This window comes from Staphylococcus sp. SM3655, assembly GCF_016917315.1.
Classification (GTDB): Bacteria; Bacillota; Bacilli; order Staphylococcales; family Staphylococcaceae; genus Staphylococcus; species Staphylococcus aureus.
Genome location: NZ_CP070305.1, coordinates 2,133,842 through 2,191,512, shown reverse-complemented (window position 1 = coordinate 2,191,512; position 57,671 = coordinate 2,133,842). Strand labels below are relative to the sequence as shown.

Genomic DNA, 57,671 nt, shown 5'->3' with positions numbered 1-57,671 from the left:
TATAAATAGAACGTGAAATTTGGTATATATCATTAATCTGCCTAAAATCTTTAATTGATCTTATATTGACATACGTTTTTAAAATACCTCTAAGTTTTTGGTGTGTATGATTTAACTGATTTCGAATATAGCGATAGTCTTTTCTAGTCAAACCAATTTCGTTTAAATATTTGCGTGAAGTGAGTTTTTGTATCGGTAGGTATGTCATTAAAAAGCCAACAATACCAATAGACATATCAATTAAAAAAGATACATCAAGTGCAATCATCCCAAATATGCTTGTTAAAAACGCTACAGGAATTCCCACTAACACCCCAAATATATGAGAAATATTATATCTCACTGTCATCTTCCTTTATTTAGCATTTTATATTGATCGAAAATCCGATAATTTTTGATTTAGTTCTAACTCTTCAAGTTGATGGCTTGTTACATTTGATGCTGGTGAGGCACCTTCAATTACACCTTGAATAAATCTCTCTATATCTGCGTCATCCCCTTGTGCATATATCTCTACATAGTCATCTACATTTTGAACAGTACCGACAATGTTATAGTTCATTGCAATGCGTTGTGTAAAATATCTAAATCCGACGCCTTGAACGCGTCCGAATACTTGTAAATGTATATGTCTCATTTTTACCACCTCATAATGTTATTATACGTAGTTTTACTTAAAAAAACTAATAATTACTATAGTTACTACTTTGTTTGTTTCAAGTCGTCAAACTTGATTTTCAGAGGATAAAGGTATAAAAATAAGTATAGAGTTTTTGAAGTATGGAAGGGGTCTTTAATAATGTGGACAGTTACCAAAATTAGAGCCGATTATGAGGGATGGTGGTTATTCAGTGACTGGCCAGAAAACATTGTTGAAAAATATCAATATCAAGATTTTGATGACATGTTTAAGCACTATCAACAATTGATTAATCAATGTAAAGTTCAGTTCGATAACTATGTCACAGGCAAATATAATATTTATGCATTTTATAATAATTGTGACATGAACTATTGCGAAGATTGTGAAGAGGATTTACAAATATTTTATAGTTTCATTGTTTTACAAAATAATGAAGTATATTATAAACTACCAATAATTGATTAAATGAATATTTTTTATTATTGTATTGCAATTTGGTAATAACTGCACTATAATACAAGTTAAGCAGATGATTATTCCATATTGCAAAGAATATTTGAGTGAAATTTGCATGTATTTTTTGTAATATGCGAATAAGCATATTGAATGAATTTTAGTCTTGGAGGTTTCAGATTATGAAACAAGGTACAGTTAAATGGTTTAACGCTGAAAAAGGATTCGGCTTTATCGAAGTTGAAGGAGAAAATGACGTATTCGTACATTTTTCAGCAATTAACCAAGATGGTTACAAATCATTAGAAGAAGGTCAAGCTGTTGAGTTTGAAGTAGTTGAAGGCGACCGCGGTCCACAAGCTGCAAACGTTGTTAAACTATAATTCTTAGATTTGAATCATTGATTTTAACTAACACCTTACCAAGAAGTAAGGTGTTTTTATATGCTTATTACAAATACTTAACGCGATGAGTTTCTCAACCAAATTGAGAACTCTTTTTTTATATCACCAACATTGTTTGCAATAGAAAAATATATTTATATAATATAATTATGGTGTACAACGACGAGGTGATTTTATGAAATATCTTATCCTTAGTTTAGTTGCTAATTTATTAGTTTTCGGTGTATTATCTGCAATTGGATTAAATATTAATATTTTAGCAGCAATGATGATTGTATTAGTGATTCCGATAATGATTTCTGGGATACTATTTTTCAAAACTAATATTGATAAAACATACATATTTTTTAACATCATATTTATCGACTTTTATTACTATATTTACAATGTACATTTAATGACTTTGCCAAAGTTTAATAATTATATTAAAGCAGAGATGATGGAATTAGAAGATATTGATGTATTAATTACAAGTAAAGATTTTGGATTTGATGAAATTCTGTTTTATACATTATATTTGTTGTTAATTCTTATCGTTTTATATTATTTGAAAAAGCAAGTAAAGCATAAAATCTAATTTCATGATGCTTGTTTAAAGTGTGGTATGTATATGATGCTTTAAATTAGTTGAATAGGGCTAACTAAATATAAAGGATTAATGACAAAAAGAAATAAATACTTTCTAACTAAAAATGTGCTGTTCTTCCTTTTTTAGAGTATATGTCCAAGCATGTTTTCTACAGTCATCTATAATGCATAAAAATTCCCCGAGTCACAGTATAATTTTCTGTGCTTCGGGGATTACTTTGTTTATTTTTATTTTGTATCATTAATAATGAGTTGTCTTAACGATTGTCGCTTTATAACTTCACGTGCTTTGCCATCTTTTAAGAAAAACACAGAAGGCTTTTGCATTTGATTGTAATTGGATGCCATAGAGTAATGATATGCACCAGTTGATAATATAGCAAGATAGTCTCCACGTTTGACTGATGAAGGTAATTTAGCGTCTTTAATAATGATATCACCAGACTCACATAATTTTCCAGCTATAGTTACACTGTCATCTGCTTCTTCATTTCTATTAACAAGCAATGCTTGATACTTTGCGTCATAAAGTGCAGTTCTGATATGATCACTCATACCGCCATCGATTGAAACATATTTATTAATCTCTGGAATTTCTTTAATGGTTCCAACTTCATATAAAGTAACGCCAGCTTCACCTACAATTGATCGTCCCGGTTCAATACCTATTTCTGGTGCATCTATACCTAGAACTTTAATTTCGGATTTTATTGCGTCTGTAATATCTTTAATACCACTTTCGATAGGGAAACTTTCGTCACCTTCAACATATTTAATACCAAAGCCACCACCAAGGTTTAATAATTCAACTTGAATGCCTTGCTCTTTAAGCCAACGTAAAACAATTTTAGCAGTTTCAATAAATGCTTCTGTACCTTCAATCTGTGAACCAATATGACAATGTACACCTTTTAATTTTAAGTGTTTAGATTGTTGGACTTTGTCAATTGCTTTTTTAGCTAAGCCATATTGAATTGATAATCCAAACTTACTATCTTCTTGCCCAGTTTGAATAAATTCGTGTGTATGTGCTTCAACACCTGGATTAACTCGTAATACAACTTGAACCGTATCATTAGCATAGCGGTCTATTAATTCAATTTCTTCTAATGAATCTATAACAAAATAACCGATATTATTTTCTAAAGCATACCTAATTTCATGTTTCGTTTTATTGTTACCATGGAAATGGATGCGACTCGGTTCAAAACCTGCTTCTAAAGCTGTATATAATTCACCTTCAGAAACAACATCTAACTGTAAATCTTCCTCAGCTACAAGTTTGACCATTTGAATGCAAGTAAATGCCTTTGAGGCGTATGAAATATTGTATTTTAATCCACTATCTTTAAATGCGCGATGGTAACGGCGCATCTGTTCTCTAATTTGTAGTTCATCATAAACAATGGTAGGTGTACCAAAGCTTTGTGCAATCGTTTTTAAACTAATACCATCCATTGTTAATTCGCCATTTTGATTATATTTAACAGTCATTTGAAATGTACTCCTTTTTTAAAGAATCATGATTCATAGCACTTAATTGTTCAGAATTTGCACCAACACCTTTAAAGGTATATTCATCGATGCGGATATCATTATTATAAAGAATAACTTCATCTTGTGCATGTACATTGCCATCTACTTCAACAAACATATGGCTCATCATTAATGCACGTATCGGGTAGCGTTTACCATTGATAAGTGCTTCATGTTTAGCACGAGTTCTTAAAATTCCATCGCCATAACCGATATCAACTACAGCTAATTTTGTATTGTTTTTAGTCACTTCAAAGGCAAAGCTATAACCGCAATAATCACCAGCTTGTACTTCGCGCACTTGAATAACATGTGCTTTTAAAGTTAATGACTGAACTATATCATGTTGATTCAGTGAACTATATGGTCTTGAACCGTATAACGCAATACCTACACGCGCATGTGTATGGTGGGGTAGTAATATTTGTCCTTCCCGATAAAAACTCGCACTATTTTGAGCATGGATTAGGTCGAACTGATAACCTTCAGATAAAAGTGCTTCAACAATTTCCATCCATTGTGAACGTTCAACATTATAATCTGACACATCGAATTCATCAGCATATCCAAAATGGGTCCATAAACCACTAATAATCATTTTTGCATTTTGATTATGATGGTGATCTTTCAATACTTCTTTAATTTCGTTTAAATCTTTAAATCCAGACCGATGTAATAAATTTTCAAATTCTAAGTGAACATGAATACCAGCTAAATCATTTTTATGGTTATAGTAATATGTCAACGACGGCAAAGTCATGTGTATTTGATGTTCACGGACTAAATCAAACTCGTAAACTGCATTCATTAAAAAGATTGTTGCATCTGGAGCAAGTTGTCTAATTTGAATTGCTTCTCGTAGTGATGTTGTGCTAAATGTATCTATACCTGCATGGATAAACTGAGTTACAGCAAATTCTAGGTCATAGTGATATGCATTATTTTTAACAACTGCCATTAATGGCTGATTGTTTTTGACTGTGATTGCATTTTGTAAAAATATTTTCTTATTTACAGACCATGTTGCTGTCAATGTATTACACCTCTTTGTAATTATTTAATAAATTTTCGTAAAAATTAACCACGTTTATTAACACTTTTTCATCAAAATTTAAATGTGATGTGTGCAAACCGGTTACAAAACCTTTATCTTCATTTCGTGTTCCTATAAAAACAAAGTAAGCTGGAGCTAGTTGTTGACCATAAAAACTAAAATCTTCCCCAAATAAGAATGGCGTTGGTTTGTCATAGACATTTAAATCAGCTTTTATTAAGGCGTCCTCTATTTGAGTACGTAATTTCGGACTATTGATTGTAGGGGGATAACCTTCTGCAAATTTAACTTCACAATCTACATTAAACAGAAGCTTGACACTTTCTGCTATCTTGTGCATTTGATTTTTAACGATTGTTAAATCATCAATATCATATGTACGAATAGTACCTTCTAAATAGCCATTACTTGGTACAGTGTTAATCGCTTCACCAGCTTTAAAATGACCAATATGAACAATATTTCGTTTCAAACCGTTAAGGTGAAATTGTTGAATTTGTGATATTTGAGTTAATACATGTTGTAATGCTTCACCACAAGAATGACCTTGTTCTTTATCAGCAACATGACTTGACAGGCCTGTTAAGAAAAAGCGATACTCTGTTGCGCTGGCCGTAATTTCTTCATCTCTTATCACTGCAATGCCTTCATCAGCAAATGGGTTAACATGAATACCAAATACCGCTTCAATTGGATACTTATCAAAGGCACCGGCTTTTATTAATCGATTTGCACCGCCACCAGTTTCTTCTGCAGGTTGGAAAATGAAAACGACATTTTGCGGTAATTGACCTGCATCTTGCATGTCTTTGCAACGTTGTACAAAAAGCATTAATGCAGTTGTATGACCATCATGTCCACAAGCATGCATCACATGATCAGATTGACTGCGATAAGGCACATCATTTTCCTCTAAAATAGGTAACGCATCAATATCAGCTCTATACGCTATCGTATGTGAGCCATTACCTTCTAAGTATGCAATGACGCCAGTTTCCAATGGGCAATCGTATTTAATATTTAAACTATCTAAAAACGCTTTAATATAAGCAGTTGTTTCAAATTCATGTAAGCTTAATTCAGGATGTTGATGTAAATGACGGCGATGTTTCGTAACAAATTCTAATTCATTCATAATTATCAATCCTTTGTGTTAAATTACTATATAAATAGTGTAACGTATTTCGAAATTTGTGATCATAAGTTTATTCAATGATAAACAATAAGGTTGAGACATAATCGTATCTCAACCTTGAAATTATTATACGTTGACGTCACTAGTCATTCAGTTTTCTTAATGCTGCTACAATCTCTTTTTTAGTATCTTGTACTTCAGAAGCTTGCTTAATCACTTTTGCAGGTGTACCAGCAACAACTGCACCAGCTGGTACATCTTGTGTCACAATCGCGCCAGCTGCAACAATAGCACCTTTACCAACACGTACACCTTCTAAAATAACTGCATTTGCACCGATTAATACATCATCCTCGATTATAACCGGTGATGCACTAGGGGGTTCAATCACACCTGCTAATACTGCGCCAGCCCCTACATGTACATTTTTACCAGTTGTAGCACGACCACCGAGAGTAGCATTCATATCAATCATTGTACCTTCGCCAACGACTGCGCCAATATTAATTGTTGCGCCCATCATAACGACAGCACCATCTTCAATAATGGCTTGTTCTCTAATAAACGCACCTGGTTCAATTCGTGCATTCGTATTTGTTAAGTCTTTTAATGGAATGGCAGAATTGCGACGATCCATTTCAATTTCTATATCTTCGAATTGACTACCATATGCTTCGTAAAAAGGTTTCCAATCATCCGCTTCACAAAAGATTACTTTAGATTGTTCTGAACCAAATACTTTAAAACTTTCTGGATATGTGATGCCTTCAAAATTACCATTTAAATATACTTTTATTGGTGTAGACTTTTTAGCATCACTTATATATTGAATAATTTCTTCAGCTGTTAAATGTTGTACCATAAAATAATCGATCTCCTTTAATATGTTTATAAGTTGTCAAACGTATAAAAGCCGTTTGGTTTATTAACTAAGCGTTCTGCTGCTTGTATTGCACCATTCGCAAAAATATCTTTTGATTGTGCACGATGCGTGATTTGAATCGTTTCATCAGTGCCAGCAAATAGAACTTCATGTTCACCGACAATCGTACCTCCACGAATAGAATGTATACCAATATCTTGTGGCTGGCGTTTTTCATTTAATTCATGTCTATCATACACAGGTGTTACATTTTCTTTCAAAGATACGATCACATCATACAATTTTTCTAACGTACCACTTGGTGCATCTACTTTTTTATTATGATGTGCCTCAGTCAATTCGATGTCGAAATCATCAAGTAGGGGAACAGCAGCTGCTAAAATTTTAGTCAATGCATGAACGCCATAACTCATGTTCGCGCTGAAAAATACAGGCATATTTTGACTCAATTCATCTAACTTATTAAGTAGTTTTTCTTTCTCGCCAGTTGTTGCCACAACTAATGGCAAATGAAACTCTTCATCTAATAAAGGGAACAGCAGATTTGGATTTGAAAAATCTATTGCAACATCGGCATCTTTAACATCTGCAATATGTTGATATTGTTGATATGGCGTTGTTGCTTTCGGTGTATTTTCAATGACCCCAACGATTTCATGTCCTTTTTCTTCTGCTAATCTAGCAACGCGTTGATTCATTGCACCATAGCCAATTAGTAATATTTTCACTCATTTTCACCCGCTTTAAATGTGTCATATGCTTCACGAAGCACTTTAGTATCTGTATCTTCTAGGCTAACCAATGGTAAACGTAATTCATAATTTCCAAATCCTAAATAACTTGTTAAAGCTTTAATAGGAATTGGGTTAATATCAACTGATAGGGCTGATAACAGTGTGCCGATTGGTTTAAATTGATCTTGAATATCTAATCCACTTTGTTGAGCATCGTATAACGCTTGAAATTCTTTAGGAATGACATTGGCAATAACAGAGATAACCCCTTGACCGCCACGTTGATAGTATTCAACGACGTTGTCATCATTGCCACTATATAATGCAAATGAATTTGTATCAATTCGCTTTTTCACTTCTTCTAAATACTCAAAATCATTCGTAGCATCTTTTAAAGCAACTATATAAGGATGTTGACTTAATATTTCTACAGTTTCTGGTTCAATTGTCATGTTCGTTCTTGAAGGAACATTGTACAGCACGACTGGTAATTTCACAGCATCTGCAATCGCTTCAAAGTGTTTGACTAAACCACGTTGATTCGTTTTGTTGTAGTAGGGCGTAATTAACATAATTGCATCAGCCCCTAAGGCTTTAGCTTGGATTGAAGCTTGGATTGACTTTTCAGTATCATTAGTGCCAGTTCCTGCTATGACAGGAACACGTTTATCTACAAGATCAATAACTGTTTTTAGAATGCGTTCTTTTTCATCTGTTGTTAAAGTAGGGCTCTCAGCAGTAGTTCCATTAACGATGATTGCTTGGGCATTATTTTCTAGTAAAAAATTAACGTGTGTTTTCAAAGCTTCAATATTAATTTTGTTATTTGTAAAAGGGGTTGTAAGTGCAACGCCAACACCCTCAAATAAATGTGTCATTTTAATTCGCTCCTTTTAAACGCATAACTTGTTCCAATACTTGTACAGCATTTAATGCAGCACCTTTTAATAAATTGTCTGATGTACACCATACATGGAAAGTATTTTCTAATGAATCATCTCTACGTATACGGCCAACAAACACTTCATCTTTATTAGTAGAATTGATTGCCATTGGATATTCATTGTTCTCTGGATTGTCTACTAAAACAACGCGGTCATCTTGATCAAATAACGCTTTAATATCTTCTGCTGTTGTTTCTTTGTCAAGCGTTACATCAATTTCAACACTATGACTATCTTGAACAGGCACACGTGCGCATGTTGCTGTTACTTTTAAGTCTGGCGCATTTAAAATTTTTCTCGTCTCATCAATCATTTTTTGTTCTTCTTTTGTATATCCGTTTTCTAAAAACACATCAATATGCGGTAACACATTATTATAAATTGGATGTGGATATGCTTCTGGTGCTTTACCATTTACACCTTCAGCTAAATCTTTCTTACCTTTCATCCCTGAACCTGATACAGCTTGATATGTTGTATATGCCACTCGTTTTAAACCATAAGCATCTTGCAATACTTTTAGAGGTACAACAGATTGAATCGTAGAGCAGTTTGGATTGGCAATGATACCTCTTGTAAATGTAGGTTCATTGACTTCCGGAACGATTAAATCAATATCTTCTGCCATACGCCATTGACTTGAATTGTCTATAACGATTGCACCAGCTTTTTCAAAAAGTGGGGCAAAGTGTTCGCTTGTACCGCCACCAGCACTCATTAATACATAATCGAAATGTTCACTTGCACGAGCATCAGTTAATTCTTGAACTGTATATGTTTTTCCTTGAAATTCAACTTCTTGCCCTGCAGAACGTGCTGATGAAAATAATACTAATTCATCGAAAGGAATATTTTTACGATTTAATGTCTCCAACATTTTTGTACCTACTAATCCTGTTGCACCCACAACTGCTAACTTTGTCATAACTTGTCACTCCATTTTATAATAATTTCCATTTTTTAGAATATTTTAACAATCATTTTACCATTAAATGTTAAATGCGTCATATAGTTTTTCTACCGCTTGTTGCCCATTAAAATCATCAATGACGTATGAAATACTTATTTCAGATGTTGTTGTTTGGTAGAAAGGTATATTATTTTCAATTAATGTCAAAAATGCTTTTGATGCCACACCTGACATATCACGCATGCCTGAGCCAATTAATGAAATTTTGACATAATGCTCATTGATTTTATAAGCTAATGCTTCATATTGATTCTTTAATGTTTCAAGAATCATAGAAATTTGATGAAAATCACTATCTTTAATCGTGAAGGATAGTTGTAGCCCATCCAAGTTGACGATTTGTGAAATCATATCAACATTTACAGCACCTTCTTCAAGTTCCGTAAATAGTTGGGTAAGTAGCTGATTGTCAGGTAGGGGATAACTAATTGTTACATGCATCATATGTTTATCCAAAGCCACACCAGTAACTGCTTTTTTCTCTAATATTTCTTCATTTGACATAATCCATGTTCCTTTCACGTTCGATAAAGTTTTTCCTAAATATAAAGGGATATTATAGTTTTTAGCTAATTCAACACTTCTTGTTTCAAGTACACCAGCACCTAAAGCGCTCATTTCCATCATTTCTTCATATGAGACGATGTCTAGTCGTTTAGCCTTTGGTAAAAGTCTTGGGTCAGTGGCATACACACCATCAACGTCGGTATAAATTTCACAAGGTATTTGATTACTAACAGCAAGTGCCACAGCGGTCGTATCAGAACCACCTCTGCCTAAAGTTGTTAATTCCTGATGTTCATTGATGCCTTGAAATCCAGCAACTACTAAAATATCGTTTTCTTGAAAGGCTTGTTCAAATGTTTGAGGATTAATTTGAGCAATTTTACTTTTTAAATGATGGCCAATGGTTTTAATACCCGCTTGATAGCCAGTCATTGCTTTGGCATTCATACCGATATCATTTAATACCATTGATAAATAAGATACAGTTTGTTGCTCTCCGGTTGTCAATAATAATGCCAGTTCTTGTTGTTTTGGTGCTTTAGTCAAGGTCGATACATTCGTCATTAATTGATCTGTTGTGTTACCCATAGCACTTACAACGACAATTAATTGTTCATCTTGATTGACTCGCTCCTTTAACATTTCAGCGATCCTTTTTATTTTTGTAAAATCACTGACGGATGATCCGCCAAATTTCAACACACTTCTTGTTACCATATAATCCTCCTAATTGTTAGGAAGGGCACACAATAATAAAAAAAGAACAAGTTCGGAATGCGAACTTGCTCTTAATCTATATACAAGTGATGCACTCCATTATTTTTAAATAATGACAAACTCTCAGCTCTTAACCAAAAAGTCCAACAAATTATAACTGCTATTATAATTGCTTCGGCATCGCACCCTTTCAAATTTAGCTGTTAGCAGACAGTAATCTAAACTTTACTCATGATTGATGCGCCTCATCAAAATATTATTAAATTGGTATGTGTTCATTATACATATGACAAATATGAATGTAAACCGATAATTTAGATTTTTTGGAATAACCTGAAAATTCAAGTTATAGCGTTGCTTATATTTTAAAAGGTGGTGATAATGAGACTTTTTGAAAAATAAAATTCAAAATACTTATAGCATAATCAATATGCACATTAAATAAATGTACTCTTTTAATGCGTTGATAACTGTATTTGTAATTTAGAGAAGGGGTGTTCACTATGCTGATGTGTTAAAAAATAAAATAAAAAGGACACCTCGATGCTATAAATATTAGCATCGAGACGCCCAGTTAATGTCTATTAAATTGAATATAGTCTCGGACATGAATCAATGCCCTAGGCCCTGCAATGTTATATTGACAGTAGTTGACTGAATGAAAATGACTTTGTAGCTAGCTTTTTTCAATCCTTGTCGGTGCAACACATAGAGAAATTGGATTCCTAATTTCTACAAACAATACAAGTTGCGGAATAAGTCCCAATATAGAAGGTGACAGTAAGCCAACTTACAATAATGTGCAAGTTGGTCGGGCCTCAATACAGAGATTTTCGAAAAGAAATTCTACATATTATGTTTATTTTAAAACGCCGATTTCTTGTAAATATTCTTCATATGGAATTTCTTTTGAAACGCCACCTTGTTTATTTAAATCGATAACACGGTTTGCGATTGTATTGATAAATTCAAAGTCATATGAAGTAAAGATAATAGAACCTTTGAATGATTTAAGTCCATCATTAACAGCAGTAATACTTTCTAAGTCTAAGTGGTTTGTTGGTTCATCAAGTAAAAGAACGTTTGCACTTGATAACATCATTTTACTTAGCATACAACGTACTTTTTCTCCACCTGAAAGTACACTAGCTTTTTTCTTAACTTCTTCTCCACTAAATAGCATACGGCCTAAGAAGCCGCGTAAAAATGTTTCAGTTTGCTCATCTTCTGGTGCGTATTGTCTTAACCAATCTACAAGGTTCATATTAACGCCCTCAAAGAATTCTGAGTTATCTTTAGGGAAGTAACTTAATGACGTTGTTACACCCCATTTATATGAACCTTCGTCTGGTTCCATTTCACCGGCTAATATTTTAAGCAATGTGGTTTTCGCAATTTCACTATCCCCAATTAAAATTGCTTTATCATTTGGATTCATTGTGAATGAAATATTATCTAATACTTTTTCACCGTCAATCGTTTTAGATAGATTTTGAACGATTAGTAAGTCATTACCGATTTCGCGCTCAGGTGTGAATTTAACGAAAGGATATCTTCTTGATGATGGTTGAATATCATCTAATTCAATTTTCTCGAGTTGTTTTTTACGACTTGTTGCTTGTTTAGATTTAGAAGCGTTAGCTGAGAAACGAGCAATAAAGTCCTGTAACTCTTTCATTTTTTCTTCTTTTTTCTTGTTTTGTTCTTGAGCCATCTTTTGAGCTAACTGACTAGATTGATACCAAAAATCATAGTTACCAACATAAACTTTAATTTTACCGAAGTCTAAATCAGCGATATGAGTACATACATTATTTAAGAAATGACGGTCATGCGATACTACGATAACAGTATTATCAAAGTTAATTAAGAAATCTTCTAACCAACTGATTGCTGGAATATCGAGACCGTTAGTAGGCTCATCCAGTAATAGTACGTCTGGTTCACCGAATAAACTTTGCGCTAATAATACTTTAATTTTTTGGTTGTTTTCTAATTCAGCCATTTTTTTATCGTGTAAAGTTGGATCGATACCTAAACCAGATAAAAGGTTAGCAGCATCAGCTTCAGCATTCCAACCATTCATTTCTGCAAATTCACCTTCAAGTTCAGCAGCACGGATACCATCTTCATCACTGAAATCTGGCTTCATATAGATTTCATCTTTTTCTTTCATAACCTCATAAAGACGTTCGTGACCTTTAATTACAACATCAAGCACGCGTTCATCTTCATAAGCATAGTGGTCCTGTTTTAAAACAGCTAGACGTTCATTTTTCCCTAATGAAACATGTCCTGTTTGAGAATCTAATTCACCAGATAATATTTTTAAGAATGTTGATTTACCTGCACCATTCGCACCAATTAATCCATAACAATTACCTTCTGTAAATTTAATATTTACATCTTCAAATAGTTTACGATCTCCAAAACGTAAACTCACATCAGTTACTTGTAACATGCATTTTCTCCTTTTTTTCATTCGATATTCTAACGGAAGAATTATATCATATTATCGTCACAGTTTCGACCTCATATAAGTTGTAATGATAGAATGACTCACACATGTTATAATAATAAAGAATACAAGAATCGAAGGAGAATAACATGGCATTAGACAAAGATATAGTAGGTTCTATAGAATTCCTTGAAGTAGTAGGGTTACAAGGTTCAACTTACCTTTTAAAAGGACCAAACGGTGAAAACGTAAAGTTAAACCAATCAGAAATGAACGATGATGATGAATTAGAAGTAGGTGAAGAATATAGTTTCTTCATTTATCCAAACCGTTCAGGTGAATTATTTGCAACTCAAAATATGCCTGATATTACGAAAGATAAATATGACTTTGCTAAAGTACTTAAAACGGATCGCGATGGGGCACGTATAGATGTTGGATTACCCCGTGAAGTGTTAGTACCATGGGAAGATTTACCAAAAGTGAAATCACTATGGCCACAACCTGGTGATTATTTGCTAGTTACATTACGAATTGACCGTGAGAATCATATGTATGGACGTTTAGCGAGTGAATCTGTTGTAGAAAATATGTTTACACCTGTACACGACGATAATTTAAAAAACGAAGTCATTGAAGCCAAACCTTACCGCGTATTACGAATTGGTAGCTTTTTATTAAGCGAATCAGGTTACAAAATTTTCGTACATGAATCAGAACGTAAAGCTGAACCAAGATTAGGTGAATCTGTTCAAGTTAGAATTATCGGGCATAATGATAAAGGTGAGTTAAATGGTTCATTTTTACCACTTGCACATGAACGTTTAGACGATGACGGCCAAGTCATCTTTGATTTACTAGTTGAATATGATGGTGAATTACCATTCTGGGACAAATCAAGCCCTGAAGCGATTAAAGAAGTATTCAATATGAGTAAAGGTTCATTCAAACGTGCAATCGGTCACTTATATAAACAGAAGATTATTAATATAGAAACAGGTAAAATCGCTTTAACTAAAAAAGGTTGGAGTCGAATGGACTCAAAAGAATAATCATTTTTACACGTGTCGTAGGATGCGTGTTTTTTTTTTCAATATTAAATCGGACAGATGAAGTAGTTTTTTAAACATTCCTTTCAAAGTAAAAAATTAAATAATTCAAACGAATAGGCTGGGACATTAAGTTCTTAGGCAATGTAAAAAAGCTGATTTCTATTAATTATTTGATGGAAATCAGCTTTTTTGATATGTATTTTATAATGTACAGCTCGTTGAGCTGCTATTTTCCTTATATTAAGTGCCATTAATACAAAACCTAGCTCTCGTTTAACTTTATTTATTCCTCGAACTGACATTCGAGTGAAACCCAAAATAGCCTTCATAAATCCAAAAACAGGCTCTACATAAATTTTTCTATGACTATAGATTTTTTTCGTTTCTGGTTCAGAAAGCTTTTGATTAATTTGGGCTTTAATGTATTTCAAAGTAAAATTACATGTTAATACGTAGTATTAATGGCGAGACTCCTGAGGGAGCAGTGCCAGTCGAAGACAGGGGCCCCAACACAGAAGCTGACATATAGTCAGCTTACAACAATGTGCCGGTTGGGGTGGCTGAGACGGCACCCTAGGAAGGGACCCGTCATCAAAAATTCTATTTATAGAATTTTACAGTAATGTGACAGACGGGCAAAGCGAAGCCATTCAATACGAAGTATTGTATAAATAGAGAACAGCAGTAAGATATTTTCTAATTGAAAATTATCTTACTGCTGTTTTTTTAGGGATTTATGTCCCAGCCATTTTTGTATTCATATTTAAATTTCGATAATTCTTCAGGAAGCATTTTAATTTTACTAATGAAGCAATATTTTTTAGATTAACAAAAATTAATATTTACATTTTCTTAACAAATTTTTATGTAACATTTACAGTTTCTAAAAATGAGGTTAATAATTCAAGGTTAAGATAAAGATGTAATCAATACAAATACTATTTGTTGTTCATACAGGGAGGATATTTCAATGAAAAAATGGCAATTTGTTGGTACTACAGCTTTAGGTGCAACACTATTATTAGGTGCTTGTGGTGGCGGTAATGGTGGCAGTGGTAATAGTGATTTAAAAGGGGAAGCTAAAGGTGATGGCTCATCAACAGTAGCACCAATTGTGGAGAAATTAAATGAAAAATGGGCTCAAGATCACTCGGATGCTAAAATCTCAGCAGGACAAGCTGGTACAGGTGCTGGTTTCCAAAAATTCATTGCAGGAGATATCGACTTCGCTGATGCTTCTAGACCAATTAAAGATGAAGAGAAGCAAAAATTACAAGATAAGAATATCAAATACAAAGAATTTAAAATTGCGCAAGATGGTGTAACGGTTGCTGTAAATAAAGAAAATGATTTTGTAGATGAATTAGACAAACAGCAATTAAAAGCAATTTATTCTGGAAAAGCTAAAACATGGAAAGATGTTAATAGTAAATGGCCAGATAAAAAAATAAATGCTGTATCACCAAACTCAAGTCATGGTACTTATGACTTCTTCGAAAATGAAGTAATGAATAAAGAAGATATTAAAGCAGAAAAAAATGCTGATACAAATGCTATCGTTTCTTCTGTAACGAAAAACAAAGAGGGAATCGGATACTTTGGATATAACTTCTACGTACAAAATAAAGATAAATTAAAAGAAGTTAAAATCAAAGATGAAAATGGTAAAGCAACAGAGCCTACGAAAAAAACAATTCAAGATAACTCTTATGCATTAAGTAGACCATTATTCATTTATGTAAATGAAAAAGCATTGAAAGATAATAAAGTAATGTCAGAATTTATCAAATTCGTCTTAGAAGATAAAGGTAAAGCAGCTGAAGAAGCTGGATATGTAGCAGCACCAGAGAAAACATACAAATCACAATTAGATGATTTAAAAGCATTTATTGATAAAAATCAAAAATCAGACGACAAGAAATCTGATGATAAAAAGTCTGAAGACAAAAAATAATAAGACGCAATTTCAAATGTGTCTTGAAACATGATTTTGATGGTGAATCATTATTTAGAGTACAAAGCTTGATTTATCGAGACGCTGATTTTGACATTCAGTTAGTCTACAAGCTTATCAACTTAAAATAGTGGTTCATCATTATTTTACAAATCTAATTATTTTGGGAGTAATAGAAAGAGGTTTGATTATGACTTCATCTACTAATGTTAAAGCTTTAATCGAAAAAAATAATAATAAAAAAGGGAAGCATAATGACAAAATTATACCAGTTATTTTAGCCGCAATTTCAGCGATTTCCATTTTAACAACACTAGGTATATTAATCACATTGCTTTTAGAAACCATCACTTTTTTCACCAGAATTCCAATAACTGAATTTCTATTTTCTACTACTTGGAATCCTACCGGTTCAGACCCTAAGTTTGGTATCTGGGCATTGATAATAGGGACTTTAAAAATCACAGTTATTGCGACTATATTTGCAGTTCCAGTCGGGCTTGGTGCAGCAATTTATTTAAGTGAATATGCAAGTGACCGTGCACGACGCATAATTAAACCGATATTAGAAATTTTAGCAGGAATACCAACAATTGTGTTTGGTTTCTTTGCATTAACCTTTGTTACACCAGTATTAAGATCTTTCATACCAGGTCTTGGAGAGTTTAATGCTATAAGTCCCGGCTTAGTTGTCGGTATTATGATTGTCCCTCTCATCACAAGTTTGAGTGAGGATGCAATGGCATCTGTACCAAATAAAATTCGAGAAGGTGCCTATGGACTTGGAGCAACTAAATTAGAAGTAGCAACTAAAGTCGTACTTCCCGCAGCAACATCAGGTATTGTAGCTTCAATCGTTCTCGCGATTTCAAGAGCAATTGGAGAAACGATGATTGTATCATTAGCGGCAGGTAGTTCGCCAACAGCTTCATTAAGTTTAACAAGTTCGATTCAAACAATGACTGGATATATTGTTGAGATAGCGACAGGTGATGCAACATTTGGATCAAATATTTATTACAGTATTTATGCTGTAGGGTTCACACTATTTATCTTTACCTTAATCATGAATTTACTTTCTCAGTGGATTTCTAAGCGTTTTAGGGAGGAGTATTAATATGGAAACGACAGATAATAATAGACAATCACTCGTCGATCAACAACTTGTCCAAAAACATTTATCATCCAGAACGGTTAAAAATAAAGTGTTCAAACTCATATTTTTAGCATGTACATTATTAGGACTTGTCGTACTTATTGCGTTGTTAACTCAAACATTGATTAAAGGGGTAAGTCATTTAAATTTACAGTTTTTCACTAATTTTTCTTCTTCAACACCATCTATGGCTGGCGTTAAAGGCGCGTTAATCGGTTCACTTTGGTTAATGTTAAGTATCATTCCATTATCAATCATCCTAGGAATAGGTACAGCTATATACTTAGAAGAATATGCGAAAAACAACAAATTTACTCAGTTTGTTAAAATCAGTATTTCCAATTTAGCTGGTGTACCATCAGTTGTATTTGGGTTATTAGGTTACACTTTGTTCGTTGGTGGTGCGGGGATTGAAGCCTTGAAAATGGGTAACAGTATATTGGCAGCAGCGCTAACAATGACCTTACTGATATTACCAATTATTATTGTTTCAAGTCAGGAAGCAATTAGAGCTGTACCTAACTCAGTACGCGAAGCTTCTTATGGTTTAGGTGCTAATAAATGGCAAACGATAAGACGTGTTGTCTTACCAGCAGCGTTACCTGGTATTTTAACTGGATTCATTTTGTCTCTTTCAAGAGCACTGGGAGAAACAGCGCCACTTGTGCTAATCGGTATACCGACTATATTATTGGCAACACCTAGAAGTATATTGGATCAATTTTCAGCATTACCAATCCAAATATTTACTTGGGCGAAAATGCCTCAAGAAGAATTCCAGAATGTTGCATCGGCAGGCATTATCGTTTTACTAGTTATCTTAATCTTAATGAATGGCGTTGCGATTATTTTACGTAACAAATTTAGTAAAAAATTCTAATTTAAACAATCAATCTCATTTATCTATTAAAAAGGGAGTTTTAAATATGGCGCAAACACTTGCACAAACTAAACAAATATCTCAAAGTCATACGTTTGATGTCTCACAAAGTCATCATAAAACACCAGATGATACAAACTCACATTCTGTTATATATTCAACACAAAATTTAGACTTATGGTATGGCGAAAATCATGCATTACAAAATATTAATTTAGATATTTATGAAAACCAAATTACTGCCATTATAGGTCCATCTGGTTGTGGCAAATCAACATATATTAAAACTTTGAATCGAATGGTTGAGTTAGTACCTTCTGTGAAAACAGCTGGTAAAATATTATATCGAGATCAAGACATTTTTGATCAAAAATATTCTAAAGAACAATTACGTACAAATGTGGGCATGGTCTTTCAACAACCTAATCCATTTCCAAAATCAATATACGATAATATTACTTACGGTCCAAAGATTCACGGTATTAAAAATAAAAAAGTTCTTGATGAAATCGTTGAGAAATCATTACGTGGCGCTGCAATTTGGGATGAATTAAAGGATAGGTTGCACACAAATGCATATAGTTTATCCGGTGGGCAACAACAACGTGTTTGTATCGCGCGTTGTTTAGCAATTGAACCTGAAGTCATTTTAATGGATGAACCGACATCAGCATTAGATCCAATCTCAACATTAAGAGTAGAAGAGTTGGTTCAAGAACTAAAAGAAAAGTATACAATTATTATGGTTACACATAATATGCAACAAGCAGCTCGTGTATCAGATAAAACTGCATTTTTCTTAAATGGTTATGTCAATGAATATGATGATACTGATAAAATTTTCTCTAACCCATCAAACAAGAAAACAGAAGATTATATTTCAGGAAGGTTTGGTTGATATATAATGGCAATAATTAGACAGCGATATCAGGAGCAACTTGATGATTTAATAAAGGAATTACGTCGGTTAGGTGCAAATGTCTATGTGAGTATTGAAAATGGTATAAAATCATTAAGTATTGACGATAGAGGCTTTGCACGACAAACAGTTAAAAACGATAAACATATCAATCAATTAAATTATGATATTAATGAGCGAGTTATCATGTTAATTACAAAGCAACAGCCCATTGCGAGTGATTTGCGTATGATGATTTCTTCATTAAAAATCGCCTCCGATTTAGAAAGAATAGGAGATAATGCATCGAGTATTGCCACTATTCGATTGCGTACAAAGATTACAGATGATTATGTGTTAACCTGTTTAAAGACAATGGGTAAATTAGCTATGTTAATGTTAAAGGACTTAGATCAAGCATTTAAAAAGAAAGATACCGTATTAATAAGAGAAATAATTGAGCGTGATGAAGATATCGATGACTTATATAGTCATATTATTAACGCAACGTATCTTATTGATAACGATCCATTTGTCGCTGCACAAGCTCATTTAGCAGCAAGACATTTAGAACGTATTGGTGATCATATTATTAACATCGCTGAAAGTGTTTATTTTTATTTAACAGGTACACATTACGAACAATAACTTAAAGTTATTACTATAAAATCCCTTACGATAAATATATATTTCTATCATTCATAAACCCTCAAAAAAACCAAGATTCTCACAATTAGTAATGTGAAAATCTTGGTTTATATTGTTCTACTATAAATTGTCTCGCATCTTAGTTATTTGCTTGCTCAATTTCATCTGTTAATTTTTCAACTTCATCGACTAAATCAGAAATATATTGAATTGTAGATTTAAGTGGCTGTTCTGTAGTAATGTCTACACCTGCAATGTTTGCAAGTTCGACAGGTGATACACTACCACCTTTTTTCAATGTTTCTAACCAAGCATCAACAGCTGGTTGGCCTTCATTTTTAATCTTTTGAGAAACGACAGTTCCGATTGTTAAGCCAGCAGAATACGTATACGAATATAATCCCATATAGTAATGAGGTTGACGCATCCATGTTAATTCAGCACCCTCAGTCATGTCTACTGCATCTCCAAAAAATTGTTTATAAACATTTAGCATTATTTCATTTAATGTCGGCGCATTTAAAGATTCACCTTGATCTACTTTGTGATACACTTCACGTTGATAAGCAGCTTCTAATAAATGGGTAACCATATTATGATAATATGTTCTAGATAAAATTGAGCCAATAACCCAACGCTTAAATCTTGGATTATCACTTGTGTTAAATAAATAATTGGCCATCAACATTTCATTCATTGTAGAAGGGGCTTCAACAAAGTACATTGATGCTTCTGATTCAAGATATGGTTGATGTTTTTGAGCTAATGTAAAATGACCTGCATGACCTAATTCATGTGCTAAGACAAATGCTTCAGCCATTTTACCAGTCCAAGAAATAAACACATATGAATGTGTAAAGTATGGACTTGCACAAAATGCGCCTGTATCTTTACCTTTATTTTGTGCAAAATCAATCCATCGCTGATCGTATGCTTCACGTAACATGTTTGTATAGTCATCACCTAAAACACTTAACGCACCGAAAATATAATTTTTTGAGTCTTCAATTGAAATCTCTGGTTCATAATCAGGGTCTACAGAAATCTTCAAGTCTTCAAAACGCATGTTATCTAATCCGTGAATACGTTGTAAAAGTTTAGCATATTTCTGCATAACTGGTGCCAAGTCACGCATAATCATATCGATTTGACGGTCAAACATATCACGCGTTACTTCTTGACTATGTAATAAATAATCGATGACTGATTCAAATCCACGTAAATCAGCTTCAATTTTTTCTTGTTGTACTTGCATATTATATGTAGCCGCGGTAGTATGCTGATATTTTCGAATCCCATCGCTAAACGATTTGAAACTTTTACGTCTAAACTCAGGATCTTTATTATCTTCATAATCATTTTCAAACGTAGCATAGTCGACAGGGTACGTTGTACCATCATGTTCAAATGAATCGAATGTAATATCTAGCATTTTTGTCGTGCCGTATAAATCGTAAGGACTGTTTAGCGTAGGTGATAAAGTTGCTAATACTTGTTCTACCGACGCAGATAATTGGAATGGCTTTTGTTTTATTAACTGTTTAATATAGTGTTGATATGGACATGATTCTTCTAATTGTTGAAGTATTTCTTCTGGTAATTCAAGTATTTCTGACTCTACAAATGATAATTGGCTAACAATTTTACCGTATGTAGTAGATAATTTAGCGCTCAATACTTGTGCCTCGATATTACTAGTATCTACACTTAAACGTAGTTCTGCATAATTACTTAAGCGATCTAAGGCAATTAAAATATTTTCTAATTCAGCTAAAGCAGTATTAATTTGTTCGATTGAATTTAATGTTGTTGCATATGTATGATGAAATTGATTTGCTTGTTGTACTAGAGCGTCAATACTTTCATAATATTGTTGATCATCTTTAAATAAGTCTACTAAATCCCATGTTTCTGAAACAGGAACATCTTCTCTTAAAGGTAAACCTTGAGACATATAATCACTCCTTTGGTATAATACATTCATTATACATAATTTTGTCTCCTAAACGATAATGTTACGATTTCCATGTCGCAAGGAACAATGATTTTTCTAATAGTAGATAGAATATTGCTTGAAACTGACTGCTATTGTTTAAGTTTTTAAAAATTTATAATAAAATGTATACAAGGAAAGTAATGAAATAAAAGGAGAATGAATATGACATTATTCGATATGCCTAATTATTTATGGATCACAACATTAATAATGATTTTATTAACAATATTCTGTTGCTTAGTTTTAAATAAATGGTTTGTATCTGCAGTAATTACATTTGTTATATTAGGTGTGCTTGCATTTTTTATTCCAAATTTTCAAGATATAAAATATCAACCATTATTAGGATACGCTGCATTTTTAGCGATCATGAGTTTATTAATTAGTTTTCTATTATGGTATTTTACTAGAAATTGGCGTAAAGAAAGAAAAGCGCGTAAATTAGAAAAGCAAATTGAAAAATACGGCTATGAGGGCGCTGAACTTCGCCGTAAAGATAAAAAATAATATTCGACAACTATATGCACAAAATCATCGACTTTTAAGTTACACTGCAGTAACAATTATTTCGAAAGAGATGGAATACAGTGCTATAGTTGTTTTTGTTTTGACTTTTTTATATTTTACATGGTTGACTTGATTCAAAATATTATATTTTATAATGATTTTGTTAAAAAATTAAATATACTTCAATTTCTTTATGGATAATACTATAATGAACGTTGGTTCTTAATATGTAAGTTGCATATACATGCGCCATTCTCATGTAAAAAGAAAGTGTTAGTAACTTACACAAGGAGGGGGACTATTATGTTCATAATAAAGTCTATGTTGTATAGACTGATGCAAATGATAGTTGTTTTATTTGTTATTTCTACACTTACATTCATTTTAATGAAATTATCACCAGGCAATCCTGTTGATAAAATATTACATCTTGATGTAGCACAAGTGTCGACGGAACAAATAAATGCAACCAAAGATAAATTGGGATTAAATGATTCTTTATTGGTACAGTGGTGGCATTGGATGAATCATTTATTACATTTTAATTTAGGAAAAAGTTTTGAATCAAAAGAACCGGTAACACAGATATTATTCAACTATGCACCCATAACATTACTCATATCATTTTCAACATTAGTAGTGTCGTTATGCATATCTATACCGCTCGGCATTATAGCAGCCAAACGATTTCATAAGTGGACGGATAAAGTGATTAGAGTGATCTCAACACTATCGATTAGTTTACCAGCGTTCTTTATCGGTATTATTTTATTATTTATTGTCACAAATTTAATGAATATAGATAGCGTTATACTAAGTCAGTTTATATTACCTGTAATCACGCTATCTTTAGGTATGTGTGCATACATCATTCGTTTAGTGCGTTCTAATTTATTGATGTTATTGCAAAGTAATATCGTACAAGCATCAAGATTACGCGGTATGAATGAACGTTATATTTTAATTCATGATTTACTAAAACCAACAATTTTGCCGATTATCCCATTACTAGGGATTTCACTTGGCAGTCTAATAGGTGGTACTGTAGTGATTGAAAATTTATTTGATATACCTGGTATTGGTTATCTATTAATGGATAGTATTAAATCTCGAGATTATCCTGTTATTCAAGGATGCGTGTTATTTATTGGCTTCTTCGTTGTTATTATCAATACGATTGCTGATTTATTAACGTTATTACTTGATCCGAAGCAGCGTTTACAATTAGGAAATCCAAAAAACAAAACCAATACACCATTGATATCAGAAAGTAGTGACCGTCATGCATAAAATATTTTCAAAGAATAACCTGATATTTTTTGTATTCGTTGCATTTATTTTTGTGGTAATTGTACTGCAATTCTTTGTCAGTAGTGAAAATGCAACCAAAGTCAATTTATCACAAACTTTTGAACCTATTAGTTGGTTGCATTTATTAGGAACTGATGATTATGGGAGAGATTTATTTACCCGAATTATTATCGGTGCACGTTCAACATTGTTTGTTACTGTTTTAACATTAATAGCTATCGTTGTCATAGGTGTTACACTAGGTCTATTTGCCGGATATAAAAAAGGGTGGATTGAACGATTAGTGTTAAGGTTTATTGATGTTGGTCTAAGTATTCCAGAATTTATCATCATGATTGCTTTAGCAAGCTTTTTTCAACCATCTTTGTGGAATTTAGTTATCTCAATTACAGTAATAAAATGGATGAATTACACAAGGTTGACTAGAAGTATAGTTAATAGCGAAATGAATAAGCCTTATATAAAAATGGCACAATTATTTCATGTACCTACAAGAACAATATTAATACGTCATTTAACACCTAAAATTATACCGGCTATTATCGTTTTGATGGTCGTTGATTTCGGTAAAATCATTTTATATATAAGTTCACTATCATTTATTGGGTTAGGTGCACAACCGCCAACACCAGAGTGGGGCGCTATGTTGCAACAAGGTCGTGATTTTATTTCGTCTCATCCAATTATGTTGATTGCACCTGCTTCAGTCATTGCTATAACTATTTTAATTTTTAATTTAACCGGAGATGCGCTAAGAGATAGATCGCTAAAACAACGAGGTGAATATGATGAGTCTCATTGATATACAAAATTTAACAATAAAGAATACTTGTGAGAAATATCTTATTAAAGGGATTGATTTGAAAATTTTTAGTCAACAGATTAATGCCTTGATTGGAGAGAGCGGCGCTGGGAAAAGTTTGATTGCTAAAGCCTTACTTGAATATTTACCATTTGATTTAAGCTGCACGTATGATTCGTACCAATTTGATGGAGAAAATATTAGTAGATTGAGTCAATATTATGGTCATACAATTGGTTATATTTCTCAAAATTATGCAGAAAGTTTTAACGACCATACTAAATTAGGTAAACAGTTAACTGCGATTTATCGTAAGCATTATAAAAGTAGTAAAGAAGAGGCTTTGTCAAAAATTGACAAGGCTTTGTCGTGGGTTAATTTACAAAGCAAAGATATATTAAATAAATATAGTTTCCAACTTTCTGGGGGCCAACTTGAACGCGTTTACATAGCAAGCGTTCTCATGTTGGAGCCTAAATTAATCATTGCAGACGAACCAGTTGCATCATTGGATGCTTTGAACGGTAATCAAGTGATGGATTTATTACAGCATATTGTATTAGAACATGGTCAAACATTATTTATTATCACACATAACTTAAGTCATGTATTGAAATATTGTCAGTACATTTATGTTTTAAAAGAAGGTCAAATCATTGAACGAGGTAATATTAATCATTTCAAGTATGAGCATTTGCATCCGTATACTGAACGTCTAATTAAATATAGAACACAATTAAAGAGGGATTACTATGATTGAGTTAAAACATGTGACTTTTGGTTATAATAAAAAGCAGATGGTGCTACAAGATATCAATATTACTATACCTGATGGAGAAAATGTTGGTATTTTAGGCGAAAGTGGCTGTGGTAAAAGTACGCTCGCTTCATTGGTTCTTGGCTTGTTTAAACCTGTTAAAGGAGAAATTTACTTAAGTGATAATGCTGTGTTAACGATTTTCCAACACCCTTTAACTAGCTTTAACCCTGATTGGACGATTGAGACCTCATTAAAAGAAGCGTTATATTATTACAGAGGCCTAACTGATAATACTGCTCAGGATCAATTATTATTACAACATTTATCTACTTTTGAGTTAAACGCGCAATTATTGACTAAATTACCAAGCGAAGTGAGTGGCGGACAATTACAAAGATTTAATGTCATGCGTTCGTTATTAGCACAGCCTCGCGTTTTAATATGTGATGAGATAACTTCAAATTTAGATGTTATAGCTGAACAAAATGTAATCAATATATTAAAAGCGCAAACGATTACGAACTTAAATCATTTTATCGTTATTTCTCATGATTTATCCGTGTTACAACGCTTAGTTAATAGAATTATCGTTCTTAAGGATGGCATGATAGTCGATGATTTTGCAATAGAGGAATTATTTAATGTTGATAGACACCCTTATACAAAAGAATTAGTGCAAACATTTTCATATTAGCTATTTAAGAATGCGATAATTCTAGACTTGTTATAAAATATAGATGAATCAAGTATATTAATCTAGACACTTATCGATTTTATTTTCTTTATTTAAAAATAATAATAAAAAGGAGTATCATTAATGGGATTACTTGATATTGCAAGTATTCGTTCTATAGAAAGAGGCTTTAATTATTATCAAAGTGAATGCGTCATTAACTTAAAATCATTTTCAGAAACGCAGCATGAGGCTGAAGTAAAGGGCAGTGGCAACAAAGTATATCGTTGTTATATTGATATGGAACATCCTAGAAAATCCAAATGTAATTGTCCTCATGCTGATGGAAGACGAGTGATATGTAAACATATGATTGCATTACTCTTTACAGCTAGTCCAGAAGCAGCAAATAAACATATAATGATGTTAAACGAAGTTGAAGAAGACTATCAATTACGCAGAAATATGTGGATTGATAGTCTTAAAGAAATGATTAATGATATGAGTGAAGAAGAACTCCGCGATGCATATTTAAACATGTTAATTGAACATGGAGAAATGGCAGAATTATTTGGATTAGATGAAGAGGAAGAAATGTTCGAGGACGAATTTTATTAAAATAGCCCCTATCGATTGATAATGATTATCATTTGATAGGGGTGCTTTTATTTATATGATTTTAAGACTTTGCAAATAGCTTGTGTATTATTATTGATGTGTTTGATTTTATCAAGTTTCAATATTGCGTGTGTGTATGCTTCTGATGGTCCTATAATATAGCCACTACTAGCATGTTGTAACATGAAAATATCATTGTGGTCATTACCAAATGCTATATATTTAACATCTGCATCAAATATATATTGTAATGCAGTATATTTATTAATATTTTGCGCTGTTATATCAATGTTATACTCATTTGAATGGTGAATCATTTCCAATTCTTGATGGTATTTATTTAGCTCGTCTAATATAGTTGTAATTTGTGCCGGGTCTATATTTAATAAAATGATCTTGATTGGTGTGTCGATATTTGCAACATCAATACAACTGGCCAGCTTATGTGGATCTAAACGCTCAAAAATCGCGTTCTCAGCGTCAAGTTGTGCAGCATAATTCCAATCATCATCAATAATATAATCTAACTCATACTTTTGAATTATTTTTAAGATATGGTGATATGTATCTGTATGAATTGGTTTGATAACAGAAATCTTTGATTGCTGTGAAATCATAGCACCATTTGCGCCAATTAATGTGTGCTGATGAAATACTGATGGTAAAACTGGCAACAAATCACGAATCGGACGTGCTGATGCAAATATAAGTTCATGACCATCATGTTGTAATTGTAACAATGTATCAATAATAGTCTGGTCAATTAATCGGCCGTCAAAACAAAGCGTACCATCAATATCAAAGACAAATCTCATCAAATCACTCCAAACAATATAATACCATGATTATAGCATAAGTAAGTTATGTGACGATATTAGATAATGATTATGATGTAGGGTACCTTTTGCGTCACACACATTACTTCCTATAATATATATTATGTAAACTAGAATGTGAAATTCCATAAGGGGACTTATATAACTGTATGTTTGTGTAGTGTTTATGTCAGTAAGCTAAATTTACATTCATGTTATGTTTCATTAAACCAATTACTCACGTTTTGGTGCATATTAAATCTTTTATATCGATCATACATCTATCATCATTTTTATTTCTAAAATACAAACTGAATACTTTGCTAGAATTTGTTACAGCAATCATTGCTCATGCATTTTATAAATTACAATTAGACAAATATGACATTTGATATCACACACTTGCAAACACACACATATATAATCAGACATAAATTGTTATGCTAAGGTTTATTCACCAAAAATATAATACATATTGGCTTGTTTTGAGTCATATTGAATGAATTAAAAAGTATACTCAACTCAATCATTTACAAATAGGTTGTGCAATTCATATTTATATTTATTGCAATCACTTGTTAAACTTGTCATTTAATATATCATTAGAGGCTTTATTAAAAAACATATAAAAAAGAGCCTATAGTATCAATAACTATAAGCCCTAACATCATTTACATCTATTTCTTTAATTTTTTACGTAATTTATCCAATGTTGTGAACAACCAATATTTCACTTTATGAATTGGTTTATAGAAATCCCCTATTAATTCTTCGATTTGTACATTAAATCCACGTTTAAAGCGGTATACGCCATAATCTTCACTGTTTTCCGTAAAATCACCTGATAAACCATAGAAATTATAACGATCATAGCCATTATCGAAGCAATAGTTAATCATAAACCAATGCATCATGTATGGTCCCATAAATTGATTATATTTTTCTGATGAACCACCAGAGAAATAATTCACTTCATATGCATTTGCAAAATAAACGCCAGAAGCAAGGTTTAGAATTGGGCCGTCCGTTTTGCTCAATTCACTTGCATTCAATAATTCATGCTGATCATGATCAATTTGCTTATCTAATTCTGCAATTTTCTTCATTTGCTTATCTGATTTGTTTTCTTTCGCCATCATTTGATCACGACGATTTTCTTTGTCATTCAATTCCTGTTGCAACTTTAACACATATTCATCAAGGTCAATATATGCTAATGGTACTAATACTTTATCTCCATATGTGTCAATAAAGTTATAAAAATAATCATCTGTTTTTGATACAAATCCAGCACGCTCTTCAGTTTCACGATATAAATCTAAGAAAAGATTGAACTCATCACGTTCAAGGAATCTGACTTTAACACCATAGTTTATCGCTTTATTAATATTACGTTTACGTTGACTATCAAATGTCTTTTTCAATGTTTCGGGTGTTTTACCTTCAAGGTTTAATACGCCCATCCATCGTACTTGGCTCGATGTATCATACTCAGTTGTAAAGCCATGATGCTCGTAACCATGTGATTTAAACAAGTTTACTAAGGCATCATTTTTCTCGCGACCTTCAAATGGCACGATATCTTTATCATATAGATGATATAACCAATACGGATCTAATTTAACATATAAACATTGATGTTGCTGTAAATATTTATCTAACTCTTTTAAATAATAATCAACTAATCCTAAATCTGAAAAATCCATTACTGGACCACGATTCGAATAGTAAACATAACTTCCCATAGTAGGAATTTTAGAGAAAAGGCTTGCTGCAATTACTTTGTTATTGTCGTCTTTAATACCTAATAAAACTACTTCAAAGCCATCATTCTCACGGGTAACTATATTTTCTTTTACTTGGAAATAATGACTTTCCAATGATGGATTTTGTACAAAGTTGTCAAATTCGGTAACAGTTAACTCTGTAAATTTCATGTTTTGATAATTCCCTTCCTAAAAAATTCTGTCTTTAACTTTTTTAAGTGCGGTATATGCTGCGTAAACAGGTTTATTAATTGGTTTAATAAAGTCACCAACATATTCAATAATTTCAGCATTGTAACCTTTTTTGAATTTAACTACACCAGCATCTTCAGCATCTTCTGTAAATTTACCACTAACACCATAGAAATTATAGCGGTCAATGCCATGATTTAATGCATAATTAATCATTTCCCATTGCACTGCATAACTTCCGGCAAAATGACGGAATGCATTTGATGTACCACCAGCATAATAAACAACTTCAAATGGATTGATAAAGAAGAAACCAGCAGAGATAGGTAATTCATTACCATGTTCTTCTTGTAGACGTTTACCTTCTTCAATCTTTTGCTCATTTGCATCAAGTTGTTGTTGTAAGTTATCTCGCTTGTTATGCGCTTTTTTGTTTTCAGGACGTTTTTCAATATCCTTTAATGCTTTATTTAAATCTTTATTTAAAATATCACGCTCTTCATTTAGTTCTTTAATATATTCATCAAAATTGATATACGCTAAAGGTACTAACACACGATCTTTGTAGTATTTTAAGCGATTGTAGTAAAATTTGTCATCACGATCAGCAAAAGCTTTTGATTCTGACGTATCTTCCATAAATGATCTAAAAATTGGCAGTTCTTCTTCAGATAAATATCTTACTTTAACACCATTCTTTTTAACTTTTTTCGTGTTTCTTTTTCTAAGTCCATCCATATTTTTAATGATGTCATCTGCTGTTTTATCTTTTAAATCTAACACTGAGTGATAACGAATTTGTAGCACAGGATCAAACCCTTTATGGAATCCAGTATGTTCAAATCCTAAGTTACTCATTTTATCAAAGAACCAATCATTACCAGCATTACCTGTAATCTCGCCATCATGATTCAAGTATTGATATGGTAAATATGGATCGATATGTAGGTATAGACAACGATGTTTTTTAACATATTTTGATAATTCATTAAAGAAAAAGTGTACGAGTTCTTGATTTTCATAATCGATCACTGGACCGCGATTTGAATAAAAATACTTGAACACTTTCATAACAGGTACAGCAGTAAGTAAGCAAGCTGCAATAACCTCGTTATTATTGTTTTTTATTCCCACTAAATGTGTTTCATAACCTTCAGCAAGTTTTAACTCATAGTGGCCAACAGTTTGCGTGAAATGACTGTATGGCATGCTATCTGTAAAGGCACCAAACTCTTTAGCTGTTAAATTTGTAAACTTCATTATCATTACTCCTATTTGTCTCTCGTTAATTAATTTCATTTCCGTATTTGCAGTTTTTCTATTTCCCCTCTGCAAATGTCAAAAATAATAAATCTAATCTAAATAAGTATACAATAGTTAATGTTAAAACTAAAACATAAACGCTTTAATTGCGTATACTTTTATAGTAATATTTAGATTTTTGCATACAATTTCAAAAAAAGTAATATGAACGTTTGGGTTTGCTCATATTACTTTTGTATCATTTCTATTCAATTTTATAATTCACCGTTTTTCACTTTTTCAAACAGTATTCGCCTAATTTTTTTAAATCAAGTAAACTTAATTATTCAATGTTTGTTGGATAGATTGTAAATATCTAATGATTTCCTCACGCGTGTTAGATTTAAATCGCTTAACGATTTCGCTACCAATGACGATGCCATCTGCAACCTCTTTTATATCTGCAACATGTTGTGGTGTTCTTATACCAAATCCTGCGACAACTGGCACATTGGCTATCGCTTTAATTGACTCAATTTTTCGTTTTAATTCTGGATGAAACGCACCGTTTTGTCCTGTTGTCGCATTCATCGTCACAGTATAAATAAAGCCTTCCGCATGAGATACGATATCTTTTATACGTTTGTCATCAGTAGTCATCGCAACTAACGATATGATTTTGACGCCATAGTGACTAAATTGTTGTTTTAAACGCTGCGATAATTCATATGGTAAATCAGGAATAATTAAGCCGTAGACACCAGTATCTCGACATTTTTCAAAAAACGCTTGTTCTCCATAATGACAAATAATATTATAATACGTCATTAATACATAGTTACACTTAATTTGATCACCATGTTTTTCTAATTGATTGAAAATATAATCTATCGTGATGCCTTGTTTAATCGCTTGTTGACCTGCTTCCATGATAACTGGACCATCAGCAACCGGATCAGAGAAAGGTACACCAATTTCAATTATATCTGCACCATTTTCACTCAACAATGTTGCATTTTCAATCAAATCTTTATTGCCCATAATATAAGGTATAAATAATTTAGTCATTTGCAAGACCTCGCTCTGCCATATATTGTCTAATTGTTTCCATATCTTTATCGCCACGTCCAGAAATAGTTACTACAATAATATCTTCTTTCGACATCGTAGGCGCTAGTCTTTCAACATAACTCAGTGCATGTGCACTTTCAATTGCAGGTATAATACCTTCATGTTTTGTAAAGTTGATTAAAGCATTCATTGCTTGTGTATCACTTGCATTTTCAAAAGTTACTCTACCAATGTCGTGGTAATAAGAATGTTCAGGCCCAATACCAGGATAATCAAGTCCTGCTGAAATAGAATGTGCTAGTTGCACTTGCCCACCTTCATCTTGAATTAAATACATTTTAGTACCATGTAATACGCCAGGTGATCCTTTGCCAATTGCAAGTGCATGTTTATCAGTATCCTCGCCTTGACCTGCGGCTTCAACACCGTATAATGCAACATCATCTTTAATAAATGGATAAAATGTACCGATTGCATTTGAGCCACCACCGATACATGCTACAATTGCATCCGGAAGTCGACCTTCTTTCTTCAATATCTGTGATTTTATTTCTTTACCAATGACACTCTGAAAATCTCTAACAATCGTTGGGAATGGGTCTGGACCTAATGCAGAACCTAATAAATAATGTGTATCATCTACATGACTTACCCAATATTGCAATGCTTTATTAACTGCATCCGATAAAGTCCCTTGACCTTCTTCAACTGCCACAACCTTTGCACCAAGTAATTCCATTCTAAATACATTAAGTTGTTGTCTTTTAATATCTTCACTTCCCATAAAGACAACAAGTTCCATATCAAATAATGCAGCAACCGTAGCACTAGCTACACCATGTTGACCCGCACCAGTTTCAGCAACAAGCTTCTTCTTGCCCATTCTTTTAGCAAGCAACGCTTGACCTAACGCATTATTAATTTTATGGGCGCCTGTATGATTTAGACCCTCTCGTTTCAAATATATTTTAGCGCCACCTAGGCTTTCAGTATATGATGCAGCATATGTAAGTGGTGTCGCGCGTCCTACATACTCTGATAAATAGTATTCCAGTTCTCTTTGAAACTCTGGGTCTGCTTTTGCCTCTTTATAAGCTTTTTTCAACTCAATAATTGCTGGCATTAATGTTTCTGGAACATATTGCCCTCCATATTCACCAAAGAAACCTAATTCATCTGCTTCTGTTTGTATTTGTTTATTCATTGTCTCTATCTCCTTTCACAATATTTACAATTGCTGTCATTTTTTCTATATCTTTTCGCCCATTTACTTCTATACCTGATGCAAGATCATAACCTTGATGTGATAATTTAAGTTGATTAACTGTTTGAATATTTTCAGAGTTAATGCCTCCTGCTATCAAATAAGGTATGTCTTTTATGTGCTTCAAAATAGTCCAGTCATATGTTTGACCGGTACCACCATACGACACTGAGGGTGTGTCGATAATAAATAAATCTACGAACCCTTTATATTTATTTATGTTTTGGATTATGTTTTCATCTGCAGCTAAAGCTTTAGTGATTTTAATGCTTGAATATTTCTTTTTAATTTCCTGTATAAAATCAATAGATTCTGTGCCGTGTAACTGTATTGTGTTAATTGACGTATTGCTTAATACGTGTTCAATTGTTGTTAAATCAGGATTTACCATGACACATACTTTATCGATATGATTTGGAACAGCAGACGCTAACTTTTTTATTTGGGTAATTGTTTGATGCCTTTTACTTTTTTCATAATGGATGAAACCTATCGCATCAATAGGTAATTGACTGGCCGCTGTAACATCCTTTATTGATGTAAAGCCACAAAATTTCAATTTCATCATGACTTCACCTTTTGCATTTTCAGTTGTGGTAAAAATTCAGATAGATTGTCACAACGCATAAGCGCCTCACCTATTAGTAAGCCATCGATACCACTATGCAAGATTTTTCTTACATCAGATGCATCGTGAATACCACTTTCAGAAATATAATAATGATTTGGTTTTTTATTTTCTAAAATAGTATTTGTATGTTCCACATTTGTAACAAATCGTTTTAAGTCCCTGTTATTTACACCAATCAATTTAGCATTAACCTTATAGGCACGTTCTAATTCATGGCGATCATGTACTTCAACTAACACTTCTAGATTTTGCGATATAGCGTAGTTATATAAATCTTTCAATTGTTTATCAGATAAGATGTTAACGATCAATAAAATCATAGATGCACCAGCTTGTTTAGCAACATCAATTTGAAGCGGGTCTATAATAAAGTCTTTGCATAATACGGGTAATGTTGTTTTTGTCGTCAATGCTTGTAATCTTTCAAAACTACCACCAAAGTACTTTTCATCAGTTAAAATGGACACGGCATTTGCACCGTACTTTTCATAATCTGAGATTTGTTGCGATAAATCTCGTTCAGGTAAGTCATTAACTGTAGGACTCTTCGATTTGATTTCTGCAATAATTGCTAGCTTTGGTTCCTGTTCAATTGCGTTTATAAAAGTTTTTTTATTCTGAATCTTCACACTTTTCAAGGTATTAAGTTTGTCTTGATAATAGCCATTTTGTAAAAGTGACTGTTTATATTTAACAATTTCTGCTAAAATCGTCATATTATTCACCTCTCATTTGATGGTATTTTTTCAATGCTTCACCATTATCAATCAATGTAGTTGCAAGTTCTATGCCTTCTGCGATGGTATCCACTTTCTCTGCAACATAAAGGCTTAAACCCGCATTTAGTAAGACAACATCACGTCGACTTGACTGATCTTTACCATTCAAGATATTAAGGGAGATTGCTAAATTTTCTTCAGGTGAACCGCCTTTAAAATCACTATTCGGCGCATGTTTCAAACCATAATCAGTCGCATTTAATGTGTAATTTTTGATTTCTCCATCTTCAGTCAATTCATATATCAAATTATCACCAGATAGTGTTGCTTCATCCATACCATTTGCACCATGTAAAACGATTGCACGTTTTCTACCTAAATCTTTAATCGTTTTAGCAACTAACTTTAACTTTGTAGGATCAAAGACGCCTACCATTTGATACGTTAAGTGATATGGATTAATTAATGGACCCACAAGGTTTAATATTGTAGGCTTTCCAATCATTTTTCTAACTGGTTGCATATACTTCATGATTGGATATGATTCAGTTGCACCAATGAATACAAGGTCTTTTTCATTTAATTGGTTAGGTGTATCATCAACAGTTGTTGTTTGTATGTTCATTTGATTTAACAAATCCGTACTACCTGAATTTGAGGTAATACTTTTATTACCATGTTTTATAACTTTTACGCCAGCACTTGCTACAACAAAAGCAACAGTCGTTGAAATGTTGAAACTATTTGACTTGTCACCACCTGTGCCGCACACACACATAGCCCCTTCATAACATGGTTGATGTGGATACATTGTATTAATTAAGCTACGTACAATATATGTTAATTCTTGTTGTTGGATTTCTCGCTCCGAATAGGAACTAAGTAATTCATATTTAATATCAGTTCCAATACTAGGAGAAATAAGTATATCGATTAGCTCTTTAATGTCGCTTTCAAGTAATATAGTTTCAGTTTTTATTCTTGTTAGTAATGTCATGGTTTTCATCCTTCCTTCACTAGATTAATAAAATTTGTAATTATTTTGACACCATAGTCTGTAGCAAATGATTCAGGATGGTACTGAATACCGTAATGCGGTCTTTCTTTATGCTCAAATGACTGTATACAATCTTCGGTACGTCCAGTAATTTTCAATTCTTCTGGAAAATTGTCAGGGTTACTTATTAATGAATGATATCTCATAATTGAAAACTGTTCTGGTATATCTTGATATAACAGATGTTGATGATGCGATATAACCTTTAGTGTATCAACTTTTCCGTGCATAACCTTGTCGCCTTTAATGACTTCTCCACCGTAATAACAAGTCAGTGCCTGAGCACCTAGGCAAATACCTAAAATGGGTTTGTGTTGATAGGTTGATATGATTTTCATTAACTGTTGATCGTCTAATGGATGCCCTGGACCAGGAGATATAATAACAGCGTCCACCGATTGATTCAGCACATTATCATCATCAGGATATTGAACAATGACGTCAGTATGTTGAGCAACAATATCCACTAGGTTATATGTAAAGGAATCATAATTATCTACAACTAAGATCATGGCCTCACCTCCAATAAGCTTTTAGCTTTCAATTTCGTTTCATTCAGTTCTTTTTCAGGAATAGAATCATATACAACGCCACAACCAGCTTCTACGTTGATATACTGCTCATCTATCATCATCGTTCGAATTGCTAAAGCAAAATCTAAGTTATGATTACAATTTATGTATCCAACACCACCACTATAAACGCCTCGTTTATGTGGATATTGTTCATATATTCTTTCAATTGCACGTAATTTTGGTGCACCTGAAACGGTACCTGTTGGTAATAAATTCGCAATAACTGTCATTGGTGATAAATTTTGATTTATTTTACCTGTGATTTCACTTACGATATGCATAACATGTTCATATTTTTCAATAACCATTAATTTAGTAATTTTTGAGGTACCGATTTTACTTACTCTATGAATATCATTACGTCCTAAATCAACTAGCATACGATGTTCGCTGCATTCTTTTGGATCATTAAGTAGTTGTTTCATATTCTCATTATCTATTTGTGTCGTCTCACCACGTTGAATCGTACCTGCAATAGGATTAGTTGTTACAATTTGATCTTTGACACTTACGAAACTTTCGGGAGAACTACCGACAATATATGGTTGATCGATATTAAGATAATACATATATGGACTTGGGTTTTGTCGTTTTAAATTTTGATACAGTTGAAACGAAAGTTGATTTAAATGCTGACTAGCATGATGCGCATATTTGTAAATTCTTGATGGCACAACTTGGAACATATCCCCTTCTGTTATTTTCTCTTTGAAATACTGAATCATTTCGATAAATCTTTCTTCAGAAATGTTTGATTGAATTTCTTTAGTTTTAAAATCAAAATCTTGTGTAGGCATGAATGGTTGGATTTTAGTTAAGTCTTCGATAGACTTAATAACTCGATTCTCAAGATCTGATTTTGTTGAATTTGAAAATTGATTCGTCGCGATGATATATAATTCATCTTTGTAATGGTCAAATACATAAACTTGTTCAACCATATATAACCTTACATCGTGCTGCTTGTGATCTTCTAATTGTATTGATTGCAATTTAGGAAATTCATGTCTTACTAAATCAAAGCTACACGTCCCAACATATCCAGATATAAATGGTAATGACTTAAGTTGCTCATCTTGAATATTATGGTAGTCTTCATTTATTTTAGTCGTTAAATAATGGTACGGTCTTTCAGTGATTTGATACGATTCTTTTAAAGTACTTACTGATAATACATCATTATCTAAAGTTAAAGTGCCATAAATATCAAAAATAACAACTGAATAGCGACCTTTAGTTTGTTGTTGATTTGTACTTTCCAAAATGATCTTCTTGGAATGAAGTTGTGCTAAAACTTCGGGCGTTACATTTGCTTTTATTTTTTTATAAAATATATCCATTCTATACGCTCCTTTCAAAAAAGCGCCAGCATCCTTATCAATATAAAGGACGCTGACGCGTGGTACCACCTAAATTAACCGAATATTCGAAATATTCATAGTTCACTCTTTACTATATATAATTTTTCTGTTGCAGACAAAACCCAATTTCATTAATCTCGGTGTTAGTTCACATCATCCACTAACTTTCTGTTGCTACCTTTAATTAACTACTACATTTTGTCTAAATAAAAAGACACCACATAACGCATATACCTGTAAGGACGCGTTACCGTGGTGCCACCTTAGTTAACATAATTCATGTTCACTTTCAAAACTCATTCAATTGTTTTCCAAAGTCCAATTCACAAGATATGGCGTGCTAATTCCCATCACCCATTAGCTTTCTATTTGCTACGTTTCATATCTGCTACTATTTCTTTAGAAAATTCTAATTATTTTTATAGTTCATTATATTACATAGGTCGTTCACATTTGTCAACACTAATTGTTTACTCAATTGGTGATAAGCAATATGCATATAGTAATTTCTCTGTCGCTTTAATAGAATCAATATGTGTTCGTTCCATTGCATGAGATGATTCAATGCCAGCGCCAAATAAACCATGTCTGATATCCGCACCAGCATGTAAAGCTGCTGAAGCATCTGAACCATAATATGGATATATGTCTACTTTATATGGAATGTTATTTATTTTGCAAAGATTAACTAGGTGCGATTTCAATTGCTTATGATATGGACCTGAAGCATCTTTGGCACAAATAGAAACTGTATATTCATCCGATGCTTGACCGTCTCCCAACGCGCCCATATCTAATGCAATATATTCTTTGATTTTCGAATCAATTGATGCATTTGCACCGTAACCTATTTCTTCGTTATTAGAAATATAAAATTGCGTTGTATGTGGTAATATTATTTGCTCTTCTTTTAATTTCTTTAGTAATTGTAGTATCATCGCTACGCTAGCTTTATCATCTAAATGACGAGATTTAATAAAACCTGATGACGTGATAACTGTACGTGGATCAAAGCTAACAAAATCACCTACTGAAATACCTAAACTCTTTGTATCTTCTTCTGATGTAGTTACTTCATCAATTCTTATTTCCATATGCTTTTGATCTCTAGGTATTTCATGATTATTTCTATATACATGAACACTTGTTTCATGCAGACAAATTGTTCCTGTATATATTTGACCAGCATCAGTTTTAATTTGGCAATATTCACCCTCAATCGCGTTATACGTGAATCCTCCAATTAATTCTATTGCTAAGCGACCATCTTCTTTAATTTCTTTAACCATTGCACCTAAAGTATCAACATGAGCAGTAATACAGCGTTGTACTTCATCATTTTTGCCTGGCACTGTTATTAATAACGCACCTTTATTTGTTAGTGTTGTTTGATAACCCAAGTCTTTTGCATATTTTTCGACAAATTGAATTGCTTCTTCTGTGTCTCCTGAAGGACTATTAATACCTGTTAATGTTTTAATCATTTCTAATATTGGTTCCATTGATTTACCCCTCCGTTGCCATTGTGTTACTATACTCTTTATTGTAGATGATTTATCTCCGTTTATCTATTAATGCTATTATCGATTTTTATTTACTATTGCACTGTGTCAACAGCTCATTTACAATGTTATTATTCTGAAAATTTCGAAATAAGGTGATTTATATGACAACAGTTTTATTTGTTGGGCTTGGATTAATTGGTGGAAGTCTTGCTAGCAATATAAAATACCATAACCCTAATACTAATATTATTGCATACGATGCAGATACTTCTCAGTTAGATAAAGCTAAATCAATCGGCATTATTAATGAAAAATGTTTAAATTATAGTGAAGCTATTAAAAAAGCCGATGTAATTATTTATGCAACACCTGTTGCTATCACAAATAAATATCTTAGCGAGCTTATAGATATGCCAACTAAACCTGGTGTTATTGTTTCTGATACTGGTAGTACTAAAGCAATGATACAGCAACACGAATGCAATTTATTAAAGCATAATATTCATTTAGTCAGTGGTCATCCAATGGCTGGTAGTCATAAATCTGGTGTACTAAATGCTAAAAAGCACTTATTTGAAAACGCTTATTATATTTTAGTCTACAATGAGCCAAGAAATGAGCAAGCAGCAAACACGTTAAAAGAACTGTTATCACCTACTCTTGCTAAATTTATTGTAACTACTGCTGAAGAACACGACTACGTAACAAGCGTCGTAAGTCATTTACCTCATATCGTTGCATCTAGTTTAGTTCATGTTAGTCAAAAGAACGGTCAAGAACATCATTTAGTTAATAAACTTGCAGCTGGTGGTTTTCGTGATATCACTCGTATAGCTAGTAGTAATGCACAAATGTGGAAAGATATCACCTTGAGTAATAAAACGTATATTTTAGAAATGATTCGACAGCTAAAAAGTCAGTTTCAAGATTTAGAAAGACTAATTGAAAGCAATGATTCTGAAAAATTGTTATCATTTTTTGCCCAAGCTAAATCGTATCGCGACGCACTACCCGCTAAACAACTAGGTGGACTAAATACTGCGTATGATCTATATGTAGACATTCCGGATGAATCAGGTATGATAAGTAAAGTGACTTATATCCTGAGTTTACATAACATATCTATAAGCAACTTAAGAATCTTAGAAGTACGCGAAGATATATACGGTGCTTTAAAAATTAGTTTCAAAAACCCTACTGACCGAGAACGCGGTATGCAAGCATTGAGTGATTTTGATTGTTATATCCAATAATTATTAAGTCTCTTTTGATAAATTCCATGTATTCTTAGATATTATTGTGAAAATCTATTGTGATATATGAAATATTTATCTTTAGAGACTTATTTTATACGAATCACAGTTATATATTACTTAAACCGTATAGTCATTACATTTTATGTCCAGCCATTAAACCTAATCTGCCGTGTTTTGTACCTGCTTCTGTAAACGATACTGCTTTGGACACAATACCTTTGCCGTATTTCAAATGTAATTGGTCTATCGTTTTAGCTAGACATTCGTCACGTTTGCGTTGGTATTCATCTTCAAACAGACTTAACTGTCGCTCATCCTCATTAATAAATTGACTCAAAGATATACTTAGCGTACGATATAGTGCTTGTTTATTACATAATTTATCTGCGAAATGCATTACTACTTTATAAATATCTTTTTCTAAGTTTGTTGGATCTTTCAAAGTATATTGCTTATGTACACCGCCTTCATCACTATAGCCAAAGGCAAAATGTATCGTTCTTGCCACTTTTTTTCTTGCTCGAACTCTGCTAGCAACATCTTCAATTAACTCTTGCATTACTACTTTTGCTTCATCAAAATGATAATCTCTCATTAATATTTGACTTTTGCATATCGATGGATTGCTGATCTTGTGCTTTTCACGTACTTTACTCTGATCTATCCCATTCGCATGTAGATGCATATCAACACCTAAAATACCGAACTCTTTTTTTAAAAATTTATATGGATATTTCGCTAAATCTCCTATAGTAAAAATTCCTCTTTTATTCAATTTGGCTTCTGTTCGACGATTAATACCCCAAAAATCTCGCAAGGGCTGAATTGGCCATAATTTCGTTGGTACATCTTGATATCGCCATTCAGCTATACCATTTTGACTATGCTTCGCTTCAACATCCATAGCAATTTTACTTAATAACATATTAGAACCAATGCCCACAGTACAATAAATGCCTGTTTCTTCATAAATTTCACGTTTAAGTCTTTCGCAAAATGCATGTACTGTAGAACTAAATCTATGATAGCTATCAGTAACATCCATAAAAAATTCGTCAATACTATATTGGTGTAAATCTTCAGGTGGAATATAACGCAATGCAATCTTAGAAATAGCAACTGAAACATTAAGATATTTACGCATACTTGGATTGATAATGTAAATATCATTTCTATGTGGTATTTCAAACAATCGCGACCCTGTCTTGATGCCTAATTCTTTTAATTTAGGTGTCGCAGCCAATATTACAGAACCCTGACGCTTAGTATCTGCAACAACAGCTAGCTTTGTTTCTAATGGATCTAGCCCCTTTTCAATACAAGAAACACTCGCAAAAAAACTTTTTTGGTCAATACATAGAACATCCCTATCTTCTAATAAATGATAATTATACACTGTTATTCCTCCCTTACTTGAATCTTATTATATACGAACACGTGTTCTATTTCAACTATTTTAGAACAAATGTTCTGTTATTTTGCAAATGAATTTTTAAGTATTACATGATATACTCAAATTAATAATGATTAGGAGGTTTGGATGATGCCAATCGTCAATGTAAAATTATTAGAAGGTCGTTCGGATGAACAATTAAAAAATTTAGTTAGCGAAGTAACTGACGCCGTAGAAAAAACAACGGGGGCAAATAGACAAGCAATTCACGTTGTTATAGAAGAAATGAAACCAAACCATTATGGTGTGGCTGGCGTAAGAAAGTCAGATCAATAATTCTTCATAAGATGCATGCCAATTAATTCTTTGAAAACGAACAAGGCGACTTCTATCTGAGTATGATAGAAATCGCCTTGTTTATTTTTAATCTTCATCTAAAAAGTCTTTAATAGCTTGTTTATTTGTGTTTTTATTAATCTGTAATGCACTACCATCAGTATTTGTATTGACATCTTCGTATGAGTTCTTGATTGGCACAGTCAATGACTTAACATCTTTTTCACCTCGGATACCAAAACTCAAACCTGTTTGGAAAATCCCTGAATCAGGAATGTTTGTATTCACATAGCCTCTTAAAATACCTGCAACTTTTGGTAATTTAACAACTGTTCTAAAATTAACCATTTCTTTTTTCAATGTTTGCATCACTTGTTGCTGACGTCGCACGCGTCCGAAGTCACCTTCAGGGTCGTGACGGAATCTTGCATAACCAAGTAATTCTTTACCATTCAACCTATGGTTACCCTTTTTCAAAGATACACCAATATTTTTCGACATATCTTTTTCGACATTAATTGGTACACCTTCAGGCATTAATTCATCAATCATTTTCTCAAATCCAGTAAAATCAACTACTGCATAATATTCAGGATTAATTCCTAAATTTTTATCAAGTGTTTTTCTAAGTAGCTCTGGACCACCTAAAGCGTATGCTGAATTAATTTTGTGTTTTCCATATCCTGGAATATCTGCATAAATATCACGCATGACAGACATCATTTTCATCTTTTTATTGATAAAGTCATATTGAACAACCATGATAGAATCTGTTCTTGATTGTCCACCTTGTGCTTTATCTGCACCGAGTACAAGAATAGAAATTTTACCATCATTTTTTACTGGTCCATTAAATTGATGTACTTTAACATCTTTCGCATGTTTCTTGGCATATTCTACACCGCTATTGTAACTATGTACAATATATACAACTAATGCGATAAGTAAAATTACAACAATCAGAAGAATGATAGGTAATTTCCTAATTTTCTTCTTCTTTTTTCGCTTAGGCGCCGAAGTGCGATATTCACTTTGACGTCTATATTCGTTGTCATTAGTTTCTTTATCCATATTTACCTACCTTATATCTTCAAAAATAGATTTTTGTGTACTATAATAATCACATATTAACGTTATATAAAAACAATTCAAAAAGCAAGTGATTTCTTAATAAATCGTACTAAGGTCTAATGAAAGGATGTCAAAAATGAATATTAATACAGCTTATTTTGCCGGAGGTTGCTTTTGGTGTATGACGAAACCATTTGACACCTTTGACGGCATAGAAAAAGTAACTTCTGGATATATGGGCGGACATATTGAAAATCCTACTTACGAACAAGTAAAATCAGGTACGAGTGGTCATTTAGAAACTGTTGAAATTCAATATGATGTTGCATTATTCTCATACAATAAGTTATTAGAAATATTTTTCTCAGTCATTGACCCATTAGATACAGGTGGTCAATATCAAGACCGTGGTCCTCAATATCAAACAGCTATTTTCTACACTAATGATCATCAAAAAGAACTCGCTGAGACTTATATCGAGCAGCTTAAAAATACGATTAATGCTGATAAGGCAATTGCAACAAAAATATTACCAGCGTCACAATTTTACAAAGCCGAAGACTATCACCAAGATTTTTATAAGAAAAATCCAGAGCGCTATGCAGAAGAACAAAAAATACGCCAAGAATACAAAAATAAGCAATAACATTTATACTTGATGAAACTGATTGGACTGATAATAAAAGTTAGGCGACTTAACTTTAGCTCATTTCAATATTAAAATACGGTACAGATAGGAAACTTAAATATTCTTATCTGTACCGTTTTTTATAAATCATTCTTTATAGAAACCAAAAAATCCAAGCGCATCAGGCATAACTGTATACCTCTTAGCACTTGGATTTTAATTATTTGTGACGTATTACACGCATTACTTTAGAAAGTGATTCCCAAAGCGAATTATCTTTACGATAAACTAAAAAGCGTGGTTCCCAATTCGGATTATATTTAGATTTATAACGACGTAATCCTTGGAAACGATATAGACCGTTGAAATGTTCAAAGACACGGCCTGCAAGTCGTTCTCTTAAATATGAATAATGCAATTGACCAACGTTCGATAACGTTGCCATACCCATATTAAATTTTGTATAACCTTGTTCTTTACTCCAAAGTAACATATGCAAGTATAGACCATCCATTAATGGTGAATCTAACTCTGGCAACCATCTAATTAAATCGACTGAAATGGCATCATTAAAGTATGTTGGAATTAAACTACAAAATGCAATTACTTCATTTTCTTCATTTCGCATTACACCAATTGGCGCTTTAGATAAGTATTCTTCATTAAATTGACCAACAGAGAAATGCATTTCCTGACGATTATCTAGCCATAAATCACTTACATGTTGAAGTTCATTTATAAATTCAGTTGAAAACGGTGGTTCAATAATTTCGAACGAAATATTAAGTTCATCGAATTTATTTAAAGTCGCTCTAAATCCACGGCGTTTTTTACCTGAAGTTGAAAATTGCGTTAAATCAATAATTGCTTCTTCACCTAATTTGAAAAATTGGTTACCGAAATTATGATATAAAGGCATGTGTTGATCTGTAACTTGATAGAATATAACATCATAGCCTAAATACTCAGCGTAATTATAGAATGCTTCTAACAATTCATCAAAGGCATTTTCATCACCTAACGGATCTCCAAGAACCACTAATGAACTTGCTTTATAACGATACATTAAAAATGCTGTTTTATTTTCATTAGTGAAAAACTGCTTGTCACCACTATATATCAAGTGACTCAAATAATTACCGCCGTACTGATTAATAATCTCCTCGCAATCTTCAATTTTAGAAGAAATACGTACTTTGCTAAATTGATAATCAAACAACCATGCAATCATACCTATGATGATAGCGATGATTAAAATCGTAAGCCAGAAGTAATAGCGCAATACAGATGTATGCATTTCAATCGTATAAATATCTAATGCATATAACGTTCCAGCAATAAATATATGGTTAACATATAAAATAAATAAACTGAATAAAAGCATTGCAACTATATTTCTCATTCTTACTGGGCGTTTCAACCTACGTGCTCTACGGAAAGCTACAATAAGCAGAACAAAAATAATAGCTAACCATGTTATTAAAATATATGAAGCGTAAGTGAAGAATGTCGCCACTGTGATTAATAAAATTGAAATCATAGCAAAGATAATGGCACGTCTACTTTGCTTATAAATACCAACTACATTCAGTAAAAGTAATAAACAAGCACTAGTATGAATTGCCAATAGAATATAATACGTTAAGTGATTTCCATCATATAAAGCATCGTAAACAATCGTTAAGTTATTTACAAAAAAGATCATACTTGTAAAGAATACTAAAATTGCTAATGATAATGATGGAATTTTAGCAATAATATCCTTTTGATAAGACATTAAAAATGACGTAACATCTTTAGCAGGAATAAAGTATTTAGATCCCTCAATGTACTTCTTAGCTGATGTACCAAATTCAAATGATGATAAAATTAATGCAATAATTACCGGTACAAAATAGTACGCAAAACGATATAGAAGTAGCATTAATAATACTTTTTCCTCAGGGACACCTAAAGTTTTAAATCCTAGTAATACAACTAAATCGAAAGCGCCGAAACCACCAGGAATAAAGCTGACTAAACCTGATAATGCAGCAATGATAAATATTGCAATAAAGGACATGAATGATACATGAGCGTCAACAATTACACCACAGAAATATAATACAACTGCAGCTGCTAACCATTCAACACACGACACTAAAGTGCAGTACAATCCTACAAAACGATTGTTTTTATCGGGTGGTCTAACCATTGAATAAATAATGAATAATGGTAAGAAAAATGACACTACATATAATATCCATCTTACCCATGTAATCTTATCTAAGATTAAAGATGCATCGAAAACATGGAATACAATTAGCAATGATAATAAGCTTAAACCTGTCAACATTGAAATAAGTATTAAGGATATAAAGTGAACTAATTTCTTTTTATCATGCGTATAGTTTTTATAAACCATTGCTCTAACGCCTGCACCAATAAAGCCACCGAAACCTACAATCGCATTCAATGCATTGATGATATAACTTACTCTTAAAACTTTGCCTAAGGATATATCCATTTTTAAAGCTCTAGATAAAATCACATCATACATTGATAGAATAACAAGCGATGCCCCACCACCAATAAATAGTAACACTAAGGACATACGGTTAATCTTACTAAATTCAACCAACGTATCTTTAAAGTTAATACCAGATAACTCCCGATACAATGTGATTGCTACAAAAATAAATAAAGCTGTAGCAAACGTAATTTTTAAGATTGAAAATATTTTGTTTTTAACTTCCTGATTCATTTTTTCACATCAATTCTAATTATTTCTGTTATAAATCAAAATATATCATATAAACCATAAAAATAGCATATCATTTACCTTTGATTTATATAACACTTTTGTCATATTGATATCTGTATTAAGAAGTAAATAGAAAATATTTCTATCTCAAACAGAACAATATGGTTATCTATACTGATTCATATTTAACATAAAGAAAATGATGAATCAATACTTATGAAAAATATTATTAATTAACAGCCGATTATGAGTGCTTCTTAATATATTAAAAATACCACTTATTTTTATTTTCGACATAATAATGAAGTACTAATCAAGTGGCAAATACTCGTTTCATTATGCATGTGCTTTATAAACGGCTAAACTTTCGTAAAAATTTATAAGCTAAACATGTGCTGATAATCATAAATGTAACTGCCCAACATTATAAGCACCATAAAAAATACCAACAAACATATAGTCATTGGTATTTTTTATTACTTATTCAACTATTTTATTACTTTCTTTAATATCATATTCACCTACATCATTACCATAGAAACGATTGTATCGACGTTTAAATAATTGGAATAAATGAGTAACTAATACTTTTAAAATAGCATATCCCGGAATACCTAAAATAACGCCTACAATACCAAGCAATTTGCCTGCACACAGTAAAATGAAAATGATTGTAAGTGGATGAATCTTAAGTGTTTTACCCATGATATTTGGTGAAATGAAGTGCCCTTCAACAAATTGTACTAAAGTCCATACTACTGCTAATTTTAAGAGCATCCACGGCGATGTTATAGCAGCTATTACAATAGCTGGAGAAATCGCTATAGTAGGCCCTAAATATGGTACAACACTTGTAACTGCCGCAATACTAGCTAATACTAAGCTATATTTCAACCCGATAACCGAATAACCGATAAACAACAGTATACCGATACAGAATGAAACGATAATTTGTCCTTGAATGTATGAACCAACTTGAACACTCATTTTTTCAAGTAGATCATGAAAATCTTTTCGGAATTTCGGTGGCATAATATTCGTTGAAAATTCTTTGAAGTGATGTCCATCTTTAAGCATAAAGAATAGTACAAATGGTGTTGTGACAATCACAACGCCAATATTAGCAATCGTTTCTGCAAACGTTGCAATTTTAGACCCAAAGCCATCTGTAAATTCACTTAACATAGATGGTATTTTCTTAGGTAAAGAATTTAACCAATCATTAATTTGACTATAATACGAAGAGAAAAACGTATTATTTGCTATTTTATCAATAGAATTAATTAATTTTTCTAGATATTGCGGTGAATTTTTAACTAAACTATCTACTTGCGAACCAATAATAGGGATTAATAAATTAACAATTAACGTAATAACACCTACTACAGCTAGATAAATAATAGAAATACCTGCAACTCTTGGTATTCTATAACGTTCCATCATATTTACGATTGGGTTAAATAGATAGAATAGAATTAAAGAGACGATGATAGGTGCTGCTATCGTCTTAAAAACGATGATAAAAGGATCAAAAACGTATGATACTTTTTCGAAAATAAAAATAACAATACCCAACAATACTAGCGCTATTAATGAGAAGACTAAATCATTCCCACCAACAAACTTCATATACCGTGATTCGGTAAATTTTAAAAAATTCTTTCTTATATTCTTTTCATTTTCATTCAATTATAGATTCACCACCACTTAAAATATTCATAAGATGTTGTATAAAAACAGTCCACTTATGTAAAATTACTAACATCAATGATACCATACAAATACCCTTTACAGTAACGAAACGCCCGTGTAATACACTTAATTTAGGATTGATTAATCCTTTCTTCAAAATGATGAATGTGTAATGTTAAATATATAATTTCAGACTCACTGATATTAACATCAAATTGTTTTTGTATCATAGTTAAAATTTTATATGCTGTGTTATAGCAAATCGGATAGTGATTTTTAATCATAGACACAAAATCATCTTGTGCATGTATATATTCTTTTCTTCTTAATCGGCGAATTAAAAATTGTACGTGTCTTATAAAACGTTGGTATTGTAATGATTCCTTATCAACAGTTGTCACAAGGTCTGATTCAATGATATCTATACCTTTTTTAATAACATTATTGATCAAGGTCATCTCATGCATAGATAAATCTTCTGTATTAGATGCAGTATGTAATGCAATAAATCCTATCTCATCTTCAGGAAAATGTACATCTAATGCTGCATTTAACTGATCAATCACCTGTTTAGCAATATGATATGCATCACTATATAACTGCATAGTTTCCATAACAAATGGATTGCTAATAACTTGATTTTGTTTTAAGCGTTTATAAGCAAATATAATATGATCCGTTAATGAAACTACAAGTTGTTTTGAATCAACATTCATCGCAGTATTAGAAATAAAATTCAACGAATCAATAATTACTTGTAATACATTATCATCAGCGATTTCAACTAAACTTTTATAATGTGCTTTTTGTTGCTCACTCTCTAATTTATAAATTTTCTCTATTGTAATAGTTTGGTCGTTTAACGCCATTCCCTCTTTTTTGTTAAAACCAATACCTTTACCGATTAAAATAACTTCTTGATCATTATTAGTACATACTACGACATTGTTGTTCAATGTTTTAGTAACAATATATTCTCCCATTATCATCACCTATTTTTCTATTATTAAGATTATATATCGGAAATGTCTAACTTGAAAGTATAATAATTTAAATACTTGTGTTCTATTACACGCCTATCCTATATGATATATCTTAATTTAATTTCGATGCCTCTCAAAGTGGAATAACTATAATAAAAAAATCTGACTCCCATATTTACAAATAATTCTATTTATTTATATATTATCTGAATTAATACTCAATACAAACTAAAACGTACTATTAAATTGTGCAAAGCTAAAATAAATTTATATTCATCTATCCAACAATATGTCTTATCAATGGTATAATCTTTGCACACCAATGGAGGAAATAAATCTCAACCTTACTATTTTAATATATAATCAAATCTTAGATTAACTAGTGTAATGATACAGATGATTATTGAGTACAAATTTAAAACCCTGAGATTTTCGCTTTAATTTGAAAACCTCAGGGTTTATTTGATTTTTATATAATGAATCGTTACATTAAAAATATTTATTTATCAGAGTTCTTATATTTGTTAGCGCCCCAAGCACTAATTCCAAATAAGTTAATTTCTAAGTTTTCAGGTTTAAAGACAGGGTTCTTGCCTTCTTTTTTCTGCTTTTGATAATCTTTCATCAATGCAAAAGCTACATTGGACAGTCCTATAATGGAAATAATGTTTACAATTGCCATTAAGCCCATAAATAAGTCTGCCGTATTCCATACTGTTTCTGTTTTTACAACTGCACCGACAAAGACAAGTACTACAACAAGACACCTAAAGATAAATAATATTACACGGTTTGTTGATAAAAATTCAATATTAGATTGACCGTAATAGTAATTACCTACAACAGATGAAAATGCAAACAGTGTAACTGCTATTGTTAAGAAAATACCTCCAGCAGAACCTAAATGCTCATTAAGTGCTGATTGAGTAACTGCAACACCTTGAGGTGCGTTATCACCAAATTTCAATCCTGAATATAGTAAAATCATGATTGCAGTTGCTGTACAAACCAACATTGTATCAAAGAACACACCTAATGATTGGATTAAACCTTGCTTAACAGGGTGTGGTACGGCAGCAGTTGCCGCTGCATTCGGCGCAGAACCCATACCAGCTTCGTTAGAGAATAAACCACGTTTGATACCTTGAAGAACCGCAGCACCTACAGCGCCACCAGTTACTTGTTCGATACCAAATGCACTTTTAATAATCGTACCTATCATAGGAACAATTTGATCTAAATTAAATAGCAATATTACTAAAACCATACCAATGTAAATGATAGCCATAATCGGTACAATTAACGAAGATAACGTAGCAATACTACGTACACCACCAAATATAATAATAGCTGTTACGATTGCTAAAATAATACCTGTGATTACTGGACTAATATTATATTGCGTATTTAACGACTCCGCAATTGTATTAGATTGCACTGTGTTAAATACAAATGCAAATGTAATTGTAATTAAAATCGCAAATACGATACCTAGCCATTTTTGATTTAAACCTTTAGTAATATAGTAAGCTGGACCACCACGGAATCCACCATCTTTATCATGTACTTTATAAACCTGAGCCAAAGTCGCTTCTATAAATGCACTCGCTGCACCTATAAATGCAATAACCCACATCCAAAATACTGCACCTGGACCGCCTAAAACAATCGCAGTCGCAACACCAGCAATATTACCAGTACCAACTCTCGAACCAGCACTAATCGCAAATGCTTGGAATGGCGAAATACCCTTCTTACCATCTTCTAAAGTTTCTGGACGTTCTACTAAAGCTCTAAACATTTCAGGTAACATTCGTAATTGAACGAATTTAGAACTAATCGTAAAGAAGAATCCAGCTGTCAATAATAGACCAATTAAATATTGAGACCATATTAAATCGGTACCAACATGGACAAATTCTTTAAACCATCCAGGTATTAAACTATCGAAATCTTTCAAAATAAACCCCTCGCATCCTCTACATGAATCATGTACCTTCTATAAAATTAGACTGAATTGAACCTTCAGTAAATATAGAGATACATCATCATTTCTTATACAATACAAGAGATTTATATTAGTTTGGTCAAAGTATATCGCTAATTTAACGATAAGTACTTGGTCAGCATTTAATATAAATCCCTTGAATTTAGTCAAAATTTAACATTACTGTATTTTATCATTTAATTTCGTGATTGCATATAGTTTTTAGCTAATATACATGTCTATTACTTCACCAAAATCATCTGTATCTACAATGAATGAGCCATTTGTATATTGTTCAGATTTATGAATATCATTAATTAAACCATGTTCTTCATTTGATTTTGAATATAATGTATATTGACTATGTTCACCTGTCACTACATGTGCAGCTACAATACGATGTGGATTTTTCTTTAATTCTTTTAATAAAGTTATTCCACGTTGTGCTCTTTTAGCAACTTGTAAGATTTTAAAACTAATACGTTTTAACGAGCCGCGTTGTGTGGCCATCAATATAGTATCATTTTCAGAAACACCTTCTGTCATAACAACGAAATCTTCAGCTTTAAGATTTATTGATTTAACACCAGCTGCCCTTAATCCGGTATCTGATAGTTCACTTGTATTATACGTTAATGACATACCTTTATTAGTAATGACGGTAATTAATTGATCTTTTTCAAAGCGCATAACACTAATCAAATCATCATTTTCTTTAACTTTAGTAGCAATTAAAGGTTTATTAAAACGCGTTGTTTTAAATAGAGGCACTGTACTTTTCTTAATCATGCCATTTTGAGTCGCAAAAACATAAAATGCATCTGTATTAAAGTCCTTTTCATTAAAGACATTAATAACCACTTCATCTTCTTCGATAGGAACTATTTGTGATACATGTTGTCCCAATTCTTTCCAACGAATATCTGCTAATTTATGAACCGGTATAAATAGATAACGACCTTTATTTGTAAATACTAGTACGGTATCTTGCGTATTTACTTCTTGATGTTTAAGTAAACTGTCACCATCTTTTAAACCAATATCTTCAACACCGCTAGCATTAAAGCTACGAATAGAAGTACGTTTAATATATCCATGACGTGTCATACTTAAAATAACTTCTTCACTAGGCACCATAACTTCTTTGTCAATTTTAATTTCTTCAATTTCTGCTTCAATTAAAGACAGTCGTTCAGATTTGAATTTCTTTTTAATTTCATTCAATTCTTCTTTTATGACATTCAATAATGCATCATGGTTATCAAGAATATGACGTAATTGTTTGATTAATGCTTCAAGTTCTTTATGTTCACCTTCAAGCGCAACTATGTCAGTATTTGTTAAACGATATAACTGTAACATTACAATTGCTTCAGCCTGTTCTTCTGTGAACTCGAATACTTCGATAAGGTTTTCTTTAGCGTCACGCTTGTTTTTAGAGCTACGAATCAATTCGATTACTTTATCTAAAATTGACAACGCTTTAATCAAACCTTCAACGATATGCATACGTTTTTCTGCATTATCTAATTCAAACTTCGTTCTATTTGCAACAACCTCAATTTGGTGATTCAAATAACTATCTATAATTTGACGAATACCCATCAATTTTGGACGACCATCACTAATAGCGACCATGTTGAAATTATATGAAATCTGTAAATCAGAGTTTTTATAAAGATAATTTTTGATTGATTCACTGTTCACATCTTTTTTCAATTCAATTGCTATTCGTAAACCAGTTCTATCAGTTTCATCACGTACTTCAACGATACCATCGACTTTTTTGTCAGCACGTAATTCATCGATACGTTTTACTAAGCTACTTTTGTTCACTTCATATGGAATTTCAGTAATAATTAACTGTTTACGTCCATTGCGTAAAGTTTCTTCTTCAACTTTAGAGCGAACTATAATTCTACCTTTACCTGATTCATAAGCTTTTTTAATACCATCAATACCTTGAATAATACCACCAGTTGGAAAATCAGGACCTTTAATATATTTCATTAATTGATTGACTGTAATATCCGGATTATCAATATATTTAAGTGTTGCTTGAATCACTTCAGCTAAATTATGTGGTGGTATATCTGTCGCGTAACCTGCAGATATACCTGTAGAACCATTCACTAGTAAGTTAGGAAATCTTGATGGCAATACCATTGGTTCGAGTGTCGTATCATCATAGTTTGGAATGAAAGAAACTGTCTCTTTATTAATATCACGTAATAACTCTTCAGCTAGTAAGCTTAACTTAGCTTCAGTGTAACGCATTGCCGCTGGCGGATCATTATCGATACTACCATTATTACCATGCATTTCTATTAAGACATGTCGTAACTTCCAGTCTTGACTTAAACGGACCATTGCTTCGTACACTGAGGAGTCTCCATGTGGATGATATTGACCAATAACATCACCGACTGTTTTCGCACTTTTACGGAAATTTTTATCGTGTGTATTACCACTTGAATACATTGCATATAAAATACGACGTTGTACTGGTTTTAAACCATCACGAACATCTGGCAATGCACGCTCTTGAATAATATATTTACTATATCTTCCAAAGCGATCACCTAAAACATCTTCAAGTGATAAATCTTGAATTATTTCACTCACTAGATTTCCTCCTCATCAAATTGATCATTTTCAAGCACTTGTACTTCAGAATTATCTAAAATACTTTGGTCCTCTTGCATACCAAACTCAACATGCTTTTCAATCCATTCACGTCTAGGTTGTACTTTGTCACCCATTAATGTTGTTACACGTTTAGATGAACGCACTTCATCTTCAACTTGTACACGAATTAAAGTTCGTGTTTCTGGGTTCATCGTCGTTTCCCATAATTGTTCAGGGTTCATTTCACCCAAACCTTTGTAACGTTGTAACGTGAAGCCTTTACCAAGTTCTTTTTGCAATTTATTAAGCTCTTCGTCTGTCCAAGCGTATTCAACTCGCTTTGTTTTGCCTTTACCTTTTTCCAATTTATAAAGTGGAGGTAAAGCAATAAATACACGACCTGCTTGAACAAGCGGTTTCATATATTTGAAGAAGAATGTTAACAATAGCACTTGAATATGCGCACCATCAGTATCAGCATCAGTCATAATAATTACACGATTATAATTACTATCTTCAATTTTAAAGTCAGTACCAACGCCTGCCCCGATTGTGTGGATAATTGTATTAATTTCTTCATTTTTAAAAATATCTTCTAGACGTGCTTTCTCTGTATTAATTACCTTACCACGTAATGGTAATATCGCTTGGAATTTGCGGTCTCGTCCAAGTTTTGCTGAACCTCCCGCAGAATCACCTTCGACTAAATACAATTCATTTTTTTCAGTGTTTTTACTTTGTGCAGGTGTTAATTTACCAGATAGCAAAGTGTCTTTACGCTTGTTTTTCTTACCTGAACGAGCATCTTCACGAGCTTTACGTGCAGCTTCCCTTGCTTGTTGTGCTTTAATCGCTTTTTTCACAAGTGATTTAGACAATTGTCCTTTTTCTTCTAAATAGAATGGCAATTTGTCTGCAACAACTGAATCAACAGCACTTCTAGCTTCAGAAGTACCCAATTTAGATTTCGTTTGTCCTTCAAATTGCAATAATTCTTCTGGAATACGAACAGACACAACAGCTGTTAAACCTTCACGAATATCATTACCATCTAAGTTTTTATCTTTTGTTTTAAGTTCATTAATACGACGTGCATAATCATTAAATACACGTGTCATTGCTGTTTTAAAACCAACTTCATGTGTACCACCATCTTTAGTACGTACATTATTTACAAAACTTAAAATACTTTCTGAATATTGATCATTATATTGGAAAGCTACGTCTACCTCTATACCATTTGCTTCACCTGAAAATGTAGCCACGTCATGCAAAACTTCTTTTCCTTCATTGACATAACTAACAAACTCTTTGATTCCTTCTTCATAATGGTAATGCTCTTGACGCTCTTTACCACTGCGTAAATCATTAAGCGTTATTTTTAAATTTTTCAATAAGAACGCAGACTCTTGTAGTCGTTCGCTTAAAACATCAAAATTAAATGATGTAGATGCTTTAAAAATTGTGTCATCAGGTTTAAATGTTACTTTGGTACCTGTTTTCTTAGTTTTACCTTTTTTCACTAAACCAGAAGATGGCGAACCACCGTTTTTAAAACTTTGATGATATATATTACCATCTCGATGGATTTCAACTTCAAGCCATTCACTCAATGCATTTACAACTGAAGCACCAACACCGTGAAGACCACCTGAAGTTTTATAGCCGCCTTGTCCAAATTTACCTCCTGCATGTAAAACAGTAAAGATAACTTCGACTGTCGGTTTACCTGATTTATGTATACCTGTTGGCATACCACGTCCATTATCTTCTATAGAAATACTACCATCTTTATTAATTGTTACATCTATTTCGTTACCGTAACCATTCAATACTTCATCGACGGAGTTATCGACAATTTCATATACTAGATGATGTAATCCCCGTTTATCAGTTGATCCAATATACATACCAGGTCTTTTACGAACTGCTTCTAACCCCTCTAAAACCTGTATTGAATCATCTGAATAATTATTTTGTTTATTCATTGCCAATGATTTCGCCTCCTGCAAACGTACGTTCGTTTTTAAAACTATACAATAGTTATTCTTATATAAATCAGCGTAAAATGCAAGTATCAATTAACTTTCATAGCTTAATTCCATATATTAATCTCCGTTTTTAAAATTTTTAGCCGTAATTTAAACGAATATGATAAAATAGTCCTAAGATATTAAAGGATGTGTAATATTTATGATGATAATCGTCATGTTACTACTAAGTTATCTTATCGGCGCTTTCCCAAGTGGATTCGTAATTGGAAAATTATTTTTCAAAAAAGATATTAGACAATTTGGTAGTGGTAATACTGGCGCTACTAATAGCTTTAGAGTATTAGGTCGTCCTGCAGGATTCTTGGTAACATTTCTAGATATTTTCAAAGGGTTCATAACTGTTTTCTTCCCTTTATGGTTACCAGTTCACGCAGATGGCCCTATTAGTACTTTTTTTACAAATGGTTTAATTGTTGGCTTATTCGCTATACTTGGACACGTTTATCCTGTTTATTTAAAATTCCAAGGTGGCAAAGCGGTTGCAACTAGTGCAGGTGTCGTCTTGGGAGTCAATCCGATACTTTTACTAATACTTGCAATTATCTTCTTTATTGTATTGAAGATTTTTAAATATGTTTCTTTAGCAAGTATCGTTGCAGCAATTTGCTGTGTGATTGGCTCGCTTATCATTCAAGACTACATTTTATTAGTCGTTAGTTTCTTAGTTTCAATCATATTGATAATTAGACATCGCTCTAATATCGCAAGGATTTTTAGAGGCGAAGAACCTAAAATAAAATGGATGTAACAATTTTTTGACATTAGTCCATCATTGCATATTTTTTTGCAGTTGATGGATTATTTTATTTTTGCAAAAACAATTTTTTTAACTTAAAATTCAACTATACTTAGTTTTTTTACAAGAACATTTGATACCGAGACATAAATCAATGTCATAGGCTCCACAATGTTATATTAGCTGTAGTTAACCGAACGAAATGCGCTTATAACTAGGTTTTTTCAATTCTGGTCGGGGGTCCCAACATAGAAGCTTATGGAAATTCAGCTTACAATAATGAGCAGGTTGGGGTGGGCTCCAACACAGAGAATTTCGATAAGAAATTCCACAAATAATACAAGTTGGCCCACTCCCATTCTGTAATAAATATAGGAGGTCATTGTTATGCAAATAGAACTTACTGATGCAGCAGTAACTTGGTTTAAAAATGAACTTGAGTTGCCTGAAAATAATAAAGTGCTCGTGTTTTTTGTAAGATATGGTGGCGAATTCCAACTCAAGCAAGGATTTAGTCCTGCTTTTACAGTTGAACCAAAGGAAGATGTTGATATTGGCTATGAACAACAATATGACGATTTAAATGTTGTCGTAGCGGAAAAAGATTTGTGGTACTTTGAAGATGACCACATTATTGTAAATGTAGTTGATCACGAAGATGAAATTTCTTATTCCACAAAATAACTAAAATAAAACGAACTTGTTTACACATTCTGATGTGTCCTGAACCTCGGAAGTTGTACTTTGGTTTAGCACATCTGATGTTGTATGAACAAGTTCGTTTTTGCTATATATTAGCTTATCTTCACGCTAATTACATTAATGTTAACGTATTGGCTATTTTTTATAGATTAATTGTTAATATTGCCTCTCCAAACATTTACAGTAACTTATAAAGAATCAATACCATCCATTATCTCTACTGTTTTCCCTTCATTATTGAGCGTTTGCACTTTACTATAAGCTTCATGCCAATCTGGGAAATAACGATCCAACCGTATAGGCTTAAAAGTATCTTCTTTAATGCAAATCAATTCTGTGGAACCTGTAGTTGCAAGTTCACCTTTTTCATTAAAAATCTCATATTTATACACTGAACGTAATCTCGAATATTTTTCAACCCAAGTTTTAACTTTAACTTTTTCTGGATAAAAAATAGACTTTTTATAATTGACATTGAGGTCAGTCACAGGTGAAATGATTCCTTGTTTTTCCATATCAGCATAACTAAAACCTAACTTCGATATATAATCCAACCGCGCAACTTCAAACCAAGTTGCATAATTCCCGTGATAAATTACACCCATCTTATCAGTTTCAGCATAACGCGCTTCTATTTCTGTAATACTATATATCATTTTAAGCCTTCTTTCAGTTTAACTTTATATCTCATTCTAACATAAAATACAAGAAGAGGCCGGCCAAGAACACAAAGGTTTTGAACCGACCTATTATATCATAAAGTTTATAGAAGTATTTTTGAGCACTATCAAAGTGCCTCAAATACCGATTAAAATTTTACTGTGATATCTATTTTTTATTGCGCTAATTTATTTCTTAAAACCATTTGTAAAATTCCACCGTGACGATAGTAATCCATTTCAACAAGTGAGTCAAAACGAACCATAGCGTCAAATTCTACCAAATCACCATCTTGCTTCTTAGCAGTAACTTTGACGTAGTCA

Annotated in this window: 55 protein-coding genes, 1 pseudogene and 1 riboswitch (2 of these 57 running past the window's edge); of the genes and pseudogenes, 21 read left to right on the top strand and 35 right to left on the bottom strand. The window is 32.4% G+C overall.

Features of this window, described 5'->3' with window-relative positions:
- Window positions 1-349: the 5' portion of a 5-bromo-4-chloroindolyl phosphate hydrolysis family protein gene (locus JQN76_RS10780; RefSeq protein WP_001788788.1), read on the bottom strand. It extends 281 nt beyond the left edge of the window; 349 of the gene's 630 nt are visible here — the first part of the coding sequence; its start codon is at window positions 347-349; the stop codon falls past the left edge of the window.
- 18 nt (window positions 350-367) lie between these two features.
- The gene (locus tag JQN76_RS10775) at window positions 368-637 is read right to left on the bottom strand and encodes an acylphosphatase (protein ID WP_001215907.1); all 270 of its coding nucleotides are present in this window, start codon (window positions 635-637) and stop codon (window positions 368-370) included.
- A 162-nt stretch (window positions 638-799) separates the two neighbouring features.
- Here JQN76_RS10775 and msaA point away from each other — a divergent pair, with 162 nt between their 5' ends.
- The 3 genes from msaA (at window position 800) to msaC (ending at window position 2,077) form a co-directional block, all read left to right on the top strand.
- Window positions 800-1,108: a regulatory protein MsaA gene (msaA, locus tag JQN76_RS10770; protein ID WP_000269923.1), complete on the top strand. Its 309-nt coding sequence runs from the start codon at window positions 800-802 to the stop codon at window positions 1,106-1,108.
- A 170-nt stretch (window positions 1,109-1,278) separates the two neighbouring features.
- Window positions 1,279-1,479, top strand: coding sequence for a cold shock protein CspA (gene cspA / locus JQN76_RS10765; RefSeq protein WP_000809131.1), 201 nt, complete (start codon window positions 1,279-1,281; stop codon window positions 1,477-1,479).
- 196 nt (window positions 1,480-1,675) lie between these two features.
- A complete protein-coding gene (msaC, locus tag JQN76_RS10760; RefSeq protein ID WP_000876201.1) occupies window positions 1,676-2,077 on the top strand; it encodes a sarA expression modulator MsaC in 402 nt (133 codons plus the stop codon).
- A 239-nt stretch (window positions 2,078-2,316) separates the two neighbouring features.
- Here the strand turns inward: msaC and lysA are convergent, their stop codons facing one another.
- The 9 genes from lysA to JQN76_RS10715 all read right to left on the bottom strand — a co-directional run bounded on the left by lysA (window position 2,317) and on the right by JQN76_RS10715 (window position 13,029).
- Window positions 2,317-3,582: a diaminopimelate decarboxylase gene (gene lysA / locus JQN76_RS10755; protein ID WP_000216946.1), complete on the bottom strand. Its 1,266-nt coding sequence runs from the start codon at window positions 3,580-3,582 to the stop codon at window positions 2,317-2,319.
- Window positions 3,572-4,657: an alanine racemase gene (locus JQN76_RS10750; RefSeq protein WP_000127593.1), complete on the bottom strand. Its 1,086-nt coding sequence runs from the start codon at window positions 4,655-4,657 to the stop codon at window positions 3,572-3,574. Before JQN76_RS10750 ends, lysA begins: the two co-directional genes overlap by 11 nt.
- Before the next feature lie 4 nt (window positions 4,658-4,661).
- Complete coding sequence (locus tag JQN76_RS10745; protein ID WP_001003793.1) at window positions 4,662-5,813, bottom strand: amidohydrolase; 1,152 nt, start codon at window positions 5,811-5,813, stop codon at window positions 4,662-4,664.
- Between the two features lie 142 nt (window positions 5,814-5,955).
- Window positions 5,956-6,675 (bottom strand): 2,3,4,5-tetrahydropyridine-2,6-dicarboxylate N-acetyltransferase, encoded by a 720-nt coding sequence (gene dapD, locus JQN76_RS10740; protein WP_000249839.1) that lies wholly within the window; start codon window positions 6,673-6,675, stop codon window positions 5,956-5,958.
- A 26-nt stretch (window positions 6,676-6,701) separates the two neighbouring features.
- Window positions 6,702-7,424 carry a 4-hydroxy-tetrahydrodipicolinate reductase gene (gene dapB, locus JQN76_RS10735; protein WP_000698231.1) on the bottom strand — a complete coding sequence of 241 codons (723 nt, stop codon included), beginning with the start codon at window positions 7,422-7,424 and terminating at the stop codon, window positions 6,702-6,704.
- On the bottom strand, window positions 7,421-8,308 hold the full coding sequence (gene dapA / locus JQN76_RS10730; RefSeq protein ID WP_000149256.1) for a 4-hydroxy-tetrahydrodipicolinate synthase: 888 nt from the start codon (window positions 8,306-8,308) through the stop codon (window positions 7,421-7,423). The genes dapB and dapA overlap by 4 nt, the downstream gene beginning before the upstream one ends.
- 1 nt (window position 8,309) lies before the next feature.
- The gene (locus JQN76_RS10725; RefSeq protein WP_000163531.1) at window positions 8,310-9,299 is read right to left on the bottom strand and encodes an aspartate-semialdehyde dehydrogenase; all 990 of its coding nucleotides are present in this window, start codon (window positions 9,297-9,299) and stop codon (window positions 8,310-8,312) included.
- Window positions 9,300-9,362: 63 nt separating this feature from the next.
- The gene (locus JQN76_RS10720; RefSeq protein ID WP_000258712.1) at window positions 9,363-10,568 is read right to left on the bottom strand and encodes an aspartate kinase; all 1,206 of its coding nucleotides are present in this window, start codon (window positions 10,566-10,568) and stop codon (window positions 9,363-9,365) included.
- Between the two features lie 81 nt (window positions 10,569-10,649).
- Window positions 10,650-10,825, bottom strand: a riboswitch (Lysine riboswitch).
- A 602-nt stretch (window positions 10,826-11,427) separates the two neighbouring features.
- A complete protein-coding gene (locus JQN76_RS10715) occupies window positions 11,428-13,029 on the bottom strand; it encodes an ABC-F family ATP-binding cassette domain-containing protein (protein WP_000942300.1) in 1,602 nt (533 codons plus the stop codon).
- A gap of 146 nt (window positions 13,030-13,175) precedes the next feature.
- Between JQN76_RS10715 and cvfB the strand changes: the two genes are divergently transcribed.
- The gene (cvfB, locus tag JQN76_RS10710; protein ID WP_001162359.1) at window positions 13,176-14,078 is read left to right on the top strand and encodes an RNA-binding virulence regulatory protein CvfB; all 903 of its coding nucleotides are present in this window, start codon (window positions 13,176-13,178) and stop codon (window positions 14,076-14,078) included.
- A 134-nt stretch (window positions 14,079-14,212) separates the two neighbouring features.
- Here the strand turns inward: cvfB and JQN76_RS10705 are convergent.
- Window positions 14,213-14,503, bottom strand: a pseudogene (locus JQN76_RS10705) (transposase); the annotation flags it as partial.
- A gap of 545 nt (window positions 14,504-15,048) precedes the next feature.
- Here JQN76_RS10705 and JQN76_RS10700 point away from each other — a divergent pair.
- From JQN76_RS10700 to phoU, 5 genes are all read left to right on the top strand, one after another.
- Window positions 15,049-16,032: a phosphate ABC transporter substrate-binding protein PstS gene (locus JQN76_RS10700; protein WP_000759232.1), complete on the top strand. Its 984-nt coding sequence runs from the start codon at window positions 15,049-15,051 to the stop codon at window positions 16,030-16,032.
- Between the two features lie 190 nt (window positions 16,033-16,222).
- The gene (gene pstC / locus JQN76_RS10695) at window positions 16,223-17,149 is read left to right on the top strand and encodes a phosphate ABC transporter permease subunit PstC (RefSeq protein ID WP_000204625.1); all 927 of its coding nucleotides are present in this window, start codon (window positions 16,223-16,225) and stop codon (window positions 17,147-17,149) included.
- 1 nt (window position 17,150) lies between these two features.
- A complete protein-coding gene (pstA, locus tag JQN76_RS10690) occupies window positions 17,151-18,068 on the top strand; it encodes a phosphate ABC transporter permease PstA (protein WP_000450297.1) in 918 nt (305 codons plus the stop codon).
- Between the two features lie 46 nt (window positions 18,069-18,114).
- On the top strand, window positions 18,115-18,966 hold the full coding sequence (pstB, locus tag JQN76_RS10685) for a phosphate ABC transporter ATP-binding protein PstB (RefSeq protein ID WP_000079447.1): 852 nt from the start codon (window positions 18,115-18,117) through the stop codon (window positions 18,964-18,966).
- Between the two features lie 6 nt (window positions 18,967-18,972).
- Entirely contained in the window at window positions 18,973-19,614 is a 642-nt protein-coding gene (gene phoU, locus JQN76_RS10680; RefSeq protein WP_001836866.1) for a phosphate signaling complex protein PhoU, read from the top strand.
- Between the two features lie 139 nt (window positions 19,615-19,753).
- Here the strand turns inward: phoU and pepF are convergent, their stop codons facing one another.
- Window positions 19,754-21,568, bottom strand: a complete 1,815-nt coding sequence (pepF, locus tag JQN76_RS10675) for an oligoendopeptidase F (RefSeq protein ID WP_000077571.1) — start codon at window positions 21,566-21,568, stop codon at window positions 19,754-19,756.
- A 204-nt stretch (window positions 21,569-21,772) separates the two neighbouring features.
- Between pepF and JQN76_RS10670 the strand changes: the two genes are divergently transcribed.
- From JQN76_RS10670 to JQN76_RS10640, 7 genes are all read left to right on the top strand, one after another.
- On the top strand, window positions 21,773-22,117 hold the full coding sequence (locus JQN76_RS10670) for a 6TM ABC transporter family protein (RefSeq protein WP_000171798.1): 345 nt from the start codon (window positions 21,773-21,775) through the stop codon (window positions 22,115-22,117).
- A complete protein-coding gene (locus JQN76_RS10665; RefSeq protein WP_001791844.1) occupies window positions 22,065-22,250 on the top strand; it encodes a hypothetical protein in 186 nt (61 codons plus the stop codon). Before JQN76_RS10670 ends, JQN76_RS10665 begins: the two co-directional genes overlap by 53 nt.
- Before the next feature lie 170 nt (window positions 22,251-22,420).
- Window positions 22,421-23,407, top strand: coding sequence for a nickel ABC transporter permease (gene nikB, locus JQN76_RS10660; RefSeq protein WP_000469951.1), 987 nt, complete (start codon window positions 22,421-22,423; stop codon window positions 23,405-23,407).
- Window positions 23,400-24,230, top strand: coding sequence for a nickel transporter permease (gene nikC, locus JQN76_RS10655; RefSeq protein WP_000548937.1), 831 nt, complete (start codon window positions 23,400-23,402; stop codon window positions 24,228-24,230). Before nikB ends, nikC begins: the two co-directional genes overlap by 8 nt.
- The gene (locus JQN76_RS10650; RefSeq protein WP_000052315.1) at window positions 24,217-24,990 is read left to right on the top strand and encodes an ATP-binding cassette domain-containing protein; all 774 of its coding nucleotides are present in this window, start codon (window positions 24,217-24,219) and stop codon (window positions 24,988-24,990) included. The genes nikC and JQN76_RS10650 overlap by 14 nt, the downstream gene beginning before the upstream one ends.
- Window positions 24,983-25,684 carry an ABC transporter ATP-binding protein gene (locus JQN76_RS10645; RefSeq protein WP_000571259.1) on the top strand — a complete coding sequence of 234 codons (702 nt, stop codon included), beginning with the start codon at window positions 24,983-24,985 and terminating at the stop codon, window positions 25,682-25,684. The genes JQN76_RS10650 and JQN76_RS10645 overlap by 8 nt, the downstream gene beginning before the upstream one ends.
- Before the next feature lie 123 nt (window positions 25,685-25,807).
- Window positions 25,808-26,281, top strand: a complete 474-nt coding sequence (locus JQN76_RS10640; protein ID WP_000523668.1) for an SWIM zinc finger family protein — start codon at window positions 25,808-25,810, stop codon at window positions 26,279-26,281.
- Between the two features lie 47 nt (window positions 26,282-26,328).
- On the opposite strand, the gene JQN76_RS10635 is transcribed toward JQN76_RS10640, so the two are convergent.
- From JQN76_RS10635 to JQN76_RS10585, 11 genes are all read right to left on the bottom strand, one after another.
- Window positions 26,329-27,096 carry a Cof-type HAD-IIB family hydrolase gene (locus tag JQN76_RS10635; RefSeq protein ID WP_001213021.1) on the bottom strand — a complete coding sequence of 256 codons (768 nt, stop codon included), beginning with the start codon at window positions 27,094-27,096 and terminating at the stop codon, window positions 26,329-26,331.
- Between the two features lie 677 nt (window positions 27,097-27,773).
- Window positions 27,774-29,033, bottom strand: coding sequence for a glycine glycyltransferase FemB (gene femB, locus JQN76_RS10630; protein WP_000673098.1), 1,260 nt, complete (start codon window positions 29,031-29,033; stop codon window positions 27,774-27,776).
- A gap of 18 nt (window positions 29,034-29,051) precedes the next feature.
- A complete protein-coding gene (gene femA, locus JQN76_RS10625) occupies window positions 29,052-30,314 on the bottom strand; it encodes a glycine glycyltransferase FemA (RefSeq protein WP_000673315.1) in 1,263 nt (420 codons plus the stop codon).
- A gap of 321 nt (window positions 30,315-30,635) precedes the next feature.
- Window positions 30,636-31,364 carry a tryptophan synthase subunit alpha gene (trpA, locus tag JQN76_RS10620; protein WP_000163628.1) on the bottom strand — a complete coding sequence of 243 codons (729 nt, stop codon included), beginning with the start codon at window positions 31,362-31,364 and terminating at the stop codon, window positions 30,636-30,638.
- Complete coding sequence (gene trpB, locus JQN76_RS10615) at window positions 31,357-32,571, bottom strand: tryptophan synthase subunit beta (protein WP_001041357.1); 1,215 nt, start codon at window positions 32,569-32,571, stop codon at window positions 31,357-31,359. The genes trpA and trpB overlap by 8 nt, the downstream gene beginning before the upstream one ends.
- A complete protein-coding gene (locus JQN76_RS10610; protein WP_000768192.1) occupies window positions 32,564-33,196 on the bottom strand; it encodes a phosphoribosylanthranilate isomerase in 633 nt (210 codons plus the stop codon). The genes trpB and JQN76_RS10610 overlap by 8 nt, the downstream gene beginning before the upstream one ends.
- On the bottom strand, window positions 33,196-33,978 hold the full coding sequence (gene trpC, locus JQN76_RS10605; RefSeq protein ID WP_000153621.1) for an indole-3-glycerol phosphate synthase TrpC: 783 nt from the start codon (window positions 33,976-33,978) through the stop codon (window positions 33,196-33,198). Before trpC ends, JQN76_RS10610 begins: the two co-directional genes overlap by 1 nt.
- A gap of 1 nt (window position 33,979) precedes the next feature.
- Complete coding sequence (gene trpD, locus JQN76_RS10600; RefSeq protein ID WP_000173833.1) at window positions 33,980-34,978, bottom strand: anthranilate phosphoribosyltransferase; 999 nt, start codon at window positions 34,976-34,978, stop codon at window positions 33,980-33,982.
- Between the two features lie 5 nt (window positions 34,979-34,983).
- A complete protein-coding gene (locus tag JQN76_RS10595) occupies window positions 34,984-35,550 on the bottom strand; it encodes an anthranilate synthase component II (RefSeq protein ID WP_000604816.1) in 567 nt (188 codons plus the stop codon).
- Entirely contained in the window at window positions 35,547-36,953 is a 1,407-nt protein-coding gene (locus JQN76_RS10590) for an anthranilate synthase component I (RefSeq protein WP_000350977.1), read from the bottom strand. The genes JQN76_RS10595 and JQN76_RS10590 overlap by 4 nt, the downstream gene beginning before the upstream one ends.
- Before the next feature lie 491 nt (window positions 36,954-37,444).
- Window positions 37,445-38,476, bottom strand: coding sequence for a M42 family metallopeptidase (locus tag JQN76_RS10585; protein ID WP_000433354.1), 1,032 nt, complete (start codon window positions 38,474-38,476; stop codon window positions 37,445-37,447).
- A gap of 164 nt (window positions 38,477-38,640) precedes the next feature.
- Here JQN76_RS10585 and JQN76_RS10580 point away from each other — a divergent pair, with 164 nt between their 5' ends.
- Window positions 38,641-39,732: a prephenate dehydrogenase gene (locus JQN76_RS10580; protein ID WP_000214266.1), complete on the top strand. Its 1,092-nt coding sequence runs from the start codon at window positions 38,641-38,643 to the stop codon at window positions 39,730-39,732.
- Window positions 39,733-39,868: 136 nt separating this feature from the next.
- Here the strand turns inward: JQN76_RS10580 and JQN76_RS10575 are convergent, their stop codons facing one another.
- The gene (locus JQN76_RS10575; RefSeq protein WP_000283016.1) at window positions 39,869-41,131 is read right to left on the bottom strand and encodes a Y-family DNA polymerase; all 1,263 of its coding nucleotides are present in this window, start codon (window positions 41,129-41,131) and stop codon (window positions 39,869-39,871) included.
- A 147-nt stretch (window positions 41,132-41,278) separates the two neighbouring features.
- Here JQN76_RS10575 and JQN76_RS10570 point away from each other — a divergent pair, with 147 nt between their 5' ends.
- A complete protein-coding gene (locus JQN76_RS10570) occupies window positions 41,279-41,464 on the top strand; it encodes a 2-hydroxymuconate tautomerase (RefSeq protein WP_001123276.1) in 186 nt (61 codons plus the stop codon).
- Between the two features lie 87 nt (window positions 41,465-41,551).
- Here JQN76_RS10570 and JQN76_RS10565 read toward each other — a convergent pair whose 3' ends face one another.
- A complete protein-coding gene (locus tag JQN76_RS10565) occupies window positions 41,552-42,535 on the bottom strand; it encodes an LCP family protein (protein ID WP_000356981.1) in 984 nt (327 codons plus the stop codon).
- Window positions 42,536-42,671: 136 nt separating this feature from the next.
- Between JQN76_RS10565 and msrA the strand changes: the two genes are divergently transcribed.
- Complete coding sequence (gene msrA, locus JQN76_RS10560) at window positions 42,672-43,181, top strand: peptide-methionine (S)-S-oxide reductase MsrA (RefSeq protein WP_001024830.1); 510 nt, start codon at window positions 42,672-42,674, stop codon at window positions 43,179-43,181.
- Between the two features lie 202 nt (window positions 43,182-43,383).
- Here the strand turns inward: msrA and mprF are convergent, their stop codons facing one another.
- The 7 genes from mprF to parE form a co-directional block, all read right to left on the bottom strand.
- Window positions 43,384-45,906, bottom strand: a complete 2,523-nt coding sequence (gene mprF / locus JQN76_RS10555; protein WP_205397772.1) for a bifunctional lysylphosphatidylglycerol flippase/synthetase MprF — start codon at window positions 45,904-45,906, stop codon at window positions 43,384-43,386.
- Between the two features lie 480 nt (window positions 45,907-46,386).
- A complete protein-coding gene (gene cozEb / locus JQN76_RS10550; RefSeq protein ID WP_001004752.1) occupies window positions 46,387-47,595 on the bottom strand; it encodes a cell elongation protein CozEb in 1,209 nt (402 codons plus the stop codon).
- Window positions 47,588-47,755 carry a hypothetical protein gene (locus JQN76_RS10545; RefSeq protein ID WP_001788758.1) on the bottom strand — a complete coding sequence of 56 codons (168 nt, stop codon included), beginning with the start codon at window positions 47,753-47,755 and terminating at the stop codon, window positions 47,588-47,590. The genes cozEb and JQN76_RS10545 overlap by 8 nt, the downstream gene beginning before the upstream one ends.
- A complete protein-coding gene (gene glcT, locus JQN76_RS10540; protein WP_001836870.1) occupies window positions 47,730-48,581 on the bottom strand; it encodes a glucose PTS transporter transcription antiterminator GlcT in 852 nt (283 codons plus the stop codon). Before glcT ends, JQN76_RS10545 begins: the two co-directional genes overlap by 26 nt.
- Before the next feature lie 499 nt (window positions 48,582-49,080).
- Window positions 49,081-50,541, bottom strand: coding sequence for a glutamine transporter AlsT (gene alsT, locus JQN76_RS10535; RefSeq protein ID WP_000651160.1), 1,461 nt, complete (start codon window positions 50,539-50,541; stop codon window positions 49,081-49,083).
- Window positions 50,542-50,790: 249 nt separating this feature from the next.
- Complete coding sequence (gene parC, locus JQN76_RS10530; RefSeq protein ID WP_001289562.1) at window positions 50,791-53,193, bottom strand: DNA topoisomerase IV subunit A; 2,403 nt, start codon at window positions 53,191-53,193, stop codon at window positions 50,791-50,793.
- On the bottom strand, window positions 53,193-55,184 hold the full coding sequence (gene parE, locus JQN76_RS10525) for a DNA topoisomerase IV subunit B (RefSeq protein WP_001548666.1): 1,992 nt from the start codon (window positions 55,182-55,184) through the stop codon (window positions 53,193-53,195). Before parE ends, parC begins: the two co-directional genes overlap by 1 nt.
- Before the next feature lie 205 nt (window positions 55,185-55,389).
- Here parE and plsY point away from each other — a divergent pair, with 205 nt between their 5' ends.
- On the top strand, window positions 55,390-55,998 hold the full coding sequence (plsY, locus tag JQN76_RS10520; protein ID WP_000972779.1) for a glycerol-3-phosphate 1-O-acyltransferase PlsY: 609 nt from the start codon (window positions 55,390-55,392) through the stop codon (window positions 55,996-55,998).
- Window positions 55,999-56,373: 375 nt separating this feature from the next.
- Window positions 56,374-56,670, top strand: a complete 297-nt coding sequence (locus JQN76_RS10515) for a HesB/YadR/YfhF family protein (RefSeq protein ID WP_001165377.1) — start codon at window positions 56,374-56,376, stop codon at window positions 56,668-56,670.
- Between the two features lie 206 nt (window positions 56,671-56,876).
- Here JQN76_RS10515 and menI read toward each other — a convergent pair whose 3' ends face one another.
- Complete coding sequence (menI, locus tag JQN76_RS10510; protein ID WP_000640487.1) at window positions 56,877-57,344, bottom strand: 1,4-dihydroxy-2-naphthoyl-CoA hydrolase MenI; 468 nt, start codon at window positions 57,342-57,344, stop codon at window positions 56,877-56,879.
- A 179-nt stretch (window positions 57,345-57,523) separates the two neighbouring features.
- Window positions 57,524-57,671, bottom strand: partial view of an aconitate hydratase AcnA gene (gene acnA, locus JQN76_RS10505; RefSeq protein ID WP_000729744.1) — the end only. Its footprint extends 2,558 nt past the window's final position; 148 of the gene's 2,706 nt are visible here — the last part of the coding sequence; the start codon falls outside the window, past its right edge; the stop codon is at window positions 57,524-57,526.

Excerpts from the sequence above, each read along its gene's own strand:
- JQN76_RS10775 (WP_001215907.1), bottom strand. The coding sequence starts at position 637 with ATGAGACATATACATTTACAAGTATTCGGACGCGTTCAAGGCGTCGGA.
- msaA (WP_000269923.1), top strand. The coding sequence starts at position 800 with ATGTGGACAGTTACCAAAATTAGAGCCGATTATGAGGGATGGTGGTTA.
- cspA (WP_000809131.1), top strand. The coding sequence starts at position 1,279 with ATGAAACAAGGTACAGTTAAATGGTTTAACGCTGAAAAAGGATTCGGC.
- msaC (WP_000876201.1), top strand. The coding sequence starts at position 1,676 with ATGAAATATCTTATCCTTAGTTTAGTTGCTAATTTATTAGTTTTCGGT.
- lysA (WP_000216946.1), bottom strand. The coding sequence starts at position 3,582 with ATGACTGTTAAATATAATCAAAATGGCGAATTAACAATGGATGGTATT.
- JQN76_RS10745 (WP_001003793.1), bottom strand. The coding sequence starts at position 5,813 with ATGAATGAATTAGAATTTGTTACGAAACATCGCCGTCATTTACATCAA.
- dapD (WP_000249839.1), bottom strand. The coding sequence starts at position 6,675 with ATGGTACAACATTTAACAGCTGAAGAAATTATTCAATATATAAGTGAT.
- dapA (WP_000149256.1), bottom strand. The coding sequence starts at position 8,308 with ATGACACATTTATTTGAGGGTGTTGGCGTTGCACTTACAACCCCTTTT.
- JQN76_RS10725 (WP_000163531.1), bottom strand. The coding sequence starts at position 9,299 with ATGACAAAGTTAGCAGTTGTGGGTGCAACAGGATTAGTAGGTACAAAA.
- JQN76_RS10720 (WP_000258712.1), bottom strand. The coding sequence starts at position 10,568 with ATGGTAACAAGAAGTGTGTTGAAATTTGGCGGATCATCCGTCAGTGAT.
- JQN76_RS10715 (WP_000942300.1), bottom strand. The coding sequence starts at position 13,029 with ATGTTACAAGTAACTGATGTGAGTTTACGTTTTGGAGATCGTAAACTA.
- cvfB (WP_001162359.1), top strand. The coding sequence starts at position 13,176 with ATGGCATTAGACAAAGATATAGTAGGTTCTATAGAATTCCTTGAAGTA.
- JQN76_RS10700 (WP_000759232.1), top strand. The coding sequence starts at position 15,049 with ATGAAAAAATGGCAATTTGTTGGTACTACAGCTTTAGGTGCAACACTA.
- pstC (WP_000204625.1), top strand. The coding sequence starts at position 16,223 with ATGACTTCATCTACTAATGTTAAAGCTTTAATCGAAAAAAATAATAAT.
- pstA (WP_000450297.1), top strand. The coding sequence starts at position 17,151 with ATGGAAACGACAGATAATAATAGACAATCACTCGTCGATCAACAACTT.
- pstB (WP_000079447.1), top strand. The coding sequence starts at position 18,115 with ATGGCGCAAACACTTGCACAAACTAAACAAATATCTCAAAGTCATACG.
- phoU (WP_001836866.1), top strand. The coding sequence starts at position 18,973 with ATGGCAATAATTAGACAGCGATATCAGGAGCAACTTGATGATTTAATA.
- pepF (WP_000077571.1), bottom strand. The coding sequence starts at position 21,568 with ATGTCTCAAGGTTTACCTTTAAGAGAAGATGTTCCTGTTTCAGAAACA.
- JQN76_RS10670 (WP_000171798.1), top strand. The coding sequence starts at position 21,773 with ATGACATTATTCGATATGCCTAATTATTTATGGATCACAACATTAATA.
- nikB (WP_000469951.1), top strand. The coding sequence starts at position 22,421 with ATGTTCATAATAAAGTCTATGTTGTATAGACTGATGCAAATGATAGTT.
- nikC (WP_000548937.1), top strand. The coding sequence starts at position 23,400 with ATGCATAAAATATTTTCAAAGAATAACCTGATATTTTTTGTATTCGTT.
- JQN76_RS10650 (WP_000052315.1), top strand. The coding sequence starts at position 24,217 with ATGAGTCTCATTGATATACAAAATTTAACAATAAAGAATACTTGTGAG.
- JQN76_RS10645 (WP_000571259.1), top strand. The coding sequence starts at position 24,983 with ATGATTGAGTTAAAACATGTGACTTTTGGTTATAATAAAAAGCAGATG.
- JQN76_RS10640 (WP_000523668.1), top strand. The coding sequence starts at position 25,808 with ATGGGATTACTTGATATTGCAAGTATTCGTTCTATAGAAAGAGGCTTT.
- JQN76_RS10635 (WP_001213021.1), bottom strand. The coding sequence starts at position 27,096 with ATGAGATTTGTCTTTGATATTGATGGTACGCTTTGTTTTGACGGCCGA.
- femB (WP_000673098.1), bottom strand. The coding sequence starts at position 29,033 with ATGAAATTTACAGAGTTAACTGTTACCGAATTTGACAACTTTGTACAA.
- femA (WP_000673315.1), bottom strand. The coding sequence starts at position 30,314 with ATGAAGTTTACAAATTTAACAGCTAAAGAGTTTGGTGCCTTTACAGAT.
- trpA (WP_000163628.1), bottom strand. The coding sequence starts at position 31,364 with ATGACTAAATTATTTATACCTTATATTATGGGCAATAAAGATTTGATT.
- trpB (WP_001041357.1), bottom strand. The coding sequence starts at position 32,571 with ATGAATAAACAAATACAAACAGAAGCAGATGAATTAGGTTTCTTTGGT.
- JQN76_RS10610 (WP_000768192.1), bottom strand. The coding sequence starts at position 33,196 with ATGAAATTGAAATTTTGTGGCTTTACATCAATAAAGGATGTTACAGCG.
- trpC (WP_000153621.1), bottom strand. The coding sequence starts at position 33,978 with ATGACGATTTTAGCAGAAATTGTTAAATATAAACAGTCACTTTTACAA.
- trpD (WP_000173833.1), bottom strand. The coding sequence starts at position 34,978 with ATGACATTACTAACAAGAATAAAAACTGAAACTATATTACTTGAAAGC.
- JQN76_RS10595 (WP_000604816.1), bottom strand. The coding sequence starts at position 35,550 with ATGATCTTAGTTGTAGATAATTATGATTCCTTTACATATAACCTAGTG.
- JQN76_RS10590 (WP_000350977.1), bottom strand. The coding sequence starts at position 36,953 with ATGGATATATTTTATAAAAAAATAAAAGCAAATGTAACGCCCGAAGTT.
- JQN76_RS10585 (WP_000433354.1), bottom strand. The coding sequence starts at position 38,476 with ATGGAACCAATATTAGAAATGATTAAAACATTAACAGGTATTAATAGT.
- JQN76_RS10580 (WP_000214266.1), top strand. The coding sequence starts at position 38,641 with ATGACAACAGTTTTATTTGTTGGGCTTGGATTAATTGGTGGAAGTCTT.
- JQN76_RS10570 (WP_001123276.1), top strand. The coding sequence starts at position 41,279 with ATGCCAATCGTCAATGTAAAATTATTAGAAGGTCGTTCGGATGAACAA.
- JQN76_RS10565 (WP_000356981.1), bottom strand. The coding sequence starts at position 42,535 with ATGGATAAAGAAACTAATGACAACGAATATAGACGTCAAAGTGAATAT.
- msrA (WP_001024830.1), top strand. The coding sequence starts at position 42,672 with ATGAATATTAATACAGCTTATTTTGCCGGAGGTTGCTTTTGGTGTATG.
- mprF (WP_205397772.1), bottom strand. The coding sequence starts at position 45,906 with ATGAATCAGGAAGTTAAAAACAAAATATTTTCAATCTTAAAAATTACG.
- glcT (WP_001836870.1), bottom strand. The coding sequence starts at position 48,581 with ATGGGAGAATATATTGTTACTAAAACATTGAACAACAATGTCGTAGTA.
- parE (WP_001548666.1), bottom strand. The coding sequence starts at position 55,184 with ATGAATAAACAAAATAATTATTCAGATGATTCAATACAGGTTTTAGAG.
- plsY (WP_000972779.1), top strand. The coding sequence starts at position 55,390 with ATGATGATAATCGTCATGTTACTACTAAGTTATCTTATCGGCGCTTTC.
- JQN76_RS10515 (WP_001165377.1), top strand. The coding sequence starts at position 56,374 with ATGCAAATAGAACTTACTGATGCAGCAGTAACTTGGTTTAAAAATGAA.
- menI (WP_000640487.1), bottom strand. The coding sequence starts at position 57,344 with ATGATATATAGTATTACAGAAATAGAAGCGCGTTATGCTGAAACTGAT.